The sequence below is a fragment of the Halobacillus litoralis genome (assembly GCF_020524085.2).
In the GTDB taxonomy this organism is placed as follows: Bacteria; Bacillota; Bacilli; order Bacillales; family Halobacillaceae; genus Halobacillus; species Halobacillus litoralis_E.
Map to the genome: position 1 here is coordinate 3,429,696 of NZ_CP129016.1, position 57,671 is coordinate 3,487,366.

Here is a 57,671-nt window from a genome sequence, read left to right on the forward strand (position 1 = left end):
TTATCGCCTTGCTTATAAAACATCAAGTATCCCGAAAACACTTTTTCTATACTTTGTTTAAAATTATGATAGACTTCAACAGGCGGAAGGTCCCCTTTAAAAGTGTTCAGTTTATTCTGAGACAACAGCTCAACAATTGAGTGATAAAATTGATTGAGTTGATGGGTGTCCACAGATCCATTCATATAAAAAGTTACAATATTAGAATGGTGTTCATTTGAGATAAATTTAACATTGGAATAATCTTTAAAGAAATTTTTCATTTCATCTATTTTCAGTTCTTCTGCTTGCATTTTCTCTTCAATTATATCTTTGTTTAACTTTTTCATTTATACCGTCCTCCCCCTCTTCGAGATACTAATAAGAAAGAAAGTTACTGTCAGTAAACAACCATAAATAAAAGCAGAAGGATAAAAATATTTTTGAATAAATGACTGTATAAAAATATCTGTATTTTGTGGTAATGAAAGTAACAGGGCTATCACAATAAATATTGATACGGTTCCACTTTTCACTTTAATTAATGGCGTTTCCCATATTCTCCACATCAAAAAAATGCAAAACGAAACTCTAATAAATACACCAACAATTAATTGAAAAATCGCCAAGTAGTCCAAATGGGATATGTGAGAACCTATTTGGACTAAACGCCATTGTTCAAAAGCTGGGAATCTCATTTGAGAGGATACTTCTGGTCCAAAAGCAGCAATTGCACCAAGAGTCGGTCCAAGGACAAGAATAATCAGTATTGTTATTAATGCAATTAAATTTAAATAGGTATAGGGCTTTTTAAGGTTATTTTGAATGACAAGCAATAATAATAAATCCACATTCGCACCTAAGATCATTAGTATCCCCTCTAATAAATGACCACTATTATTTGCTAGTATTGGAAACATATATGAGTATTCCTTCTGTTTCATAGTAGCAACAGCTACAAAACAACCTAAAATAAGCACAATTGGAGTACAGACAATCGCAGGATATACAATTGTATTAAGTTTTGAAATACCGGCTATTGTACATAATGTGATAAACGGAATAGTAATTAGCCAAATGGAGGTTGCAGGAAGGAAATATATTTGAATAGTACTAATTAGATCATTAAAACTGATGGCTCCAATGATAAGGATATAAATCATTAGGGAACAGATGATTAAAGAAGATATCACCTTCCCCACTCTTTGATCAAGCCAACTTTTAAGACTCTGTTGTTGGATTTTAAGTGAAATTCCCCTAATAAAAAAAGTCCATATCAGGAGTATGAAATAAGCAATTAAAGCTGCAATCCAGGCATCTCGTTTTGATACTTGGAGTAAGTGTGGTAGTAAAATAACGTGATTTGAGATCCCAATAAACAAAACAAACAAAAAGAAAATTTGAGGCCTGGAAAAATTCATGTTAACCTCCGATAATATCACTTTATTAGTAACATTTACATAACTAAACTTTCTATACATATATAGAAAGGGAAGCTGGGAAACGAATTCTAACCTATATTTGTTTGAACAAGTAAAAAATAGCCCCTCCTCCTTCCTGGCTTGAACCAGTAAACTCAGCTATCGAAAGATTAGGAGAGACGGTATTCTGAACGATCATGTTCCCATATACTTATAAGCTCCACCCTGTAAATCAGGTTGATGTTATACTTTAGCTTCAAGAATCTCCGAAAGATATGCCCACACATACTCTATGACAAAATTTATGCTTCTCGCGCTAAATACTGTAGCTTTTTGACTCTGGATTGAATATGAGTATGAATCCAATTGGATATGTCAGGTTATGAGGTGGAGAAAAGCAGTGAATTATATTTTGTAAGCTCCTATACATTTGACCATTCTACTTTGCATCTTGAATATTTCACAAAAGTCATGTATAATTAAACACATAATCTAACTTAAATGTTTTCTAGGGTTCCGCAACAAGTTGTTGGTCTGGTCCGAGAGAAAACTCGCAGCATTGCTGTGCCACGGAGGGACAAAAGCCCGGGAGAAACCTGTTTATACAGATTTCTCCCGGGCTTTTTTTTGTTTGTTTTTGGTAATAATACAATTGGAGGTGTGGTTAAAATGAACACAAGTTGGATTAAAGTTTTTGTTGCAGCTTTCTTTGAAGTTTTTTGGGTGATTGGTTTAAAACACGCAGATGACTTTTGGACATGGGCTGGAACTATTATTGCAATCATCATCAGCTTCTATGTATTGATTATGGCCGGACGAGAACTTCCTGTAGGAACTGTATATGCAGTTTTTGTTGGATTAGGTACTGCAGGAACTGTATTTTCTGAAACCCTATTCTTTGGAGTGCCATTAAAAGTAGAAAAAATACTTTTAATTACACTTTTATTAGCAGGGGTGATTGGCTTGAAATTAGTAACAAAGGACAAAGTGCAGTCAGGAGATGAATCTTAATGGCATGGATTTCTTTAATCTTAGCAGGTTTATTTGAAGTGGTTGGTGTTACTATGATGAATAAATTGCATAGAGATCGCAATTGGCAATCATTAGTACTATTAATTCTCGGATTTGGAGCAAGTTTTGTATTCCTTGCTTATTCAATGAAAACACTGCCTATGGGTACAGCTTATGCAATTTGGACAGGAATTGGGGCTTCTGGTGGAGCCATTTTAGGTATGGTTTTATATGGCGAATCAAAAGAATGGAGAAGAGTTATTTTTATAGGCATGGTTCTAGGGGCTGCAATAGGATTAAAGCTCGTCTCATAATACTTTTTTTAGCCTGTATGCAAAGTGAATTTTAAAATCTTCTTACAATGTCAGTTCCATTTAATAGCATATATTCCAGCTATTAGACTCGATAAACAAGTTTATATAAAAGATTTTTGGAGGAGCCTGTCACCAAGGGATAACTATGTCTTTTGATACGGGTTCTTTGGTATGCAGTTCTATTTGTAGCAAATAACGAATATTGAAAGGCGGAATCATATGTTTATTCTTCAATTAGCACTCATGATTATTGCGGCGAAACTTGCCGGAAGTTTAAGTGTGAAATTTGGTCAACCATCCGTACTTGGGCAAATTATTGTCGGTGTTTTGTTAGGGCCATCAGTTTTTGGACTAATTGGTGCATCAGATACTTTATCTGCATTTAGTACAATTGGTGTCATTTTGCTTATGTTCATTGCGGGCTTAGAAACTGATCTCGACGAATTTAAACGATCAGGCAAATCATCGACATTCGTAGGTCTTGGTGGAATACTTGTTCCGTTATTTCTCGGATATTTCACAGGAGTGATGATGGATTTAACGATTCTCCAATCTTGGTTTTTAGGTGTCGTACTTTCTGCAACGAGTGTAAGTATCTCAGTACAAGCACTTAAAGAAATGAACCAACTAAAAACACCAGAAGGAACTACAATTTTAGGTGCTGCTGTCATTGATGATGTCATTGTTATGATTGTTTTGGCCTTTTTAATGAGTTTTGCTGGTGGTGGAGAAGTAGCTTTAACAACACTGGTTTTAAAGAAGGCCTTATTCTTTACAGTGGCCATTTTTATTGCATGGAAAGTCGTGCCTTTCTTTATGAAAAAGTTTACTAATTTGCCTATTAATGAACCAGTAATTTCTGCTGCGATTATTGTCTGTTTCCTGTACGCATATGCGGCAGAATACACAGGAGTTGCTCATATCATCGGGGCTTATATTGCTGGTATAGCAATTGGCTTGACAGGATTCAAACACGAAGTTTTTGAAAAAGTTGAAACGATTAGTTACTCTATATTTGTACCAATATTCTTTGCCTACATTGGGATTTCTGCTGAATTTACAGGTATTCTTGATAATTTAGTTCCTATTATTTTGCTAAGTATTTTAGCTATTTTAACTAAGTTTGTTGGTTCTGGTACTGGTGCAAAACTAGCTGGATTTGGTTGGAATAGTTCAATGGGAATTGGCTCAGCAATGGTGTCAAGAGGTGAAGTTGCACTAATCGTTGCTACAATGGGGTTGAGTGCAAACCTTATATCACAAGAGTTATTTGCTACGATAATTGTTGTAGTCATTGTAACAACAATTGCCACTCCACCTATGATGAAGTGGTTTTTCAAATCTAATCTGCAGAGTCAAAAAAAAGCGAGCTAAAATTTCACAGGAAAAGGCAGCATTAAATTAATTTAATGCTGCCTTCTTTATTCCTCATTATTAGATTGAAAAATTCATTTATTTTACACAACACAATCGCAAAAACAAAAATTTATCTTGAAACTGAGTCTTCAACTAACCTGCCCGTTAGCGAAAGACTCAGCTTCAAGATAATTATCAGAACGGTTCCCCTCATCACAAATAAAAAAGAAGGTTCCCAAATGAACCTTCTTTTAAAGAATTAGTTTATTACCGATTCTCCAACCTGTCGAGCAATTCCTCCAGGTTTGGATCACTAATATAATTTTCAATTGTGATAATCTCTTTGTCTTGGTGCGCGTGTTTCGCCCGGTCATAGAGATCTTTATGAACGACGATAATGTTTGAATCTTTTGGTGCATCTTCAATTCTGTAGTGTTTCACTTCAATCCCGTCGATTCCTCTTTTTTGTAGTTTCTTTCTGAAGGTCGTGGCCCCCAGGGCACTGCTTCCTGCACCTGCGTCACACGCGAAGGAAACTTTATCAATCTTTTCTTCCTTTTTACTGCTGCTTGCCACTTGTTTCCCTTGTTGCTTCATCGTTTTAGATTTTTCGATGGAATCGGAAAGTTCATCCTCTTCCTCATCTTTGTTCTTCTCCATTTTCAAAATCAGCGATGTGATCAGGAAGGTGACAGCAGCGGCAGCAAGAACGCCGGCGATGATGCCGATAAAGCTTCCTTTAGGAGTAAGTCCCAGGTAAGCGAAGATCGAGCCTGGACTTGGTCCTGCGACGAGCCCTGCATCAAACACACTGAACACGGCGATCCCTGTCGCACCCCCCGGCGATCATCCCGATGATTGTAAGGGGTTTCATTAATACGTAAGGGAAGTATAGTTCATGGATACCGCCGAAGAAATGAATAATGATTGCACCTGGTGCGGTTCGTCGAGCCGTCTTTTTACCGAAGAATGTAAACGCAAGCAGCAATCCAAGGCCTGGTCCTGGGTTGGACGCGACCGTAAAGTAGATGGACTTGCCTGTTTCAGCTGCCGCCTGCATGCCGAGCGGATAATAAATTCCCTGGTCGATCACGTTATTCAGGAACAATACTTTTGCCGGTTCGTTAATCAAAGAAAGCAAAGGCAGTAACCCGGTAGCCACCAAAGCTTCAATGGCTGAAGTGACGAAGTTGTTCGCCGATTCGATCACTGGACCGATAAACAGGAACGATACGATCATTAGCAAGAACCCTAGGATACCAAGGGAGAAGTTGTTCACAATCATCTCAAACCCGGCAGGAATTCTGTTTTCCATCGCACGGTCAAATTTCTTTATGATCAAGCCGCCTAAAGGACCGATCACCATCGCGCCTAAGAACATAGGAATATCGGATCCGACGATCAATCCAATGGCACCGATCGCCCCCATAACTGCTCCTCGTTGGCCACCGACCATACGGCCGCCGGTTATGGCGAGAAGCAACGGAAGCAGAAATTTAATGGCTGGACCGACAATTTGCGCCAACTGCTCATTGGGGATCCAACCTGTCGGTATAAACAAAGCGGTCAACAGACCCCAGGCGATAAATGCGCCGATGTTCGGCAAAACCATATTGGTTAAAAAGCCACCGAAAGCTTGCACTCTGGCCCTTGCCGAAGGACGATTCATATCTACTACATTGCTATCTGTTGTTGCCTTAGCTGGACTTGCCATCTTTCTCATCCCTTTCAAATTTAAAATATGAAAAATCATCGATTTACGATCAAGTGACTTGGCTTATTCTACCGTTTGAAGCAGATCCAGAATTTCCTGTTCACTGTTTGATTGTTCCAGTTTTTCTCTCACGTCATCTTCGATCAGCAAGGAAGATAAATCGGAAATCAAGTCTAAGTGGCCGGAAGTATCTTCTGCAGCTAGTGTGAACAGAAGGTTGACCTTTTTATTTTCTGGAAACGGCACGGCCTCTTCTAACTTCAGAAGCGAAATCCCTGTTTTTTTGACAACGCCGTCTTCATTTTTGGCATGAGGCATAGCGATTCATGGAACGATGACGATATACGGTCCATTTTCGTTAACGTTTTGAATCATATCCTCCACATATTTAGGAGTGATCGATCCATCATCCAGCAAAGGAGCTGCTGATTCTTTGATCGCTTCCTCCCATGTACTTACAGAATTTAAAAAATGAATATTTCCTTGCAATTGTTGGCTTAGCATATTGTCAGCACCCTTTCCATTCAGCTTTTCAGCGGTTGTTCTTGTTTCAATTGTAAATATTGATTCTTGATTTTCGATAAGACAATGTCATCGTTCCATTCAGTGAAATGAGCGATGGCCGCTTCGATCCCCTGATCTTCCATATAATTTTGAAGTGTGACAGATTCCTCATCTTCAGGGTTATCAAATAAAAGCGCGGCCGCGATCGCAGTGGTCAGGTTTACGATCGGCAGGTCCATATCATAAAGGACTCTAGCTGGTTTGACTAACCGTTCCTCTGACCCGAGCTTCCGGATTGGAGCCCTTCCTACACGTAAAACATCATCGCTGATGTTTTCACTTTTGAAGCGATCGATGGTTTTTTCAATAAACGCTTCCAACCCCTGATCGTCCATATCATGGATGTGGGTGAAATAGCGGGCAGACTCATGAAGGGTTTCCCTTAAGAACTCCTCCAGCTCGGCATCCTGTAAGGCCCGTTGAATGGTTGGATAGCCTTTCAAATACCCCATGTACGCTGTGGTCGCGTGCCCCATGTTCACCATGTACAACTTGCGCTCGATGTGTGGTTTCAACGTGTCCACGTAGACGGCATTTTCCACTGGGGGAAGCTCCTTATTCACCATCTCAGAACGGTTGATGATCCATTCATAATAGGGTTCAACAAGGGCGATCTCCCCTTCCTTTCGTTTTTCAGATAGCGAAAGACGGTCAATCGCGGAGTTCGGAAAACCAACGGAAGATATGATTTCATCCATTTGTTGTTCGGAAACTATTTTTTTCACTTCTTCTTTCAGTTGAGAAGAAGCATTTATGGTATTTTCATTGGCCATCACATCGATGATAGGTTTGTTTTGTTGCTTTCTTAACAGAAGCCCTTTTGATAAGATTGGAGCAATTCTTGAAAGATTCTGTGCTCCTACAGATGTCGTGATGAAATCCGCTTCTACAATAGCTTCGATGATTTCATTCTGAGCACTTGTATGCAGGGCTCTCACAGGAGAAACGGTCTCCTTCGTGTGATTTTCATCTAGTAACTCGATCACATACTGCTTTTTGGCATTGATGCTTTCGACCAACTGGTGGTCTGCATCCACAAAACAGATTTCATATCCCGTCTTGTTCAGGAGATATCCGATTAAGCCTCGCCCGATATTCCCTGCTCCAAAATGTAGCGCTTTCATTTGTGGGCCTCCTTTACGTCAGGTTCTTTTCAATCGTCCAAGCGCCAATAAACCATAAAAATCAGTATAATAGGACAATGGAAGAGCGTCTATAGAGAAAAAAGAAAAATAACCCTTTTTGTATAATTTTACATATTCTCTCATCTGCATATTGGTAGATTGAGGACTCGCCTAAGGATTCCTTGACCAGCCCCTCTGATCTTCCTTTCTTTTCAAAGGGGCTTGGAATTTGCATATGTCTACTATTCTAAGTTCGCGTGGTATTCCCAAAGCGAATGCAGTTCGATGTTCTCTTTTTTGACCATCATTAAAGCGATAGTATCCCCTAAGAGAAGAAGACTTTGCTCAAATAGACTCTTCATCGGCTGCTGGGACTGTACTTCTTCATCTGTATCCGGGTTGGAACTAATAGGAAGACGTACGAACACATCAGCGTATTGGCTCATGGAACTATTTGGATTCGCACCGATGTGGGCGACTGTTGCATTCAGTTCTTTCGCTTTTTTGGCAATAATGAGAGGAAATGCTGTTTCTCCGCTGCCTGATCCAACGATCAACAGGTCCTTCTCCGTCATGGCCGGTTCTGTGATCTGCCCTACCACGTAGGTCTGAACACCGAGGTGCGCCAACCTTTTAGCGATGGATTTCAATGATAAAAGCACCCGTCCTACACCTACGAAGAATACTTTTTCTGCTTGATTGATCTGTTCGATCAAACGTTCAATCTCCTGACTGTCCACGTTGTTCAATGTGGATGTGATTTCATTAGTAATGACTCCTGCTGCTTCCTTATAGTTAACCATTGATTCCAACCTCCTCATGCAATCCCTCTTGTATCAGTGATTCCATCAATTTTTTGTTACCTTTTAAGCTATTGCTCTTTTCAAACAAACTCGTACTTCCGGCCACCAGGAGGTCCGCTCCGGCTCTGACCAGTGTCGGAATCGTATTCAAGGATACGCGGCCGTCCACTTCAATCTTCGTATCTAAATCTTTGGAGCGGATCAGCTTAGCCAAATCCTCTACTTTTTTCGTAGCATACGAAACTTGCTTTTCACCTTTATCTGTCGCAAATCCAGGGTTTATGAGCATCAAGAGAACTGTGTCTACTTGCGGTAAAACATAATCCAGGACCGATAATGGTGTAGCTGGGTTCAATGCGAGTCCCACTTTGGTATCATGCTTTTTAATCAAATTGATGTAACGGTCAAGGTGGAAGCTTGTCTCCACATGGAAGGTGATTTGTTCCACCCCGATCCGCAGCATCTCCTGTATAAAGAATTCATTGGTGCTGGCCATTATATGAACATCGAATTTCATATCCGTTATTTTTCTTAATTGTTCAATCGTGTTGATTCCGAGGGGCATGCTTGGACTGAAGGTTCCGTCGATTATATCAATGTGTAACGTATCCAATCCCGCTTCTTCAATCTCTCTGACACTCTTCTCAAGATTGCAGAGATCCGCACACATGATGGACGGTGCAATCGTTATATTTCTTTGCATGTTTGTGCCTCCTTATTTGTGTTTATGCGCCTTTGTCAAAATATTAAGGCATGAACAAGAAAATGTAAAGCGTTTTCTTGCATGTTTTTGCTTTTATTTGCACCTTAATGCTGTTTTGTGATTTGTGAAAGCGAAGATCCGTGATATACTGGAAGAAATCAAAGAAGGAGTCTTTCGTGTATGCTTAAACAAGAACGCCAGCAAACCATTATCGATATAGTAAATGAAGAGCACAAAGTCATTGCCAGCGACTTAAGCAGACGGCTGTCTGTTTCAGAAGATACCATTAGAAGAGACTTGAAAGAATTAGACAGCCAAGGCGTCATCAAAAGAGTTCATAGCGGAGCATTAAGAAAGGGACCTCCCGTCCAGGACTTTTCTACAAGACAGGAAATTTTCAATGAAACGAAATCAAATTTGGCGAACAAAGCCCTACAATATATTGAAGATGATATGGTCCTGTTAATCGATGGAGGGACAACGAACTTACAACTGGTCCACCAGCTTCCTTTATCTTTAAAAGGGACCGTGATTACCAACAGCCCGCCGATAGCAATGGCCCTTTCCAATCACAACGACATCGAGGTCATCATGATTGGAGGGACCTTATTCAAACAGTCGATGGTGAATTTAGGGATCGACACCTATGAAGCACTGAATACGATGAGAGCAGATCTATATATCATGGGCATTTACAACATAGATCCTGAAATCGGAATCAGTATCCCACGTTCATCAGAAGCACTGATCAAACGGAAAATGGCGTCGATTTCCACAGAAGTTCTAGGCATGGTGACCAATGATAAGCTGGATACCGTTTCCAACCACATCGTCTGTCCAACCGACCATTTGACGTACTTAATCACAGAAAATGTACATGCGGATATCAAACGTTTGTATGAAAAACAGGGCATTACGATTATTGATAAGTGAGCTCGCTTACGATTTGGGTGCAGCCCTAAACTCTTGCCCCGTCTACATGAAATGTTTGAATACCAATAAAAGCCGGCCTCAAAGGGCCGGCTTTCTTTATGTCACAGACTAAATCGTCCACTTCTTAGGAAACCCTACACAAAGCAAGTAAATCACAAGATGTTTTCGGCATATGGGCAGAGCTACCAACTCCCATCATTATTAACAACCGACCGTTCGGTTCATAACTTGAAATTCCAAAAGCGCATCTATTGTTAGATTTTTCAGAAATAAGAACTTTAGACCTATTATCAATGATCAAATAAAGTGTTAAAAATAATATAAGAATAACCTCTTTGATGGAGATTTATAAGGAGGGATGTCTCTTTTTAAATATGAAACACCATTAAAAAATCATTTACTCATTGATTCTTAATGACTACAGCAAGGATCCACGCACCATTCAATCAATCTCATTTTTTGCCATCACATGACCGACCGTTCGGAAACCTAACACATTATGTTCCTCTCATCATGTAATCCTTTATAATGAAAGATAGAACAATCAATATTTACTGGGGGGAACTTATGAAAACAAAACAAGCGATCATTCAGAATGCTCTTCAATTCTTTGCTGTCCATGGTTACCAAGGGGCTTCGATGGCTCTCATTGCAAAAGAATCACAGATTACTAAATCATCCATCTATAGTTATTTCAACAGCAAGGAAGATTTGTATCTTGCCGTGTTAGATCACTTATTGGAATTCCACTACGAGTATTGGGACCGAAGGAAAAAAAGCATTAGAAAAACGAATACAAAGAAAGCCTTATCCGATATTTTATATACGGCCTATACGACTTCCAATAAAGAAAAGTTCATCTCTATTTTTTGGCAGACGGCTCTTATCGTTCCACCGATCGACTTGAAAGATATCATTGATGACAAGCTAAAACTTGCCAAAAAGGTTGTGGTCACCTACTTGGAAAGCATTTTTCAAATGGGGATAGAGACAGAACAAATCGCACCTGAGCATGAACCATTTTACCTTGCAAGTGCCTATTACTGTTTGTTGGAAGGGGCCACTCTGTCTCACGTTTATGACGCAGTACCAGAAAAGGAACAGTTGCTTCAAACCATATTCGACACATTTTGGAGAGGTCTGGAACCCACTAATACGAACTCTAACTTGACAACCAAATGAATCAAAGCTTGAAATGACAGGAATATTGCGGTTGTCTCAGGAGGCTATAGAATGAAAAATAATAAAGAGCAAATGGATTCACATCTGCTCTATTTATACTCACCTCCAATAAAAAAATTGTTATGTAAACTGAAAAAGCACCACGAAGAATCTTATGAACATTCCATTATGACCACAACGATGTATTATGATTTTTGTAGATTCTCTTCATTAAATGAATGCTTAACCATTAAATTCTTACGCTCCGTCCTTATGAGGGATATTGGAAATCTGTTGCTTCCTCCCTCCATGTTAGATCATCAACATGCATTAACACGATATGACTCGACCCTAATAAAAAAGCATCCCGAATATAGTTTAAACATCGTCTCTCAGTACCCGGAAATTGATATAGATCCACGATTAATCCTTCATCATCACGAAAACATAAATGGAACGGGCTATCCCACTCAGCTTACACATCACAGCATTCCCGATTCAGCAAAAATTGTACGAATTATCGATGCCTATACAAATATGTCTTCCATGAATACCCATACATCCAATTTCACTTATGTGCAGTATCTTTCAAACCTAAAGAGCTATGTAAACATTCATTTTGATTCAGAATATCTATCATTATTTTCGCTCTTTATAGAAAACCAATCTCAAACGGAACAAAGAGATCACTCTTTTGTTAATTAAAGGATACCCATAATCATTCCTGAAGGAGGAAAGTTGAGGGTGAGAGAGTTAAGCGACCAAATGCTAAGAAAAACTTATATTCAAGCCCAAAAACTTGAACTTCGCCCTGATTTCATTGAACTACTAAATCAAGAAATACTCAGAAGGAAGCTGAGCTGTTACGATAGAACATCCCTTCTTGGGGGGAGTGATTCTTCTTCAGAATCACAAAAAAATAATGTCTAAGAGCTTAGCCCGGTGGACGTGTTTTAGAAAAAGGATCAATGGAATTTAGAAGTCATCTTTCTATAGAAGCACAGTAAACCATTCGGTACATCTTAATTTATAAGGACTGATTCATTAATTTAAGGCATAGCAAAGAAAGCCATCCTTTTAGAATGACCATTCCTTTTCTTCAGGAATAGAATTCGTTCCTGGCATTCAGTCCGTTGCATCTTCAGCATGCGGGGCAGGCCATCCATACATCCAGCACTCAAGAGAGATCAGGCCTTCCCCGCTAAATACTAATCCCTGGTGATTCCATGACTCGAACCAATCAACACTTCTTTCCCTTTTTGATTGCGATAAACAGACTTCATTTCCACTTTCTTATGCCCTTCCGCCTGAAAAACCTTTTCCAAGGTCACTTCACAGGTAATCGTATCCCCAGTAAAAACAGGGCGTAAAAATTCACTGACCATATCTCTTGCAATGTAGTGTAAATCCCCACCGATCTTCGTTCCAATCGTCGCCGTTAATAGGCCTTGAACCATCAGCCTTCCCTCGTCATCCGGTTCCACATGATGTCTCCCCTGATCACCGGAAATCCGGCCGAACTCCAATACCTCCTCATTCGTAAACGTGCGCTTCCACGTGTACACATCTCCTGTTTTCATCGACCTCTCCCCTTACATGATTGATAGAAATCCTCATTCTTATTGCGACATCTTACGTCGCTAAGTTTTTTTCAAAATGGAAACGCTGGCCATCATCTGAAACAAGGTGATAGCCATTGGATGTATAAAGCCGTACAGCACTTTCCCATGAGTTGTTCGTCTCCAATACAAGCCTCTCATACTTGCTGGATCGAGCCGCATCTTCAAGCTTCGTAAGCATCCTTTGAGCGATGCCCCTTCTTCGATAGGCACCCTTCACCGGCATCCGTTCAATTCTCCCTACCCGATGACCTTCTTTCGTAACGGCTCCCGTCGCTACAAGCTCACCATCATCAAGAGCAACAAAGAATACATGACCTTCCTTACTATAGGTGCCCATCATATCTTTTAAGTCGGGGTTCAGAGAATGATCGATAAAACCGAAGCGCTCCAAAAACCCGGCCAAAATGAGATTTCTGGCTTCGTCCTCCACCGCTTTATGTAAGGGCAGGATGTCCAGTGTTAAAACCTGCTCGTTTCCCTCTTTTCCCAAAGCTCCTCTCCTCCTTTTCCCAAGCCCGCTTCTTTCTTAAAAATTCTCTAACTCGGCGAGGTAGATATACAGACGCTTTTCGATTTGTTCTTTCGTTCCAAACCGGATGATCTGCTCTTGTGTCAACCTATCTTCCTGAAGCAATTCAAAATGAGTATGAGCCATCGTCACAAGCTTCAGGAACACTTCAATATGTAAATCCGTCTGCTTCTGTATTGAACCTTGCGCATATCCATCTATAAATCCATCTGCATGAGCTCTCAACAGAGGGGCGTGGCGATGATAGTTTCCTTTTGCATATCTCCTGGTATCGTAGACCGTTTGGAAAAAGGTATGATAATTAAACACATGGTTAGCGGCCAGCGAAGTCCCTGTGTAAAGGATTGGAAAAGGGTCGATCATTTTCACACCGCTTTTTGTGAAGATCAAATTCTCAGGTGAAGTGTCCTGATTGGTCAGGATCCGCTTTTCATGGTCGATGGACCGGTTGGGGATTAATTTCTTTCCGGTGGCAGCTACTTTTTCTTTATTGAATGCATAAGCACTTGAAAGAAGGACTTGAAGTTCTCCTTCATACTCTTCTCTCTCTTCGACGATACACGCGCTCAGATCCATGTCGAGACCGCCTTTCAGTTCCCCGTTTTCTCCGATTTCCAAATATCCGATTCCTTCATAAGGAGGATCGATTTCTTCAAGGGCGCGGAAGAACTCCCCCATCTCCCTTCCATATTGCCTCGATTGTGGTTGTGTCTGTCCTTCCAGTCCCAGTGTTGCACCCACATAAGTTTCAATCGTGTAGGTAAGATCTTCATTAATAAAATAATTGAAGTGTTCAGGGCACATGCCTTTCTGCGCCTGGTTCGCTGTCTTGTAAAAGGCTTCGGTAGAGCCATATTCCGCCATCAATTGATCCCGGTTGAAGTCGACGGCTTGATCATACGCAAACTTCTTAGGAATTCGAAGGACAAGCTGATCACTCTCGATTAAGTAAGCATAGTGCCAGGCACCTTCCCCCAAGCGTTTGATATCCGATTCTCCGGCTAATAGGTTTACCCTTTCGTTTTCCAGCGCACGGTTGATTTGTTCTAATTCTGTGATTGACTGTTTCGTCAAGAATTCCATGGTTTTATCTCCTTTTCATCACGTTCGTAAATGTGTTGATTTATTGAATTGTAGATTTGGTGGATCTCCCCCCTTTTTTGTTACCAAATCTTGTTTAAAGTCGTTAGTCCTTCAATATTTTAACATATAATTCCTAATTGTCTGAATAAAACAGAGCCCTTCCATATGGAAGACTTCTTCACTTTGACTCATCTGCTTATAAACGTTATACTAGAAAAACTCTTGAGACTTCGGTACTCATTTGAAATAAGTGATCAGGAGTGAGCGTATGTCAGAAATTAAGGTGGGGCAGTCCATCCAGGAAAGATGCACGAGCTGCTACCACAATGTTCTTAAAGTTATTAAAGTGGTCCCTAAAGAATTTGAAGATAAAACGGCTTATGTTGTTTGGACGCAGTGTCCGGAATGTGGAAACAATGATCATCAACTGACTCAAAGAGACGCATAGAGAACAGGCGATTTTTTCAGGAGCCTGCCATAAATATCGAGCCAACCGTAAAAGGACTTCCTTATTCAGGAAGTCCTTTTAGTTTTATCCATAGAGAAAACGCTGCCATCCGATTATTTTCTAAGAATATCGAAAAGTCTATTGTCCCCTGAGGAGATTCTTGTTAGGATTATCTTTATTCCTTTAAAGCAAACCATTACATCAAGAAAGGAACGAACCTATGAAACAAAAAAACTCATTCTCTACGTATGCCGTTATCGGGACGATGCTTTTCGGGCTCTTCTTCGGTGCGGGCAATTTAATCTTCCCCATTCAACTGGGCCAAATGGCAGGAACCTCATTCTGGCCGGCATTGATCGGGTTTCTTGTAACAGCGATTGCTCTACCTTTAATGGGAATCCTCGCGATTGTATTGTCTGGTAGTCAAGGCTTGAATGACCTGGCAGGCCGGATCCATCCGTTATTCGGAATCTCTTTCGCTGTCATTCTCTATTTGACGATTGGTCCTTTTTTCGCGATCCCGCGAACAGCAACCGTTCCTTTCGTCGTCGGATTTGAACCCTTCATCCAACCCGAACAGACCCAATTGTGGCTTGCGGTGTTCAGTTTTGTATTTTTTGCACTCGTCTATTATTTTTCCCTGAACTCAGCCAAAGTCATGGATATTATCGGAAAATACTTAACGCCGACATTTTTGCTGTTTTTATCCATTCTCATCATTACCGCCATCGTCAAACCGATGGGTAATTTCGGAGCGCCGACCGGTGATTATGCCTCGGCCCCTTTCATGACAGGATTCACGGAAGGTTATAATACGATGGATGCCCTTGGTGGACTGGCACTCGGGATTGTGGTGATCACCGCGATCCGTCACATGGGAATTACCGATACGAAGGCGATTGCCCAAACGACATGGAAATCAGGAATCTTCGCCATGGTGCTTATGATGCTTATTTACGGTCTCATTGCCTACATGGGAGCTTCAAGCGTAGCTGTCGTCGGAAACCTGGAAAATGGCGGTCTTACTTTTGCCGCGGTTGCTGAGCATTTCTTCGGTCCGTATGGCGCGATTTTACTCGCCATCATCATTGTCCTTGCGTGTTTGAAAACAAGTATCGGACTGATTATCGCCTGCAGTGAATTTTTCCATACGATCTATCCGAAAATCAGCTATAAGACATTCGTGCTGATTCTTTCCTTGATGTCGTTCATGATCGCGAACTTCGGTCTGACGAACATCATCCAGTATGCGATCCCTGTACTGATGTTCTTGTATCCAATGGCGATTGTGCTGATTCTGCTCGGACTCAGTTCCAAACTGTTCAATCATAAACGTACAGTCTATGCCGGAGCAATGATGCTGACCGTTTTCGTCAGTACCATCGATGGCTACAACGCGCTTCTAGGAACGATCCCTGGTGCAGCCAATCCGTTGCTGGAATCGGTAAGTGAATTCTATAGTATGTACCTCCCGCTTTACGAAATCGGACTAGGCTGGATGCTGCCCGCATTGATCGGTGCCGTCCTCGGCTATTTTTGGAGAGAAGGAAAACGCACAGAGTCTCCTGTGCTCGCTCATTCAGGATACTGAACATCTTGATCCAGCACGCAAACGACCAAATCTTCGGGTTTGGTCGTTTTTATTTCAAATATCCCTCTATCCGAGATGTCCCACATAAATAAATTTTTATAACATCCTCTCCTTCCCACCTTACTTTTGGTAAGGATCATTTATATAAAAAATAGAAAAGGCCCAGGAGCCTTTTGCTCTGGACCTTTCCATCTTCACTTAATTTTTATTCTTACCTTTAGCTGTTTTCTTATCATTATGGAAGAAGATTTTCACTTTTTTCGTTTCGTCTACAGGTACGTTGACAAACGTCGTTCCATTTTCTTCATCATAATAGTAAGTGTTTTCGTTATTCTTCACTTCATCTTCAGAATCTACTTCTTTATACTTCGTAGAAGCAGCCTGGACTTTTCTCGGCATATTTTCATTGTTTAATTTCAATGTGTATGTTTCAAGAGCTGAATCATAATTGGAGACTTCTTGATTAGATGTGAATTCTACATGCTTTCCTTTACGCTTTACATGAAAAGCGGTTTGATTAAATTCACCATTCTTGTAATCTTCCGTCTCTCCATCGTCTTCAATGAAAGTATAAGTAGACTCGTCATCAAGATAAGTATCAAGAATCAAGTTCTCCAGAGGCTTCTCACCTGTATGTTTTTGCACATTACGATGAGGAACGATATCTCCTTTTTTAACGTACAGAGGAAGCGTGCCAAGGTCAGCTTCTCGATTGATCGTCTGTCCACCTTCATGTTCTTCTCCAGTCCAATAATCGACCCACGTTTCTCCTTCAGGAAGATAGACGTCTCTTGATGTCGCGCCCTCTTCTACAACAGGAGCTATCATGAGAGAGGATCCGAACATGAACTGCTGGTTGATGTCATACGTGTTTTCATCTTCATGGAACTGATAGACCAGCGGCTGTTGGACAGGCGTGCCATTTTCACTGGCTTCAACGAAGGCATTATACAAGTATGGCATCAGCTTGTAACGCTGCTCAATATATTTCTTACTGATGGCTTCTACTTCTTCGCCATACTGCCATGGTTCCTGCCCTGGAATATCCTTCGCATCCGGATCGAAGGCTACCGTACTACCGTTATCGGCATGAATACGGGAGAAAGGAACAAAGACTCCGAATTCAATCCAACGAGCGAAAAGTTCAGGGCTCGGACGCTTGGCGAATCCTCCAATATCATTTCCGACAAATGGTACACCGGATAAACCGACATTGTTATTCATCGGAATAGCTAAACGCATGGATTCCCAGGAGCTTTCGTTATCACCTGTCCATAGTGTGCTGTAGCGTTGAGATCCCGCGTACATATCACGTGTAAGAACAAACGGCCGTTTGTTGGGTTTTAAAATATCGAAGGCTTTGTCTGAGGACATCGCTTCGTAATGAGCAAACATGTTGTGGAATTCGGAGTGCAGCATGTCTCCGTATTGTACATCCAGAGGTTGAGTTTTTGTAGGTGTGTCAAATACAGCAGGTTCATTCATGTCGTTCCAAATGCCATCGACCCCTGCATCAAAGATACGACGGTGGCTCTCCGCCCACCAATCACGGACATTTTCCTTAGCAAAGTCAGGGAAGACAGAATCTCCAGGCCACACTTCTCCAACATAAGGGGAGCCGTCCGGATTCTTAGCCCAATATTCATTCGTTGTACCTTCATCGTACATGTAGTAACCTTCATCCACTTTAATACCAGGGTCACTGACCGCAACAGAACTCACACCTTTATCCTCAAGCCACTGGTTGAAAGCGGCAGGATCTTCAGTGAAGTCTTCTCCCCAAGTGAAATTGCGGTAACCATCCATGTGGTCGATATCCAAGTGTACCCCATCAAGTGGGATATCTTTTTCACGGTACTTCTCTACAATTCCTTTGATCTCATCCGCTGTTTCGTATCCCCATTTACTCTGGTGAAGTCCAATCGACCATTTCGGAGGTCGCTGCATCGTCCCTGTGAGCTGACTGTAGCGCGTCAACACATCCTGGATTTCCGGTCCATAGGCGAAATAGTAGGATAGTTGACCGTCATTGGCGTAAAAGTAGTAGTAATCATCGCTCTCACTAGCCATCTCATAATACGAGCGATGACTATTATCAAAAAAGATTCCATACGCTTTCTCATCTTTGAGCCCGATAAAAAACGGAATCGTCGTATATAAGTATTTTGTATCTTCTTTATAATTATAAGCATCATTATTCCACATACCCATGCTGTCTCCACGGCGGTTCAGGTCACCCGCCTGCTCTCCAAAACCATAGAAAGCTTCTTCGTTCGATGTGTCTTTAAACACATATGGTTTTCCTTCTTCATAACCTGCACCATATTCCTGGTTGTCCTGGTTGATGACATTTCCTTCACTATCCAGGAACTTGATGCCAAACGGCTTCTTACTAATTTTCACGGTGATCTCATCAGTAGAAACAGAAATGGTCTCATCATCTTCTTCCATTTCAAAATTTGGAGTATCCCAATCGTTTTCTGTAATCGCAGCCGTTTCTTTTTCCTCTTCTCCCTGCTTCAAGATCGAAATTTTAGCTACGTCATCAGTCTTAAGCTTGATGTGAGCCTTATAGTTATCGGATAAAACAATCTTCACACCATCTTCAACTGTTTCCACCGATTGAACCATAAGCTTTTGCTGCATGGCCGCCGCCTTGTCCAACTCTTTCTCCGGGTAGGTATCCGCTACCGCTTGTACATTGGATTCCGGAATGACAGCCGGAAGTAGAAGTGTTGTCGCTACCGTCACCGTAGCTAAACTTCTGCCCACATTTTTCGTTCGCTGTTTCTTCTTCAAAGCAATCACCTCGTTTTTGTTTTTGTGGCATAACATCCACATTTCAAGCTTATTTCATTGTCTGAATAATTAGCAAACGATATCAGAGGCGGGTTTTTGTAGGTCATAAGGAGGGAATATCAGATTTTTTTCAGTGTCACAGCGCCTTTTCCCTCTGTTTTAATGAGTTAAAAAACTAAGCGGAAGGTAGGTAGGCGTTTACACTGTATTTACATAAGTCAAGACTTTTTAAGGATCGACCTTCTCTTTCCGGTAAATAAACACCCATGCCTAAAAGCGGGTGAAACTCCCATAATTAGTATGTAAATATAAAGTTAAGTAACATAATTGAAATAAAACCTTTGTATGAAAACGCTATCTTACTCTTCACCTTACTTTTTTTATTTTTCCGATCTTACTTTTCGTGTGAAAAGACCAAATTTATCCACATTTAAGGTGAACCAATAATTCGGATCGAAAACTTTAGACTGCATGCTTGAACATTATCCTTCTCTCTTATGAATACGATAGGTACAAGGACAGATGTTTCACTTCGCAAAGGAGGAACCGTATGATCCAGGTATCCGGGATGCCCTTTCAACCAGGTGATTCGTGGAAAGCAGATACAACGGAAACGACGATCATAGAAGCCTTACAAAAGACTCCAAATCTCTACTCTTTTTCATCAGAAAAGGAACTCATGTTTGAAGTTAAAAGCAGAAAGAACATCATTGTCAGCGCAAAAGAAATGGACGAAGGAGAATCAACATTTGCCACTTTTCGTACGGCGCGCTGCAATCCTGAATATTGGCAACTGACGACTGCCGGCGGATTTTTGCTGAGACGGCAGGTTTCCCCTGCTGATGCCATCCGTGATATTTTCAAAAACAGTGCTCAATATAAATTCGAGTGTGCGACCGCTTGTGTCATCAACTATTATCACGGTCTCCTCAAAACGATGGGCACCTCTTCCTTCAACACTCTCTTTCCAAACCTTTACTTATATAGCTGGCACACCGATGATGACCTCGGCTTGTACTCCTTTTTCGCCAATCATTATATTCCGGGGGATGTCGTGTATTTCAACAATCCTGATGTGGGCCCGAGTACTCCATGGTTCAGAGGTGTGAACGCAATCGCCCTCGGTGATGATGTATTCTTCGGGCATGGGTTCAGTATCCGGACAGAAGGAAAGATGATTGAAGGTTTGAATACAAAAAGAAGACCCGACAGCCAGCAATCCGCTTATTTATCAGGCCTGATCACCCGCCCTTCCTTACAGTCATTAGCCAGGTTCTCAGCTGGACGGACGATTCATAAAACAAGGCCGTTCCTTGTCCACCACAATAAGACTTCCGTGTCCTTCAGGCAGTATTTATATGAGTTAATCTATAAACCCAAGTATTGAATTCATGGTTGGTCACCTGGAACAGCCCTTCATTATAAGCTTTCCATGATGAACACTCCCCACGGGTAAAAATGCCTACTTTAAACGTGGAATGTATCTTTTGTGTCATGGTTTATTTTTTTAGAAGTCGGGTATAAGTGAATAACTACTTTTGACCCAGTATTTTATTTATGAATAAATATAAATAACTATTAGCAATGTGTTCCATGAGAGGGGAAGATGGCTTTGATTACCTGACTCGGAACTACACCTTTTACTTGCACCGTTCAATTAGCAGAAGTGTCCATACCCCCGGGGAAGTGCCCCCCTGAGCGTGAATCCATTAAGATGAACCACCTCTTTCGTACACCCGTGACATGCACCCATTTTTAAGGTTGACGGGCTCAACTTTCTGTTAGGCGAGTACAATATAGTGACAAAGAAACAAAACGAAAGGGATGTTTTCACATGGAAAATGTTAATGCTCCGTACACGATGGGTGCTAATGTGAACGCACCTTATATGGGTGCCAATATGCCTCACATGCCGGTTGCTCCTATGTACCACTGTCGTCCACGTCGAAACAATTTTGTTTTGATTGTGGTATTGTTTATTCTATTGATCATTGTCGGATGCAGCTGCAGCATCAAGTGGTAAACCATGGCTGATTCCGACCATTGGGTAAACACCTCATGGACGGAAGCCTGACACAGAGAAAAACTAAAAAAGGACGATGGCTCCACGTGAGCCACCGTCCTTTTTCCATCGTCTTATTTCATATACTTGTATTCCATCAAACTGTTCAGAATATAGATCTCCTGAAGCAATTCTTCTCCGACGTTCGTCTCCAGCACCTTTTTCCTCTCAAGCTCTTTATCTACCAGTCGCTTCACAGATAATACATCCGTTCCATCCCGCAGCACTTCTTCCTTCGAATTGAAACGTTTATGGGCGACAAGCTGCATGCCGAAAGAGTTATACAATAAGGTGTACCCGGCAATTCCTGTCGTCGACTGATAGGCTTTCGAAAAGCCTCCATCGATGACGACCATCTTCCCGCCTGCTTTGATCGGGTTTTCCCCCTCGATCTCTTTGACTGGTGTATGCCCATTAATGATATGGCCCTGGTCTGGGTTGAGGTCGAATTCAGCAAGGATCTTCCGGCAGACCTCCTCATCTTCCCGCAAATAGTAGTAAGGGTTTTTCCTCTCTTTATGGGTGGCTTTATCAGAAATGAAGTAGCGCTCGAATGTCGTCATTTCTCTTTTTCCGAACAGGGACGAATACTGCCCCGTCCATAAATACCAGACCATATCTGTCGCGAGATCATCCGTTTGTTTTGGATTCGCAAACGAATGGCGTAGATAATGCTCAAAAATATCAAGCAGTTCCCGCCCGGCATAGGACTTGTCTTCGATCGTCATTTTTTCCATATTTCCTTCTTCATCGACCGGGATGCACCCGTGAATCAACAAGTTGCCATTGTATTTCAAGTAAAGGCTGCCCTTTTTCACGAGGAATTTCATGTGTCTGGCAAGCTTTTCTGAATGCTGGATGGAAAACAACAGCTTCTCGATGACCTGCTCTTCTTCCTCCAGGAGACGGTTCGGGTCTTCTGGATCGATCGTTGAAAAGCAAGGGTCTTCAAGCGGATAGGTATTCCCGTGGAGGGTGATTTCCTCCCGGCCATAATCCACTTTTTCAAGCAGTAAACGTTCAGACATGTTGAAATACGGGTGTCTTTTAATAATCGAACTCTCCAGCTTGAACTGGATCATCGCGATCGCCTGATGCATTTTTGTAATTTGCAGCTGCTCATGATCCGACGGTTTGTCATCGGTATGGATCTTAGGTCTGAACGCCGCATGATCGTCATAATATTTCTCGGCAAGGTTGAGCAGCGGTCTTAAGTTGATGCCATACGCATCTTCAATGATTTCCAGATTGTTATAGCGGGCGCAAATGCGAAGGATGTTGGCAAGACACACCTTAGACCCGGCAAAAGCACCGATCCATAAAACATCATGGTTCCCCCACTGGATATCAACCGACGGATAATGAATGAGTGTTTCCATGATTTTATCCGGCTCCGGTCCCCGGTCATAAATATCGCCCACAACATGCAGGTGGTCCACCACTAGCTTTTGTGTAGCATAAGCAAGACCACTGATGAGCTTGTCCGCCTGACCGAGGGAAATGATCTGTTGAACGATTTTCTTATAGTACGATTCTTTATTTGTAATGTCATCCGTCTTGTAGAGCAGTTCTTCTATGATATAAACGAATTGCGTCGGCAGGGCCTTCCGCAACTTGGAACGTGTGTACTTGGAAGAAGCATAGGAAATAAGCTTGATCATACGGTCGATGGTTTGCGTGTACCACATTTCCAACTCTTCATTATTGTCAAAACCGTTCTTGATCAGCTTGATTTTTTCTTCGGGATAAAACACGAGTGTCGCGAATTCATCCAGTTCCTTTCCTGGCAATTCCTCTTCAAAAAGATCCCTGATTTTCTCTTTGACTCTCCCTGAGCCATTCCTCAGTACATGTTGGAAGGCCTGATATTCCCCATGCAGATCACTGACGAAATGCTCGGTTCCTTTTGGCAGGTTTAGGATCGCTTTCAGATTGATAATTTCAGTGACGACTTTTTCTTCGCTGTCGTATTTTTGAGCAAGTAAGTCTAAGTATTTTGTATTCAAGGTTATGTATCCCCTTTCAAAATTCACCATGAGATCATTTTTTAAAGAAGAACTCTCTGACAAGCCTTGCGATTCTACTTAATTATTTCAAAGGATTCTGTCTAAGACAATACTCTTTGGTAAAAAAGAGGGAAATCCCGGTTAGGAAAATCCCTCCATCTGAACATCAAGCATTGGAATTCGCTTGAACCTCCTTGCTATTCACATGTACATTCGTTTTAATTTTTCCATTTGTTCCACCTTCACTATTGCGGATCAGTCCTTTAAACAGATTCCACCCTAACGACACCTTAGGCTAGAAAGCACCATTTTCATTCGGTGAGTCTTTCGGAATCGGCTGACCGATGTCCCACAACTCCACGATTTCCCCCTCTTCAAAGCGGATGATATGGACAACGGCTACTCCCGGGTCTTCCTGATGTTGTTTAATATGAGAATGAACGACGACCATATCTTTTTCTTCGATCGCACGATGGACTTCAAGCGTCTTATGAGGATTATTGGCGGCGTCCTCTTCCATTGCGCTCATCAGAGAATCTTTATCACCTTGGAAGTAGGGGTTGTGATGGGAAAAATCAGAACGGACATACCTTTGATACGCTTCCCTTACCTCTCCACCTGCCACTTGCTCCAAAAAAGATACCGCTCGTTCTTTGTTGGAAAATGCCGCACTGTCCTGTTTTGAATTCATAGATAAGCACCCTTTCATCTATAGGTCATCGATTTAGTAATGTACCTTTCAATTATTTCAAACGATTTCCAAATACTCAAGATGTATGAAAAAAAGCGCAACCCTTTGAAGGGTTGCGCTTTCCAAATGGTTTGATTCTAACTTAAAGAGGAGACGGTCACACCCTTTTAACCATTTAGGAAAGGATGTTCACTACCGTTCTTCCTCTTACTTTTCCTTGTAAAATATTAGACAAAGTATCAGGAAGTTCTTTTAAAGAAACTTCTTTTTCGATTTCTCCTAAGTCATCCGGCTTCAAGTCCGTAGCCATACGCGTCCATAATTTCTCTCTCAAGTCTTTAGGACAGTAAACGGAATCAATGCCGAGCAGATTCACTCCTCTAAGGATGAAAGGGAACACCGTTGTCGGCACTTCCACCCCGGCAGTCAAACCACTTACAGCAACGGCACCACCATATTTCGTATTACTCAGAACAGATGCCAGTGTTTTTCCTCCCACGGGATCGACCACACCTGCCCACTTCTGCTTACCGATCGGGCGGATCTTCTCAGGGGTCACTTCTTCCCGGGAAATGATTTCTTCTGCGCCTAATGTTTTCAGATATTCATGTTCCGATTCTTTTCCTGTGCTTGCTGTCACATGGTAGCCACGCTTTGCGAGCATAGAAACAGCCATACTGCCGACACCACCAGTGGCACCAGTAACGAGAATCGTACCGTCTTCCGGCGTAATGCCGCTTTCTTCAAGACGGTGGACAGATAGAGCTGCCGTGAATCCTGCTGTACCGAAAGCCATCGCTTCTTTCAATGTCATATTCTCCGGCAAAGGGACGACCCAATCGCCAGGGACACGTGCATATTCACTGTATCCACCATAGTGGGAAACGCCTAATTCATAGCTGGTGACGACAACCTCGTCCCCTTCCTGATAGCGGTCATCATCGGACGAGACGACGGTCCCGGCAAGGTCGATGCCAGGGACGAAAGGATAGGACTGAACGATTTTGCCGTTCGGAATACTTGCCAATCCATCTTTATAGTTGACGCTGGAATAGTGGACTTGAATCGTCACATCCCCTTCCGGCAGATCTTCCAAAGTCAACGATTCCACATTCACTGAAAAATCTTCCTCTGTTTTGTTCACGACAAGTGCATTGAATTCTTTTGTCATCCGTTCATTTCCCCTTTCTGCTTCCTCATTTACTAGTTTATAAATCTATCATAGACCATTTTATACTGACTGGTCAATTTATTTTGACCAGTCAGTATAAAAGATTCGAATATCCTCTCCTTTTCTTGTATAATAAACAGAGCATCCAATGGAGGTTAGATTAGAAAATGGCAAAAAAAGCAGAACAGAGACGCAAACAGATATTAAAAGCTGCCTTCCAAGCCGCAACCGAAAAAGGCTATGAGTCCGTCACCCTACAGGATATCGCCGATTATGCCGATGTCAGCAAAGGGGTCACGAATTATTACTTTAAAAATAAATCCGATGTGTTCACGCAATTGTTCGAATGGATCACGACACGCATCTATGAAAAAGAAGCCGCATCCATCAGTGAACAGGAAACAGCTATAGGGAAGCTTGAAGCTTACATCGACCGCGTGTTCATCAGTCCGGAAGAAAATAAAAATTTCTACCGTGTGTACCTGGACTTTTTATCCCAAGTGAAAAATAACGAATCGTATAAAGAGATCAACCAAAAATTCTACGAAAACTGTTGGTCCATCGGCAGGGAGATCATCCATCAAGGATTGGAAGAAGAAATCTTTGATGTTGATGATGTAGAACAAACAGCGATAAGTATCCGCTGCATGATTGATGGCAGTTTGATTCAATGGCTGATGAGAGATGACGATCAACTGCATGACTATTACCGTACGGCCTGTTACGAGTCCATTCTGAAAATCCTAAAATACAAAACGTAAAGCGACCGTTATGCGGTCGCTTCTTATCATGTTATAAACAAAGCTGTCCCCCCCATAAAAGAAACATTATCCCTCTTCTATATACTAAAAATGAGCACCCCCTCTTATTATGGGGTACTCATTAATGAAAGCTTTTTACTATTCATTCAACCCCCACTACTTCCTTACTTCAGCATTCCACATTCGTGTAAATTCAGCTTCACTCATGTATTTGGGTTTGAATTCCTTATTTTTCTCTATATCTTCAATTTCAGGTATAGGGACAGTTGAGAGCATTCAACGTACAAATACTTCATTAAACAGACCCTTTTGTACTATTTTTGTTCTTCATCCATTCCCTTTCTGTCTACAAACGTTTCATACAAATTCGCAGACCGGTTTTCCTCCAAACTGCTTTGATAAAAATCAATTTTTTTATTTAAAAGCTCTAGATTTTTCTTGTAGATCTCTATCTGCTTCTTCACTTTATCTCTATGGTTGGTCAGGATATCAATCATTGCCACTGTACCTTCTTCTCCTGATTCCCATAACTGCGTATAGTTCTTCAAGTCTTCCATAGACATGCCTGTTTCTTTCATGTGTAGGATAAACTCTGCCCATAATTTATTATGTTCGGAATAATTACGAATATTGTTCTTGTCACGATCTGGTACAACTAAACCCTCTTTTTCGTAATACCTTAACGTATGTTCACTGACACCGATCAGTTTTGAAAGTTCTCCAATACGATACCCCATCGTTTACACATCCTCATTGTCATTTTCATTTCCGGGACAAATTCATAATGATGTCCCTACATCCGTTCTTCCTTAAGTTATATTTTACGATTATTTATCATTCGCTTCTCGTAAAACTTGCATTCCCCGTTCTTTTTATTTTCTACCTATACATTACTACTTAGAGTTAACTTTAAGTCAAGGGTACGGCCAAATGTTCCTTTTACATTTTACCCCTTGCCTTAAAGTGTACACGAAGGTCTATACTTTTCCTTGAACTTAATTAAAGGTAAAGGGAGGCTATGAACATGGCAAAGGAAGAGTTACGGAACAGCACGATCTTTCCATTAGGACAGAAAGTCGAATCAGAAAATTTCATCGGTGACGCTTACTAGCAGATGGTGTTTACAGACGAGAAGCCACTCAACACCGCCATCGGAAATGTAACCTTTGCTCCGAGAGCCCGTAATAGTTGGCACTCGCATACAGTGGGGCAAGTGTTGTTGGTTACGGGTGGGCAAGGCTGGTATCAAGAAGAAGGAAAACCAGCCCAGTTCATCGAAACCGGCGATGTGGTGAATATCCCGGCGAATGTAAAACACTGGCACGGAGCGACAAACGAAAGTTGGTTTGTCCACTTAGCCATGACCCCAGGAGAAACCGAGTGGATGGAACCAGTCGACGATGATTGGTACGACCATTTGTAAAAGGAAATAAGAAACGGGAAAAGTCAATCTTTCATGAAAGATTGACTTTTTTTCTCGTCTAACAGGCAAGGCTTTGTAACCAGTCCAGCCCCCTTTTTTGCCTTAGAGTCCACTCAAAGGGGTAGAATGGGAGTAATGATCTTACTAATGAAATAAGGAGGCCTCCTATGGACATCAACGGATTTTTAGACCATTTGAATGAAGGCAAGACTGTAGAAGGTGGATCTAAGGTCCATCAAGTGATGCATAAGGTATCACAGGAAGCATTGAAAATAACTGCAGAGCTGAACGGGAAATACCATCCGCCGGAGAAAGTGCGGGAACTATTTTCAGAATTAATTGGAAAACCAGTCGACAGCAGTTTCGCTATGTTCCCTCCCTTTTCCAGCGATTGCGGCAAAAACATCGAAGTAGGGAAGAATGTCTTCATCAATTCCGGCTGCCGATTCCAAGATCAAGGGGGGATTACCATTGGAGATGGAGTGCTTGTAGGACATAATGTCGTATTGGCCACGTTGAATCATGACGTCCATCCTGAGAAACGCAGCACGCTCCACCCCGCTCCTATTAAAATCGGAAATAATGTCTGGATCGGGGCGAATGTTACGGTGGTCCAGGGAGTGACCATCGGGGATGGAGCAATAATCGCTGCAGGCTCCGTCGTTACAAAAGATGTTCCATCGAACGTTATGGTCGGAGGGGTCCCTGCAAAGGAACTGAAAAAAATAGATATATCTCAGTAGTACGAAGATTTCTAAGAATAGAAGTCGATCTCTTGAAGCGATATGGAGCTATCGAACGAATTCATAACCAGCGTACAAGTGAATCAGTTTAGAAGACAGGTGCTGACGCTCCTGTCTTTTTTTAGAAACTGGCGGGGTTATATTCAAATAAAAAGAGACCGATCTCTCGGCCTCTTTTTGCTGTTCCAAATTCGATGTTTTTAGTAAAACTTTCAGATTCGGAGTATTACAGCTTCCCACCGAATACAGGCATGACACTCGCCTCGCCATAATCTTTGATGGTTTCGATATTTTTCAAGAAATCCATGTCCTCATCGGAAATTGTGAAATCTACATCCGCATTATTCTTCATATGGTCTGGGTTTGCCGTTTTAGGCAGCGGAAGAAGTCCAAGCTGCAGAACATACCGAATGCTTAATTGAGGTACAGAAACCCCATACTTCTCTGCAAGGTTTACTACTTTCTCGTTCTTCAACAATTCTCCATGTGCGATCGGTGAATAAGCTTCCACGAGAATGTCTTGTTCCTGCGTATATTGAATCAATTCAAACGGTGTATTGCTGATATGAGCGAGAATTTGATTGACCATCGGTTTGACGGTGCAAGCACTGAGAATGTTTTCAACATCTTCATTTTGGAAGTTTGATAAACCAATGGCACGAATTTTGCCTGCTTGGTACGCTTCTTCAAGAGCTTTCCATGCTTCACGGTTTCCTCCGAAGTAACGATCTTCACCGCCGAAGTCCTTCCATGGTTGTGGACTGTGAATGATCATCATATCCACATAATCCAGTCCCATCGTCTCTAACGATTGATCAATGGCTGAAACAGCTTCTTCATATGATTTGACTTCTGCAGCCAGTTTTGTCGTAATGAACAAGTCTTCTCTGTCCACACCACAAGCGCGAATCCCTTCACCCACACCACTTTCATTCTGATACGCCTGAGCTGTATCAATATGACGATAACCGATTTCCACAGCATCAACCACAGCCTGTGCGACTTCGTCATTGTCAATCATCCATGTTCCAAGACCTAATTTAGGAATCTCGATTCCATTTGATAGATGATACGTATCCTTCAACATCATGAGAACATCCCCTTTTTTTAGTTAGTGTTTGAACGGCACTCTACTTCTGTGCCAAAAAAATCAAAGACATTCAAGTCAAATGTGATTGATTTACATGCAGTATATTGCCTAGAGTTAACTCTAGGTCAAGAATAAACCCCTGAAATCATTTATGTAACGCCCAATTCTTCTGCCCCCGCTCTTCAACGAGTGAGCTAAGGCTAGATCAATTCAAGGAAATCCGAACTAATCTTCCTGATCGTTTTCTCTATTTGGAAAGCAGGACCTCCTTCACTCGTACCAATATGAAAAGAGTCCTTGGGAGTTTCATCTCCTCAAGGACTCTTTTCTATGAGACTGGCGTCATCATTTGATAGTACTTATACAACGCCTGCGTTCCATCATTATCTCCACCTGCTTCACTCAGTTCCTCATACAACTGCTTCGCAAGTTTCAATCCAGGGACGGGAATCTGCATGTTCTCCGCAGAATCAATGGCGATTTTCATATCTTTAATAAAATGCTTCACATAAAAGCCTGGGTCAAAGTTTCCATCAATCATCCTTGGTCCGAGATTAGATAACGACCAGCTTCCAGCGGCACCGAATGCAATACTGTTCAACACTTTCCTTGGATCAAGACCGGCTTTTTCTGCATATGTAATCGCCTCACAGACGCCCATCATGCCGGATGCAATCGCGATTTGGTTGCTCATTTTCGTATGCTGGCCGGCTCCTGCTTCGCCTTGGAGGACGATATTTTCGCCCATCGCTTGAAAAACAGGAAGGATTTCGTCAAAATGCTCCTTATTGCCGCCGACCATTATCGTTAGCTTTCCGTTTTTGGCTCCAACATCCCCACCGGATACGGGAGCATCATACGCATAAATATCATCCGCTTCAGCTGTCTCAGCAATCTTCTGTGCCAGATCAGGAGAGGACGTTGTCATATCGATGACGTAGGAACCTGGCTTCGCATTCTCCAAAATCCCTTCTCCACCGAAATACACTTCTTCCACATCGCTCGGATACCCCACAATCGTAATGATTAGGTCAGAATGTGAAGATAAAGCAGTCACACTTTCCTTCCAGTTCGCACCTTCCGCTAACAGGTCGTCCGCCTTCTCTTTCGTACGCGTAAACACATTCAAATCATATCCTGCCTTCATCAAGTTGCGTGCCATGCTTTTCCCCATCACACCTGCACCGATGAAACCAATCGTTTGTTTCGTCATCTGCCTCTCCCTTTCTTACATGAAGTTGTTACAAGTATAGCAACTTCAGCACTTGATATAGAAGAGAAACATACAAACTTACAAGGTATAGGGAAAATAATTGATTATGGGCTGTTAAATTGTTGTGTTCCCCCGCAATTGGAGTCTGTTTCTCCAATAAGAAAGTGAAAGTTTAGAAGGTTTCCTTTGGGTGATACTTCAATAATAACCTTCTTACACTCTCCCCAATACCTAAACCAACCGGCAAAAAGAGAACTGGGAGCCATAATGGACCAATGAAGTATCCAAAAAAAGTGAATTTGGAAGAAAAAATTAGACCTATTGTGACAGAATAGGCCGAGGATACAAATGGCAAATAAGCAAAAGGTTTTTCCTCCCCACCACCAGCATCCTTATAGGCATCCCATATCGAAAAGAAATATAAACACGGATAAAACATGAGCCACATGTAATTGGTTTCAGCGATTGCTTCCTCAATTTTTAAATTAAAACTCAAAATAATGACCTTATTGAAGTTTCCCATTACATTAACAAGCAGTTCTGAGATCACTAACAATATTCCTTTAATATATTTGCCATTCAGCAATTGCCCAAAGCCCGGCAGAGCAATACTCCATAATAAAACTTCTAATTGCTTACTTTTTTTAGAATAACCAATTCCCATAACTTCACCTAATTTGCTAAGCCTTTTCTGTCAGAAGCTCTACTTACTTTTCTTTTGCTATTTCCTTTCTATTTGGGGCAAGTGGTGGCTGTTCCAACCAATTATTTTTGGTCATCAGATTAAACCACTCTTTGGTGATCATGATATTTTTTATTATGATTTTTTCATAAGTGGCTACGAGATCGACTCGCATGGCGGTTGCTAAACCTGACCCATGGTAGGATTGGGCAGTTTGTAATAAGAAACCCATGTGGTACAACATTAACTTGTCTGAAAAGGGGGAATCCTGTGAAGTGGTAACTTCTGACTCCCAAGACATTGGAACAGGCAAGTTATCTCCTTTTAAGATATTTCCTAATGATTGGATTTGTTTGTTGGATGCACTTTGCATACTCTCCAAAAATTTTCTAACCTCTTTTGATTGGGCAACTTGACTAAATCCTATAGAGAGTGATTTTTCCAATATTTTTTTCTTTAAATTGAGGGAGACCGCAATAATTTCTGTTGCAGCTAGAGGGCGATTTCCGCTTGAAAAACCATGAATAAACTTTTGTCCTGTAACATATTGAGGTTTTGTTTCAGGGTAAAAGTAAGGATCTTTTTGGAAATGGCCTTTTTCCAATAGCAAGTCCGTAGTTCGCTGATACATACTCATAGCTTCATCACTACAAGATTCATAAAAATCTCTTACATCTCTCCTGACAGAAGAGCTCAGTGAGGTTGTATGCCCCATTAGACCGTGCAGCGTCATAATATGCAAATAGTGTAAACAAAAGATGTCAGAAAACAATCGACCTGCGCCTTCATTAAGGTCTGATTTTGAAAATCCATCCGGAACCGGGAACCCATCTTTTTTTATAAACCTTTCTACTTCCTGTAATTGATTATCTGAAATTTTAATTGAATCTGCGAATATTTGTCTTATTTTCTCATCTTCTATAATGGACAACATATATTTGTTTACCATTTGAATGGATGTTCCATTTACATACTGCCCCCACAATGTCCCGATTTCGGCAGAAGTGAGTTTTAATTCATCCTTATCCATAGAATCACCTCTTCTTCATAATGCCCAAAGTATGAAGGTTTTATATAGATAGCTGCGCGGAGAATTTCAAGATAAGAATCCAACCTGTTTCTTAGCAGAAAGCAGCACCTTCTTTGAATTCCCTTATTACTTATGACTCGCAGCTTAAACCCCTTCTATTCACGATACCCACTATGGATATAGTAAAAGCGGCATCAATGATTATAAGAAAGCTCCTTTCTATCCTAATCAGTGTCACCCTTGTCACCCCGAAACATAATGAAAAATTGACTTATTGAAATTCCGATAAAACTTCCAATAAAAGAACGCTTATCCATAGAGGATGAACTTACTTTTTGCCAGAACAACACTCCCTTTCATCAGCCCAAATGGATATAGGTAATCCTACCACCTCGGTATTTCCATTCTCAATGAACACCTAACAAACGCTCCCACAAAAAAAAGGCGATTTCTTTGATGAAGAAATGACCTTCTTATAATTACCTTCATTATTACAAATAGATTATCAACGAAAAAAAAGGCCGTATAGGATAAATCCCGCTATCAAAGCAAGAAGGATACTCCCAGTCGTTTTCCACCCTAAATTCCCTACCAAGTCAGGAAGTCCCCCGCCGTGAAAACTTCCTGAAGGATCTTTTTTTAATTCTTCTTGTCTGAATCTTTCCCTCTTTGTTTCAGGTTTTTCTTCACTCATTAGCCCACCTCCCATAGTCGTCTATCTCTATGTACGTTTAACCTTATCCTGTTTAATCCTCTTCACTCCCTTAAACACTCTTACAAAAGAAACCTTAAAACATCACAAAACTCCCCCTATGTATACGATTATGCAAGAAAACCGTTTCAGATTATTCACATCATACATCTATTCTTTCCCATACTTTTTTACTTCCTTCAAAAATAAAGAGGACGATTATTCATATGAATAATCGTCCTCTATTGTACTATAGTGTAACCCGTTTATTTTGAAGTAAAAGGCTTCAACAAGTGGCTGAGTCCTTTCAACACACCCAAATTCGGCTGAGTGATAATCTTCCTTACCACCTGATTGTGAAGCGACTTCGTAATTAAATCCAGTTGATGGTTGCTTAACCGTTCAATTCCTCTGCGGAGTACGAGGGATTGATCATAATCCTTCAAGAGCGGTTTACATAGCTTTTCATAATCCCCTTGCCCGCATATATCGAGTGCTGCATAAATACCACTAAGAATAGATCCCGTCTGTCCGAAACCTAAGAATGGAGTAATGGCCCCGAGACAGTTACCAACAAAGAACGTGTTTCCGATTCTTGGATAATGGCATTTCCCTACCATGTAATCGGAGATCGTAAATTCATGTTCGATGATTAATTCCTGATTCAGGGTACGGGAGGCTTCCTTCACCATGGTTTCCCAGAACTCATTTCTTTTCTCCAGCCACTCGTCTTCATATTGCGGATAGACGATTACGAGAGTCCCCTCTGTTTTGGAGTGAGGGATCAAATAGCCCATACCTTTGGGAGCGAAATCGTTATTAAACCAGGTATGTACCTCATTACGGACAAAATCACCTTTTACGATAGCACCGGCAAAAGCTGAAGGAAGGGCTATGTCATAGGGCTGGATCTGCTGTGTATCCTGTGGGTCGCCGGTGGCTACAATGACATGGGTATATTCTTTTGAGATGTTTTCATAAACCGCATGGCTGTCATAATGGATTTTGCTATGCACCAGCTGTTGGGCTAATTGCTTCTCATAGGAGTCTTTATATTTCCCCCGCATATTGATGAAACCGATTTTCCCTTCTACATAGGCCGATTCATTTTCTGAATGGACATAGATCTTCTGTACATTGCTGGCCGGCTTTAAGTGGATATCATAGGTTTCAGAAAAGAATTTTACTGAGTCGTTGATGGGTGCATGAAGAATAGGCGTCATTAATTCCGCAATATCATAACGTAAGCCTATTTCCTTCCCTTGTTCAAAAATATCGGCGCTTTGCCCGTGTTTTTCCAATGTCAATGCACACGAAAGACCGGCAAGTCCCGCCCCAATAATTGCTGTTTTCACGAAGTTTCCACCTTTTTTCATAGTGTTCGTAAAGACATTGATTTTATTCTTTGGTGGTATCAAGGGATATGAGAAAACATGGCAGGTATGTTTTCTCATGGGGATTTGAACTTCCTGTACTCCACACTGAGCTTCGAGAATTTCTTTTACATTTATAAACCCAAAAAAAAGCATAAGCCTTCATTGAAAACTTAGGCTTAAACTCACGAACCTCTCAAGAGTCCTCATCCTGCCCTTTTAGAAAAGATGGAGGGGCAGATTTGATGTGCAAATCTCTTTGAGGGAAAGGAATTTCAATCCCGTTTTCATTCAGTTGCTCATAAATGGAGAAGTTCAGCTCACTTTTCATCCGGATGACTTCTTTCGGATCGGAGATCCAGAGAAACAGTTCAAAGTCCAAAGATGAATCACCGAAGCCCTTAAAATTCACGTAAGGGGCTGGTGATTCCAGAACGAAGGAATGCTCCTGCCTCGCTAATTCAGCGACCACAAGAAGGATTCTTTTCACCTTTTGAACATCTGTTCCGTAGGCCACCCCGATTGGAATCGTCAAACGAAGTCTCGGATCCGCAAACGAACGATTCACTACTTTCTCCTCTAAAAAATAAGAGTTCGGGATGATGATGTGCTCATTCTCAAGCGTACGGACGACCGTCGCCCGCATACTGATTTTTTCAACATCACCGATGACATCATCAATAAGCACTCGATCCCCGACTTTTATCGGTCGTTCAAAGAGGAGGATCAATCCGGATATGAAGTTAGAAGCGATGTTCTGCATTCCGAAACCGATCCCCACACCTAAGACCCCGGCAAAAACAGTCAGGGCACTCAAATCGATGCCGACCGTGGTCAAACTGACTAATACCGCGACGACCATGATGACATAATGGACGATCCGTTCCATCGTGAACTGGATACCCTTATCCAAATGATGACGCTCAAAGAAAAATGGCAGCAGATGTTCATTCAGAACCTTTGATAGTCTATAGGCAAAGGTGATGATCAGTACGGCAATAATGATTAAAAATAATGTAATCTCTACTTGGCCGATAGTGAATAGCGGAAACAAGAGCCAAGCGGAATCAGAGAAATAGAAAATCACGAATAAAAGCAGGCCATTGAACACAACCCAATTGATCAAAGAGAAGGCTGCTCTCTGGATACTTCCCCTGTCCCGGAATAACCGGTTGATCAATAAGCTCAATCCCAAACGGATCAAGAATAGAAACAATAAGAAGCCCAATACGATAAGAATATCCGACCAGGGCCAGTCGTTTACCTGGTAGATTGACATAAGCACTCACTCCATACAAGTCTATAATCCTTTTATTCCCTCTCAGGATATATTAAACAAAAAGACAGGAAACTCCTCCCCTGCTACGCGTCGTTCTGGAGGATACTCCGCTTTTCACATGCATGGCGATCCCTCCATTATTCTATCGTCCCTTTAAACTTCTCCGGCTTTTTCACATAGCTCTCCATGATATATCCACAGCTTGTGCAGAGGATGTGTTCCACTTCAGAGCCAAAAGACATGGCTTTATTAACAGGAAGCATGACAGCGTATCCGTTCTGCTTTCCTCTCCCTAATTCCCTTCCACCACATTTTGGGCATTCTTCTATATTCGATGAATGATTCATCTTGTCCCCTCCTCCTGCGGTGATGCAAACGGTCTTGGAATCTTTTACACCGAACGCAGCTTTTTTGAGTTTTCTATTTTCTTCCTTTATAAGAAAAGTATATAATACTACACAGGCTGTACCAAACAAACCTTCCCTTCCTCGGAGCATTAGAATAGAGACAGAAATCGTGTGAGGATCAGATCGATTGCCTCACCTACGAGGAAAATTTTTCACATACATAGGTGATTCCATTGATTTTAAAAGAATTAATATCCAACTTAGCCCTTTTGATCGCATCATTATTCGTTTATACCCAAACGACCCAGGCCGCTCCCTTAAGCCGGTCTTCAACATTCAAGAACAAAATGGTTTCAGGGATTCTGGCGGGAGTCTTGAGCAATGTCCTTATGCAGTACAGCATGCGCTTCGACAGCACCATTGTTGACTTACGTCATATCCCGGTCATTCTCGTCGCTTATTACGGAGGGACCATTCCGGGGATTGCAGCCATGTGCCTCGTCGCCGTCGGCCGCTTCCTTATTGGATTCAACACATCATCCCTGCTTGCTCTATTCCTAATCGTTTCGATTACCCTCATCACATTGACCATCACTAGACTGAGCATGTCCAAGCGGATTAAAATCTTCTGGACACTCACCTCATCGAATGTGATTTTCACAATTATGATTGTTTATCTTTTACGAAACGTAAGTACCTTGACCTTCTTGATTCCATCTTTTTGGATCATCTCGTACTCGGCTGGTTTTATTTCTTTCTATGTCATCGAATTCGTCCGTAAAAGTCAGAACTTGTTGAATAAATACAAAGCTGAAGCAGCAACAGACGGTTTGACTGGATTGAACAATGTGCGCAAGTTCGACCAATCCTTCAACGAGATCTCGGCTCAAGCCATACATAAAGATGAGAAGTTGTCTCTGTTATACATTGATATTGACCATTTCAAAAAGGTAAACGACACCTATGGTCATAAAGAAGGTGACCAGGTTTTGATTGAACTATCCCAGATCCTGAAAAACACTGTGCGATCTTTCGATATTGTGAGCCGGAATGGTGGAGAAGAATTTACAGTGATTTTATTAGATTGTCCGACAGATCGAGCCAAGGATATCAGTGAAAGAATCAGGACAAAAGTTGAAGGTCACTCCTTCCTGTTAACTACAGGGCAAGTGATTCATATTACGGTCTCCATTGGGCTTGCCTGCTACAATGAGACAACGATTGAACCAAAATTATTAATCAAAGAAGCCGATCTTGCCTTATATGATGCAAAACAAACAGGCAGAAATAAAGTGTGCATCACCTCAAGCCGTGAATGGGCGAGTCATCGAGCGTAACTTTTAACAGTTACGTTCTTTTTTTGCTCTCAAACCAATAAGGAGAAGGAGAGAACATTGAATGGACCTTCGTAGATGACAGGGTTTCGGGCCAAATAAAATCCTTTCATCCACATATATTTAGAACAATACACGGTCTTAGAATGAAGGGGTGGTAGATATGGAGAAAAAGAAGCGGCCGAACATCCTTGTTTTGATGGTCGACCAGTAAAGGTATCCATCTGTGTACGAAACAAAGGAATTGAGAGAATGGCGGAAAGAAAATTTAGTGACCCAGAACTTATTACGTAAGAATGGGATGGAGTTTTTGAGTCACTATGCCGGAAGTACCGCCTGCTCTCCCAGTCGGGCTACGCTTTACACCGGCCAATACCCTTCGCTTCACGGAGTAACACAAACCACCGGAGTAGCGAAAGGACCGTTTGATCCGGATGTTTTCTGGCTCGATCCAAACACAGTACCGACCATCGGGGATTATTTCCGTGCAGCTGGTTATCAGACGTATTGGAAAGGAAAATGGCACGCCTCCGATGAGGACATATTAGTACCCGGGACCAAAAATGCCTTTCCAAGCTATGACCCGAACACAGGAGTGCCTAATAGACAAAAGGAGAAAATTTACGAGGATGCAGACCGATTAGGCCGCTTCGGATTTTCCGGGTGGATTGGACCTGAACCCCACGGATCGAATCCGCGTAATTCCGGCTCTTCGGCAGCTCTCGGAACCAGTGGACGGGATGAGGTTTATGCTACTGAAACCATCGAGCTGATCCAGGATCTGGAGAAACAGCCCAGTGAAAAAGATTCGCCCTGGTTCATCATGTGTTCCTTCGTCAATCCGCATGATATCGCACTGTATGGGATTCTGACTGCTCTTTCACCAGCGTTCCAATTCAATATCGATCCAACACTACCCCAAATCCCGCCGGCACCTACTCAGCAAGAATCTCTTTCAACGAAACCAGATGCGCAGGAAAGTTATCGAATAACGTATCCACAAGCGTTGCAGCCCATCATCGACCAGCCCTTTTATCGCAAACTCTACTACAGTCTGCAAAAGCAGGCGGACGAAGACATGCACAGAGTCTTTCGAGCTCTGCAGAAATCTTCCTTTTATGAAGATACCATCGTCATTTTCACATCGGACCATGGAGAATTGCTTGGAGCCCACGGCGGCCTTCATCAAAAATGGTATAACATGTACGAAGAATCCATTCACGTCCCGCTTATGATCCATAGCAAGAAACTTTTCTCCCAAACAGAGCAGACAGACATGTTAACGAGCCATGTCGATCTTCTGCCTACGATGCTCGGACTTGCTGGGATCGATGCAGGTCAAATCCGAGAGAAATTGAGCCGCTCCCACAACGAAGCCCAACCCCTGGTCGGAAGGGATTTGACCCCTCTGATCAAAGGAAGGTCTCACTTTTTCAGAGCCAACGAACCTCTCTATTTTATGAGTGATGACGACATTACCAAAGGGCTGAATCAGACGACTGCAGCCGGGATCCCTTATGAATCCGTTGTGCAGCCGAATCACATTGAAGCCGTCATTACAAAAATCAAAACCGGGAAGAATCACGAGGAAGAAACGTGGAAGTTCGCCCGCTATTACGACAACCCCCAATTCTGGAGTGACCCTAGGTGTAGTGATACGTTGCAGAAGAAAGGAAAGGCCATGGAGGTAGAAGATGACATACAATGCTCCTGCTGTGTAACCACAACAAAAACAGAACCTGTTCCGTCTCAATATGAACTCTATAACCTTACGACAGACCCGCTAGAAGAAAAGAATTATGTCGACCCTCAATACTCGACGCCAGAGTCAAGGATTGTGGAAGGATTATTGTTGAACACCTTGGAGCAGCAGTGCAACCAAAAAAGACTGGAGCCATCAAGCGGCGAAGTGCCTGGAATGCCCTCATGCAATTGCCAGGAAAATTAGAGAGGTCTCACGATCAGAAATCATTAAAAAAGGATGAACGCTGCTTACGTTCATCCTTTTTATCCCTTTCATCTATGATATTAAAAGATCCATAGGGACACTGCCGATAAAGACGCACAAGTAAGGAGAGGGAAAAGACATCCCACTCCCACGCATCCTTCCAGCCAACCATCTAAAAATCTACGAAATTTACCTTTTTTATTTTTATGATCATGATCAAGCTCAGTCATGTTATTCTTTCCCACCATCTTTTTCCTTCTTCTTTGTACTGAAACCAGTAAATGAGCAGGGCATCTCTAACTATGATGGACCCTTGCATCAAGTATTTGAGAATGAATACAAACGTATCCATGTTCATGGCTCCTTTTCTCTAGAACCATACTATCAAAGATGGCATCCTATGCATGCAAGAAAAATGTGCCATGGGGTGTTGTGATAGGTTCCCATTCTCCCCATCAAAAAAAGCAAACCCACTGTTAGTAGGTTTGCCCGCTTCAGGATAAGAAAATCTTATAAGACCATTCGCATCTCGATATCACGATCTTTCTGCTCGACTGTCTTAAACCCGATTTTTTCATAAACACGAATGGCTGCTTTATTTTGTTCATCCACCTCTAACCGTACCTCATTCATGTCTTGGTCATAGTGATGAATACCAAAAGATATGCCCTGCTTTACATAGGTTGCACCTAGACCTTTTCCAATCAAATCAGGCCTCAAGGCCAATCCGATCTCCATGATGCCCCCGTTTACATGATATTCAAACAGACCAACAACTGCCTCGTCGAGAAAAGCGGCATATCCCTCACAGCCACCAGGACCTTTTAATTCTCCTGTTTGCTTATAGGAATCAAAATAAGGCTTCATCACCACTTTTTCTACAAAGCCATCGTAATTCCATGAATCGATTTGCCTCACATCTTCCATCTTGATCGGCCTGAATTCAAATTCCATTAAACCCACTCCTTCACAACTTCCACTTTTACGCATATCGACGCTATACCCTTGAGCGATCTAGCGCATAACCATTCAAAAACGACTCGTAATCAACTTCTTTTCCCTTGTCTTTTCCTTATAAACAGAATCACGATGCCCTATCCCCTTCAGCATGATAGACAATGGACCTGAATCCAATTATTTCAAACCCCTTAACAATACTCAAGAGGCACAGAAAAAGCGCACCCCTTTGCAGGACTGCGCTTTTCAAATTTTCTCTCTATCCGTATGAACGATAGCTTTCTTAAACGTAAACACTTGCACATGTTCCAGCTACAGGTTCATAATAGCAATGATTTTTATATCTCCCTGTAAACTGCTGTCCGTACCATGTAGGAGGGCATGTGGCATTTGGATTGAAATACCATAGGGCATATTTTGCCGGGTGCATTCTCCAATAATCCAGATTCTTCTTGGCTAATCTTTTTTCTGTTGATCGAGCCCGATTGTAAAAAAGATTCCCTTTCTGTACGGCTTCAAAAGAATAATTTCCTCCCTGGACCTGATAGATGACTTCCCGAATCGTCCTCACATCCGCAAAGTCCAGGCAGGCCGCTGCAGCACGGTTCACAATAACGTTTCCGACATACAGCATCCCTTGTTTCCCTTCCCCTACAGCTTCTGCACGCATCATCCGAGCCATCAAAGCTACATCTGAATCCGTATATTTCACTCTCGCCATTTTACTCACCCCAACATATTGTATGAAAAAAAGCTGGGTTGATGTCATCATTTAGGAAGAGAACCCTTCTGGACAACAGAGTTTTAAAGGATCGATGATAAAAAGGTTCCCCAGCTTGTGTAAGCTGGGGAACCTTTACCTCTTCTCATTTAAGGAGTTGGAATCTCTCCTCCCGCTGCCTCATACCGGGCATAAAATTCTTGTAAAAATTGATTCGTTACTCTTTCATCATGGATAAACAGCATGTTTTCATCGTTGATATCATTTCCGTTTGTGCTCCAATTTGTAGAGCCGACAATGGCGGTCGGATCACTGGACGGATGTGTAGCATCAATCAACATCGTTTTGGCATGCATTTTACGATCTTCCGCATCCTCATAAACAGGGGCGGCATGATTCCATCGGACATTAGGGTTGTTCGTTGAAGATTGGCTTGCGGTACGGCCCGTCATTTCAATCGAAGCAGACCACCATTGGTTCCAGAAGCTTTGATCAAATACACCTCGCACATCAAAGCCTGTCAAACTACCTTCCAGGTCATTGTATGAACCTTCCCACTTGTACTTCAATTCGTCGACAAGGGCCTGATCACTCCAGGCGAAAATAGAAAAGTAACTGCTGTAATCCGCTTCATTTTTCACATAGGAAGTCATTTGTCCTACGGCATCATCACCTGCAGAAAAGTACACATCCACTTCATTTCCACCAACGTCCACGGTATGAAGCGTGTTGTCCACTTTTCGCCCATGATAATTCGAAACAGCTGGATCAGGGTTCAAAGTCGCACTTCCCCACATTTCATCAAATTCGGTTTTGAAAACATCAGCGAGGGCTGTTGAATTCAATTCCACTACGTGTTGGGTGTTACCTCCAAGGACATCATTCTGCATGTTTTCCTCTGATCCATATAAACCGGTTACGGTGAAATTCCAGCTTCCTGTGAATACCCATGTTCCATCGATGACAGCGAATTTATTGTGCATCTGCTGTCCCGGCGAGTAATAGCTGCCTTCTTCTTTTTGTTCGGCATCGGCAAGTTTATATCCCGTTTCTGTGCCACTTCCGACTTGCACGGTCACTTCCTGCATCCCGTTTGTCGAAGTAGGAAGCCCGTACTGTTCCCGAAGCGCCTGGTCTTCCACAGCAAACATGATGGAATCAGAAAACACCGTCGTATCATCGCTTGTTCCGATGACATTGTCCTGTCCACGCACCAATTTTTCCACATACAAACGCATCGTTTGATAACGCTCTGTATAATGAGGATCACTGCCGTCTTTCGCATCTGCGATCACGCGTACATCGACCCCTTCAGCAGCTTTTGCCATTAGAGCATCAATGATGCCAGGTAAGTTGATTTCATAGGTGGCAAGATCGATCGACGTCGTCGCCTGATTGATTCGGTTGATCAGGCGATCTTCCAAGTTCACGTTATAATTCGCTTCGTTTCCAGAGGTCGCATAGTCATCATGTGCACATTTGTTGAAGTATACATTGATGCTTCCAGCAGACTCGCTCACATTGTTCAATTGTTCAGTCTTTGTTGAACATCCTTCTGAAGCGGATGAAGAGTTTGCAGAGGGCGTTCCAAGTCCTTCTGCATATGTATCCGTCGCTGTACGCCAATTCGAAGCATCCGTCCCCACTGATTGTGGGTCGATGCGTTCCATCGTAGCTTTACTGTTGTTATCACCAGCATACCAGGCGTCAACAGAATCAATGACTTGTGTCCCATCACTCAGCTCAAGCACCTCACCGGAGTTACTCATGGAACCTGTGTAAATCAAGTCGGCATCTACAGACGTAACAGTAGAATCGTCCGTACGTTCAAGTAAATAATAGCCTCCAGCAGGAATCGTACCTGTTAATGAAATTACAGGCGATCCGTCCGTTGCGTTCAGCGTCCAGCCTTCCAGTGAAAGATCTCCACCAGTCGGGTTGTACAGTTCAATCCATTCGTCGTTATAACTCACATTCGTTCCCATCCAGGCTACTTCACTTATGACCACATCATTTGCTCCTGCAGCCTCAGTTACATGCCCGACAGGAATGCTCGTCCATCCTAATACAAAAATAAGTACAGCAATAAATCCCGGCTTCCATCTCTTCACGTTTCCATCCCCCATTCATTTTTTCTCACAATTCTCAACGTACCATAAATGGAGGGAGCGAATTCTGAATTTACGCATCATTTACAATAAACGAATCGATGGACCTGTTCGTCTTACATATAGATGAAACCCAAGATTCATAAACTTTCCTCATTTTTACTTTTTAATAGACAAATAAACGGCTGGTTCATCCAGCCGCTTCCTTATGCTTACATCTTAGACAATCCTTCCAAAAAATGTGCAGAAACAAAGCTGATAAAAGTAAAGCCTGTTAAGGGGACAGCAAAAGCGTATTATTCTTAAATTCCAACCCTGTAACGAAATGAAAGGAACGCCCGGCTTACTTCGAGGACAACTTCACAAATATAACTTTCCATTTTCATTACGATTTTGTACATTTGAGATTTTTTCCTCTCCTCCGAGTCCAGCTCTCTCAGGAGAACCTTTCTTTACTCGCTTCAAAGTCGCTACAATAAGAAAACTCACAATTACTAATAACAGCCACGAACTCACTTTTCCTAAATGCACAAGACTCCACGCATCCGCCTGATTCGGGTATTCCCATGCGCTGAAATAAGTCGCGATATTTTCTGCGATCCAGATAAAGAAGCCGATCAGAACGAACGAAAGCGCGAGCGGCATCCGGTAACGTGTACCGTTGACCTCGTAGTGGACCCAGGCGTTCCAAAAAACGAGAATCACGAGCGCTGATAACCACCAGCGGATGTCGATCCAATAATGGTGGGTGAAAAAATTCAAATAAATAGCAGATGCCAGAGGAACGACGAGCCAGGAAGATGGCCAACGCACGAGCTCCACCTCAAGTCTTCTCCAGGCCTGGCAGAGATAACTCGCCACACTCGCATACATGAACCCGCTGTATAATGGGACGCCGAAAACTTTTGAATATCCTTCTCCCGGATAAGACCAGGAACCCATATGAACCTTGAACAGTTCGAGTGCAAGCCCGATGACGTGAAACAATGATATGACTTTTAATTCATCCCGTGTTTCAAGTCCAGACCGCACCATCCACCACTGCATCAGCAGGCAGATGATCAGCAGCCAGTCATACCTCGGCAAAAAAGGCAGTGGCACCCATTTGGTGATTGCCAAAGAAGCGAAAATAACGACAGGAAACAAACAGGACCACGCCTGCTGCCAACCAAAATGTAAGAGTTGTTTCACTGCTCGCATCCGACCCCTCCTACTCTTCGTCTTCCTGATATTCCAAGATGTCCCCAGGCTGACAGTCCAGCGCTTTACAAATCGCTTCCAAGGTTGAAAAGCGGACGGCCTTCGCCTTGCCATTTTTCAAAATAGAGAGATTCGCCATTGTAATTCCGACCTTCTCCGAAAGCTCGGTTACGCTCATTTTCCTTTTCGCAAGCATTACATCAATGTTGATAATAATCGCCATGTTGATCACCTCAGACCGTTAGATCATTTTCAGATTTGATGGTTATCGCTTCTTGTAAAAGCCTCTCCAGGACAGCAGCAAAAACGGCAATGACTGTAGAAGCGAAGATGATGACCATCCCAATCATAATCAGTCCCGGAGCATCATCAATTTCAGCGACCGTATAGATCACCGGCATCAGTACAACGTAAAGGACGCTGATGGTGATGGCACAAAATTTGACCACCCTCAGTGCTTTGACCGACAAGTCTGAGAACGCCTGGTTCCTGTCAATATAGTTCAGAAGCTTAAACGCTTGATAAAGCGCCATGTAAAAAGGGATAGCGGTTACATACATATAAATGAAAACGACCGGTTCAATGATTGGAAAATCAGACAGCAGCACGCCTGTATAGTCAGCAAACTTAGGAACAAAAAATATACACAACGCAAGAACAGGCAGACCAATCAAGATGACCGCCACTTTCAAAAAGAGAGTCGATCCACGTTCCATAAAAGCACCTCATTTCCTAATATCTTTTTCCATCATACCTCCACATTTATCGTTTATCAATAAAAATATATCATTTATAAATACTTAATTATCGATTTAGGTGCGTTTAACCTTTTAGATGATTCATTAAAAAAGCGCAGATCTCCTAGCTATAGGAGATCTGCGCTTTTCATTATAATCTTGTTGGACAGCTCAATCGACTTCTTGGTGCGATTCGCCACCCTCTTTGCCACGAATCATCACCCTTTTGGTCCGATTCGCACCTTAACCTCGTACCGCTAAACTTTTTTCATACTCCTCAACAGCTTCTTCAAAGACGGCCAGCCCCCGATCGATCTCTTCTTGAGATACAACAAGTGGCGGAATCATCCGAATGACTTCATGGTGCTTTCCACAAAGGTAAAACAACACCCCTTTTTCAAGAGACAAATCAAGGACACGCATCATCCCGGCCCCATCTGGTTGTCCGGTCACGGGATCGACAATTTCAATGCCAATCATAAGTCCGACACCGCGAATATCGCCGATGACCCGGTGTTTTTTCCTCAACTCCTCCAAACGATCTACGGCATAAGCACCAAGTGTTCTCGTGTTTTTCAACAGGTTCTCTTCTTCTATGACGTCAAGCGTGGCTAGTGCTGCTGAGCAGGCGAGCGGATTACCGCCGAAAGTCGTTCCATGCGTTCCCATCGGCCACTGGCTCATCAATTCTTTCGAAGCCACCGTAGCACTGAGCGGCATGCCTGATGCAATGCCTTTGGCAATCGCCATGATGTCCGGGGTTACGCCGAACGTTTGAGCAGCAAACCATTCTCCCGTTCGTCCAAACCCGGTCTGCACTTCATCAAAAATCAACAGGATCCCATGCTGATCACAAATGTCGCGTACTTTTTGAAGCCACTCTTTCGGAGGAATGATGTACCCTCCTTCCCCAAGAACCGGCTCCACGATCATACACGCCACCTCTTCCGGGGTCACTTGATGGTCGAACAGCATTTCAACATCCTTTTCCAGTTGATCCACACAATAAACAGCAGGATCTTCCCCCTCCGGACAGCTCTTCGGATCAGCATAAGGAACCTGGTAAGTCAGACCATTGGGCTGTAAAAATCTGCGATACTTACTTTTGGAAGTACTGACACCGAGAGCTCCTAACGAACGACCATGAAAACAACCGGTAAAGGAAACGACATAAGGTCGTTTCGTTACATATTTCGCTAGCTTCAGTGCCCCTTCAATGGCTTCTGTTCCACTGTTAGCAAAAAAGAAACAATCCAGGTTTCCGGGTAGGATTCCCTGCAGCCGATCCGCGACACGCAGGATCGAATCATACATGATGACCCCTGAAGGCCCATGCATGAGCTGGTCCACCCCTTCCTTAATCGCTTCCACGACCTTCGGATGCCGGTGCCCGGTATTGGCTACGGCGATGCCGGAAGTGAAGTCCAAATACTCTTTCCCATCGGCTCCATAGTAATAGCAGCCTTCCTCTTTCACAACCGGTAAATTGGGATGATCTTTCGCCATGCTGGGTGCGAGCAAGTCTGGTAAACGTGTGTACAATTGATCGAATGTCGGTTTCATTTTTCCATCCCCTTCTCTATCTTTGGTTCGTACATGCTATTTAAAATATGAAATGGGCAATCACAACAATAATCGGCAGAGTAATGACAGTCCTTTGCAGGAATATGACGGCCAGTTCTAAAACAGAAATCGGTATTTTTGATTTGACGAGGAGAACACCGATCTCAGACATGTAAATCAACTGCGTCAACGATACAGCGGCGATTACAAAGCGTGTCAATTCACTTTCAATACCCGAACCGATGACAGCCGGCAGGAACATGTCAGCGAACCCGACGAGCATGGCAGGGGCCGCTTGGCCAGCTTCAGGAATTCCCATCCATTGGAGGAGAGGAACGATCGGCATCGACAAATAGGTGAAAAATGGTGTGAATTCCGCAATGATTAAGGCTACGGTTCCAAGTGCCATCACTAGTGGGATCAAGGCGAAATAAATATCAAGAACCGTTTGTGCCCCTTGTTTCCCAACTTCCTTCAAACTCTTCACTTCTGAGGCTTTGTGGAGCGCTTTTTCCACTCCCCATTGGAAATTGGAAACTCCCTCAGGGGTGTCTTCAGAAATTCTCATGCCTGTCCCTTCATAATAGGTATCCGCCTTTCTGGATAAAGGAGGAATGCGGGGACAAATAAACGCGGCTACCAATCCTGCGACAACGACAGTCAGATAGAAAGGAACAAAATATTCTTCCAGTCCGATAAAACTGATCACGACCAAACTGAAAGCAATCGAATTAATGGAAAAGTTTGTGGCAATGATCGAGGCTTCTCGCTTCGTATAGTAACCCTCTTCGTATTGCTGTGTGGTAATGAGGACACCAACTGTCCCCGCTCCCATCCCAGGAAGCGAGCGCATCGATGGAAGAACGTCCAGGCAGCTTGAACACCGGTCTCATCACGCGGCGGAGCATGGTGCCGATAAAATCCATCAGACCGAACTGCATGAGTAACGGCATCAAAACCCCTGCAAATAGGAACCAGGCAGCTAGTACCGGGACAAGGGCATAGAGCATCGTTCCCCCCTGTCACTTCAGACGTGATGACAGCTGGACCGATTGCAAAAAGCGTCATAAGAGCAAATACAGCTCCCAGGATTCTTGTCACCAACCAGAAAGGATGAATATAAAAAAGCTGTTTCATAAATGGACGGTTCATGATCACTGAAGGCTGAAATGCTTTTGCAAAAATCGGGACAATGGCGGATACAACTAAAATACCAGTCATCAACCCTGGTAGAACGGGCTCTAAGTATGCCTGTACCGTTTCTGCGAGAACACCAACACCGATCGTAATTTTCCCTCCATATGGGATTGGGAATAAGAATAAAAATACGCCCAATAACGAAGGAATGATGAACCAAAGGAAGTTCCTTTTGGTTCGATAGCTGTCCGGCCTTGATTCCCTATAGTCCTTCTCAAAGTCGTCCGTCTGTTTCACTTCCATGTATTCCACTCCTTATAAAAGTAATAAAAAAGGCAAAGGAAATTTTTCATCCCTCACCCTTTATATTGCAAGAAACATGCCAACCTTTCATTTTATTCTGTATTTTTTAAGTTTTCTGACTACTGTAGGTTGACTGATCCCTAAAGCCTCCGCCATCTTCGTGGTCGTCCTGAATTTTTCTTTTGCTCGTTCAAGTCTTTCTTTTTCCACTCGATTTAGAGTTTCGGCTAATGTTTCATCAAAATTATTCATTTTTGAATAAGCCTCTCCCCTTTTACGATATCCTTCGGGTAAATCGACCGGGTAGATCACTGGATTAGGAGAAGTCACCACTAAGCGCTCTAATAAATTGATGAGTTCTCTTACATTGCCACGCCACTCGTATGTATTCAAATCGTGCATGACTTCTCTGCTCAACACTCGCTTTCGTTTGTAACGGGCAGCGAAATGATTCAAAAAGGTATGGATGAGTGGTGTGATGTCATCTTTACGTTCTCTCAAAGGAGGAATCGTGATCGGTACGACATTCAACCGAAAATAAAGGTCCTCCCGAAACTCCTTATGATCGACCGCGTGATCCAGTTCCTTGTTCGTTGCACTGATCAATCGGAAGTCGGATTGAACTTCTTCGCGCCCTCCGACGGGATAAAAAGACTTTTTCTGAATCAGTTTCAAAACCTTCACTTGATTCTGTAAGGAAAGTTCACCGATTTCATCCAAAAACATCGTCCCGTTATGGGCTAGTTCCGCGAACCCCTTTTTCCCGCCTTTGGTCGCTCCCGTAAAAGATCCCCCTTCGTAACCGAACAGTTCAGCTTCAAACAAAGCGTCAGGGATGGCCCCGCAATTGACTTCTATAAAAGGTCCGTCCGTTCGACTACTCTTTTCGTGGATCCTTCTTGCTAGCTCCGTTTTCCCAACCCCGGATTCTCCAAGAAGAAGGACATTCGCATCCACTCCTGCCACCTGATTTGCGGTCGCAAGAACTTTGCGCATCTCTTCACTTTTGCCGATAAACGTTTCTTCTTTCTCTTGTTTCAAGCGGTCCAACTCGTCACGGACACGTTCCATCTCGATCGTCATTTCTTCCATACCTGCTTTGATTTCCATGAGTTCTGTCACATCATGAGAATAACTGACCACTCGAACGAGTTCCCCCTCATCGTCAAAGACGGGCAAACCTGTCACGAGCAGCTTTTTTCCGTCGGCAACGGTTTGGACGAACGTCACCCGTTCCAGAGATTCCATCACCATAGGCGTAGCCAGGGGCGTAAATAATCCCTCTTTTTCCAAGTCATAAACCGATCTCCCGAGCAGCTCATCGGCGCGGACGTCATAGACTTTTCCTGTCGCTTCACTCACTTTGACAATCGTCCCATCTGTATTGGTGACAAGGATATCTTCCTGCAGTGAATGCAAAAGTGTTTTATATTCGGACCATTCTTCCATGAAATCCCCCACATTATTCATGATTGAATACTTTCTACAATTCTTGCAAAACCTCTTCATTATCAATGGAATTATTATTCATTTCTGAATATTTATACTTTTATTATACCATAACCTTTGGTCTTACCTGGAGGGGAAGTCACTCAATCTATGATGACGATTAACTTTTTTAAAAAATTTCCAATGTACACGCTGTCATTGGTTTACGGTTCCATAGTCAAGGTAAAAGGGTATATGTTTATGCTTTTATTAAGATGATTAACTGAACGAACTTCTTCCCCCTGCAGAAGAAGAGCCAAAAAAGGAGGGCATGCCTGATGAGTCAATCAATCCCTGAAATTCAACTAAACGATGGTCTTACGATTCCTGCCTTAGGATTTGGAACCTATCGCCTGAACGGAAACCGCGGAGCTTCCGCCATCCAAAGTGCGATAGACGTGGGGTACCGGTTGATCGATACCGCCTATAATTATGAAAATGAAGCGACGGTCGGAGAAGGAATCCGCCGCAGTCACACCCCAAGAAATGATTTAAGAATCACATCCAAACTACCCGGCCGGTACCATGAATACAACAAAGCCGTCACGGCTATCCAGGAATCCCTGTTCCGCGCCCAGCTGGACTATTATGACCTTTACTTAATCCATTGGCCGAATCCAAAGGAAGATCTATATGTGGAAGCATGGCAAGCGTTGATCGATGCGCAAAAATGGGGGCTGATTCGCTCCATAGGGGTATGTAATTTCCTTCCCGAACATTTGGACCGTCTGGAGCAAGAGACAGGCATCAAACCGAGCATGAATCAGGTGGAGCTCCATCCATTTTTCAACCAGGAGGAACAAAGAGCCTATCACCAGGAAAAACAGATTCAAACACAGTCCTGGAGTCCATTGGCCCGCGTTCAAAACATCCTCGACAATGAAGTGATCCAATCCGTTGCTGATCAATATGAAAAGACGATGTCCCAGGTTATTATGCGCTGGCATTACCAGCTTGGTTCAGTCGCTATTCCAAAGTCTTCTTCCCCTCATCGTCAAAAGGAAAATTTATCGATTTTCGACTTTTCTCTGACCGAAGAAGACATGAATCGGATCAATCTATTAACTCAGCCCAATGGCAGAATGAAAGACCAGGATCCTGCCACTTATCAAGAATTTTAATAAATGAACCATAAAACAGGCCCCCGATGGGAGGCCTGTTTTATGGTGAAGCAGGAAGAATGTCCACGATTACATCCCTTCATATAATGGATTCTTTCTTAACCTGTAAATGTTCAACACAGGTACAAGAAAGCCACTTATATGTTTCCCCCTTTGAGAAGCCCTTCCCATTCCATGAATCCATAGGTAATTGAAACGAAAACACCAACTAGCACCGTTAACATGCCTATGATTGTCAAAGAAATAGAAAGACTTTTCCAGGGTGACTTTTTCTGATCCTCATGGTCCACTCCAATGCTCATCGGTATATATTCGGGAACAATCACAGAGATCATGAAGACGTATCACAAGGGATGAGCACCTGTAAAAGTGACCAAGGAGAGAAACAAACAAAAATATAATAGAACAAAAGTTTTGACATTACTATGTAAATCATGAATGATGGACGTTGTACTAGAATCTAATAGTGATTCAATCGTTCAAGTATTATACAAATATATAAAAAGGATTTTTGTCGTAGGAAATAGAACTTAATATATAGTAGAGAGTGCTTCATCAATCAAGTTCTAAGGGGGAGCAATATGACGCCAGTAAACGAAGTTTTCGATCAACTGTCCTTAGGTGTGATGGCGATTGATTTAGACTATCAAATTACTCATATCAACCAACAAGGTGCATGTCTTTTACAAGTAAAAGAAGAGGATGTCCTTGGAAAAAATGTGTATGACCTCTTTCCTAATGCGCCAGAAGAAGTGCGCCATGTGGAAAGAACCGTTCGGACTTCTGAGGAATTCACTTTTGAAGCAATCCCTTATCAATGGGGAAAATACAATTTGTATTTATCGATTCGCACACGTTTATTAAAGGAAAATGGAAAGGTTAATGGAGCGATGGTCGAATATAGTGATGTGACCGACTTTTATGATAAAGAACAGCGGATGATGAAATGGATGGAAGACATGTCGGTAAACGTCATTCCACTATCTAATGGCATCGTTCTCCTCCCGTTACAGCCCATCATGGACCAAATCGAATTCCAATATATTCTTGACAGGGGCATACATAATGTAACTCAAATGGGCGCCCATCAAGTGATCATCGATTGTTCAACCATCACCACGGTAGACCATGTTTTCTTTGAAAAACTATCCAAACTTATCCAATCCCTGTCCTTAATGGGAGTACAGACAACCATTTCTGGAATGAAGCCTATACTTTCAAAAACGTGGGTATCTTCCAACCTCCCGACCATTAAGGTGAAGTTCTATTCGAATTTACAAGTCGCATTAAAAAATTTATATAACTCCGTACGATAGGGTCACTTTCATAATATGAGTGATGACAGGGTGAGTGTGTACTCCTCATAAGTACACTCATCCTGAACTTGTTATCGAAGATGTCACCCCTTTCTTCCTACAGCTTCCCCCCATTTCTTTTCTCCCTTATGAACCTCACTTTCTTTTTTTACTTCGTTCCCCTTTCTTATGAATCTAATTATTTTGAACCCACCAAAATGGTTCACCCTCCCTTATCCTGATTTCTATATTATTTTCAAAAAAATTCTCCCATGCCCAAACCTTGATTTATATAGGTTCTCAGCTGGTTATTCTTATTAAAATTCAGAAAACTTCCTGATAGGTTAGTGAATTTTCATGAATTATTTGTTATAGTACATAAATAACGGAACATTTAAGGACAATGTCCAAAAACTAAATTAAAGGGGTGTCCTTTTTGGGAACTATACAATCCTACATCAACGACATCGAAAAAGACATCTATCAAATACGACGACAGTTGCATAAATATCCAGAGTTAAGCGGTGAAGAAGTGAACACCTCTGCCTTGGTTAAAGAAAAACTTACGGAATATGGCATTACTTATAAGAATGGTTTTGCTAAGACAGGTGTCCTCGGCATCATCCAAGGATCTAAGCCTGGCCGTACTGTGGCATTAAGAGCGGATATGGATGCCCTTCCCATTCAAGAAACGAATGAACACACGTTTGTTTCAGAAGTCGATGGAAAGATGCACGCCTGTGGACACGACGCCCATACAGCGATGCTTCTCGGTGCAGGTTACGCTCTCAAGCAGGTAGAGGAACAATTAGAAGGAACCGTCCTTCTCGTTTTCCAACCAGCCGAAGAAGCTTCTCCGATTGGCGGGTCCGGTCCAATGATGGAAGACGGCGTATTCGATGAATACAAGCCGGATGTCATCTATGGGCAGCACGTATGGCTAGGATTACCGGTTGGTGAAATTGGTGTCCGGGACAAAGAGATGATGGGCGCTTCAGATCGCTTCTCCGTCAAAGTGACGGGCAGAGGCGGACATGCCAGCATGCCCCATGAAGGCAACGACGCGATCATCATTGCCAATCAGATGATTTCCAGTCTCCAAACCATCGTAAGCCGTAACGTCAATCCCCTGGATTCAGCTGTCCTTACGATCGGTAAAATTGAAGGTGGTCACCGCTACAACGTCATTCCTAAAGAAGTGACCTTCGAAGGAACGGTACGGACGTACAAGCCGGAAGTAAAGGAAATGATCAAGCAGCGTTTCCACACGATCCTTCATCAAACAGCAGACGCCTTCGATGCAGAGATTGACATTGACTATTTCGATGGTTATCCAGCTACCATCAACACACCTGCCTATGCCCAGCAAGCTAGGAATACCGCCAAGCGGCTGTTCGGCGAAAAAGCGACACCAGAGGTGGAACCCGCGTTAGCTGGTGAAGATTTCTCACGCTTCCTTCTCGACTACCCTGGTGCCTTCATCTGGTTAGGCACTCAAATCGACGACGCGTCTGAACAAAAGCCGCTTCATGACCCAGGTTTCCAACTGGATGAGAAAGCCTTACCCATGGGTAGCCGCTTTCTAGCAGAAGTTGCTTTAGACACGCTACATTCTCTATCCCATCAGGAGGGATAACCATGATTGAAGAAATCGATGCTTTTATACAACAGGTAGATTCCGATTTGATCTCCTGGCGACGCGAGCTCCATCAGCACCCTGAGCTCGGTTTCCGGGAATATCAAACCACCTACAAAATCGCAACAAAATTAGAAGAACTGGGGTTTGCGATCTATACAGGGAAAGAAGCTTTACAAAGCGATTCACGATCCGGGGTTCCGAAAGACAGGGATCTTCAAAAAGCAGAAGCCCGTGCTTTGAAAGATGGTGTACCAGAAGGTTGGATCGAAACAATGAAAGGTGGTCACACAGGTGTGGTCGCCCAGTGGGATACAGGAATCGAAGGTCCCCACCTCGCTTTCCGGTTCGACATTGATGCTCTCCCTATTCTGGAAGCAGAGGACAGCGAACATTTCCCATACGAATACGACTTCCAATCCAAAGAAAACGGTATCATGCACGCCTGTGGGCATGACGGCCACGCTGCTATCGGCCTTGGTCTGGCCTCCTTCATCTCTCATTTCAAAGATCGCTGGAAAGGATCTTTCACTCTTCTATTTCAGCCGGCAGAAGAAGGTGGTCGTGGTGCGAAGGCGATGGTGGATCAGGGCTGGCTTAAAGGGGTCGATCAGTTTTATTCCGGTCACATCGGCATCAAACCCCTCCCTGTCGGAACGATTGCCGCAAGTACCGAAGGGTTTCTCGCTTCTTCCAAACTGAATGTCACGTTTAGCGGGCAGTCTTCCCATGCAGGAATGAAGCCGGAAGACGGCCGGAATGCTCTCCTTGCAGCGGCAACGGCAGCCACCCAGCTTCATGCCATCCCTCGCCATAGTGAAGGCGTGAGCCGGATCAACGTCGGAAAGCTGATCGCCGGAAATGGGCGGAACATCATTTCGGATGCTGGTTACTTGGAGATTGAAACACGGGGAGAAACGAAGTCCATCAATGAATATATGCAAAAAGAAGCCGAACGCATCATCCAGTCAGCCGCTTCAATGTACAACGTAGAAGTGGCCATCGAATTCGTAGGAAAGACAGAACAAATGCACGGAGACACTGCTCTGATCCCCTTCATCCAGGACACATGTATAAACAGCTCCTGGATTGAGAACATCGATCAAGTGGCGGAAGTCTCAGGGTCAGAGGATGCAAGTTTTATGATGAATGCTGTCCAAGCTGGTGGAGGTCTAGCGACTTATATGTTGTTCGGCACACACTTGCCATCCAACCACCACTCCCCTGCCTTCGATTTCGAAGAGGCCGTTTTACCCGTAGCATTGGCTGCCTATGCACATGTAATTAGAGGAGGAAATTCGCTTTGAAACAATGGTTAGAAGATAAACTATTACAACTCAACGTAACCGACCAGATGGATGAGGTGAACGGCTTCACCAGACTGAGCTATACCGAGGAAGAAAAAAAGGCGCACGAAGCATTTAAAAAAGTGGCCGCTGAATTGAACCTTGACGTGACACAAGACGCTGCCGGCAATCTATGGGCACGATGGAGTGCTGAAAAGGAAGACGCGCCTACCATTGCGGTCGGGTCCCACCTGGATACTGTCAGTTCCGGTGGAGGCTACGATGGTGCTGCCGGAGTTTTGACTGGCTTAGCTGCTGTCAAACGTCTGAAAGACAAAGGGTTCAAGCCCAAGAAGAACATCGATGTGATTTGTTTTGCTTCAGAAGAGTCCGCCCGCTTCGGCGTATCCACGGTAGGAAGCAAAGCTGTCGCCGGAATGATCGAAAAAGACGAACTTGGAAAGGTCGTCGATGCTGACGGAATCTCCATTAAAGAAGCCGTCGAATCTTATGGTCTATCATGGGACTCGATTGATCAGGCAGAAAAAACTACCGACGACATCGAAAGTTTCCTTGAGCTTCATATCGAGCAGGGAACGCAGATTGAAGAGAACGGAGCGGAGATAGGGATCGTGAGAGGAGTCGCCTGCCCCGTACGCTTGCAAGTCACCGTCAAAGGGATGGCCAACCATACCGGGACGACCCCTATGCATAACCGCTCTGATGCTTTTGTCGCAGCTGCACCACTCATTACGTATGTAGAAGAGCAAGCACGGAAACTGAATGAGGATCAAACCACACCGATTGTAGCGACCGTAAGTACTGTCCATCTCTCTCCCAACGTCATGAACGTCATTCATGGAGAAGTTCAGTTGGGTATTGATATTCGAAGTGTTGATGATGAACTGAAACGAGGCCTTGCCGATCAAATTCGCTCCTACTGTGAAACGATGAATTCCTCTGTTCACGTCCACACTCTCGTCGATAATGATTCTGTCCATCTGAATCCTTCGATTGAAAAGAAACTAGTAGAAATAACCGAAAATACAGGCTATCGCGCCCACTCCATGGACAGTGGTGCCGGTCACGATGTCATGAACATGGCGACCCGCTGGCCATCAGGACTCATCTTCATTCCTTGCCGTGAAGGCATCAGTCACCATCCGAGAGAACATGCGTCGATTGAAGATTTAAATAAGGGAACCAACGTATTGGCTGCTTATTTAGAATCAGAAACGAGTGAAGATCGATGAAAACCAAAATCGGAGTCATCGGACCGAAAGATTCCGTCGAACAGATTATGTATGTCGCAGAGGAATTCGAACACATCACCTTCTATCCTCATGCGTATGAAAAATTATCAGACGTAAAAGACATCCTGAAGGAACATCGACATCACGTAGATCAATGGTTTTTCTCAGGCGTCCTTAACCACACCTATGCGATGGAAAACAATTTAATTACAGAAGAAGAAAGTGCTTATCCACCCCTTCATGGATCCAGTTTTTTCGGAATTTTATTGGAAGCTCAACTGACATCGAACCATGTCTACCGAAAAGTCAGTATCGATACAATCGCCAACGAAGAATTTGACAAAATCTTATCTTACTACCAGTTGGATGAACTCGATTACGAAAACTTTCCTTTTGAGAACGTCCGCCACACGGATGAACTGACTGCGTTTCATAGCCAACTATACGAAGAAGGGAAAACAGAAGTCGTGATCACATCGATCAAGGCGGTCTACAAAGAACTGAAAGAGAGAAATGTACCCGTATTCCGGGTGACTCCTTCGTACCTGTCGATCAAAATGATCATTCAGTTTTTAGAGGAACGCGCCCAATCCAAGCATTTCCGAAATTCTCAGGTAGCCATCATCGGCTGCCGTGTGGAGATGAATGCGTCCCACGCTGAAGAAAACTACTACTCTTTCAAAACCAAATACCAGGAACTCGACGTACGCAGACAATTGCTATCCATTGCCGAGAAAACCAATGGTTCTGTCATGCAGCTGGGAGACGGACTCTTCTTCATTTTCACAACTCGTGGGGAGCTGAGCGAAGAGTCGGAAGCAGACCTCTTCACACTCATTGAAGATATTCGTCTGCAAACGAATTTGACCGCCCGCGTATCGATCGGTTTTGGCGAGACCGTATCTCAAGCAGAAAATCATGTCAGAATCGGTTTCCGTCACATCAAGGATGAGCAGGAACCTCTTCTTCTCATCGTCGATGAAGACCAATCCATTTCACTGAAACAACAACAAAAGACGTTCAATTACCACACCACCGAAATTGGTCATACCTTGCAAAACAAAATGAAAGAAGCCAATCTCAGCCCCCTGGCGTGATTTCTAAACTGATCGCTTATTCCAAGCAGTACCATCGGGATCACTTTTCTTCCCCAGGATTTGTCCCGATGGTTGAAAAGCACCGAACGCAATGGAAGACGGATTCTGGCAGAGTTGGAACGGGTACGAATCGTCGAACAAGCTGGAGAACAGCAGTCCGGCGAACGAGGAAGACCGAGAAAAGTTTTCCGTTTTCTCAAGGAGGATTAACCCTTCCTCCCTTCTTCCTTCTTTTTACGGAACAATTAAGGAACTTTTCCTAAAATATAGAAAGGATGATTAACATGAATGATCAAAGCTCTACAAAGAAAGCAAAAGGTTTTTCCAGGCTGTTAAACGGCGTGGAAAAGGTCGGGAATAAACTACCTGACCCGTTTATGCTGTTTGTTTACCTCTCTGTTTTTACCATCATTGGCTCCTGGATCATTTCCCTCTTCGGCGTTACGACAACACAGCCGGGTACCGGGGAAGAAATCGCTATTAAAAGCTTAATTTCAGGAGAAGGACTACAATATATCCTCACCTCCATGCTCGAAAATTTCACTGGATTCAAGCCGCTCGGCCTCGTGTTGGCGATGATGCTTGGTATTGGACTGGCTAACAAGGTCGGCTTATTGGAAACTGCGATTAAGAGCACGATTTTGAAAGCACCGAAATCTTTGATCACTTATGCCGTTATTTTCGTCGGTATTCTAGGTAACCTGGCTTCAGATGCCGCATTTGTTATCGTCCCACCACTAGCTGCCATGGTATTCTATACGCTCGGCCGT

The 57,671-nt window shown here is 42.9% G+C and carries 54 protein-coding genes, 4 pseudogenes and 1 riboswitch (2 of these 59 cut by a window edge); of the genes and pseudogenes, 24 read left to right on the forward strand and 34 right to left on the reverse strand.

Annotation, left to right across the window (positions count from 1 at the left end):
- On the reverse strand, positions 1–329 hold the 5' end (the start) of the coding sequence (locus LC065_RS17535) for a spore germination protein (protein WP_226588592.1). Its footprint begins 1,102 nt before the window's first position; 329 of the gene's 1,431 nt are visible here — the first part of the coding sequence; it begins with the start codon at positions 327–329; the stop codon falls past the left edge of the window.
- Positions 330–1,400, reverse strand: coding sequence for an endospore germination permease (locus LC065_RS17540; protein ID WP_226588590.1), 1,071 nt, complete (start codon positions 1,398–1,400; stop codon positions 330–332). It abuts the gene before it with no gap.
- A 497-nt stretch (positions 1,401–1,897) separates the two neighbouring features.
- Positions 1,898–1,994, forward strand: a riboswitch (guanidine-I (ykkC/yxkD leader).
- A gap of 75 nt (positions 1,995–2,069) precedes the next feature.
- On the opposite strand from LC065_RS17540, the gene LC065_RS17545 reads away from it, so the two are divergent.
- The 3 genes from LC065_RS17545 (at position 2,070) to LC065_RS17555 (ending at position 4,099) form a co-directional block, all read left to right on the forward strand.
- The gene (locus LC065_RS17545; protein WP_226588588.1) at positions 2,070–2,411 is read left to right on the forward strand and encodes a DMT family transporter; all 342 of its coding nucleotides are present in this window, start codon (positions 2,070–2,072) and stop codon (positions 2,409–2,411) included.
- A complete protein-coding gene (locus tag LC065_RS17550) occupies positions 2,411–2,725 on the forward strand; it encodes a DMT family transporter (RefSeq protein ID WP_226588586.1) in 315 nt (104 codons plus the stop codon). The genes LC065_RS17545 and LC065_RS17550 overlap by 1 nt, the downstream gene beginning before the upstream one ends.
- Positions 2,726–2,944: 219 nt before the next feature.
- Positions 2,945–4,099 (forward strand): cation:proton antiporter, encoded by a 1,155-nt coding sequence (locus LC065_RS17555; RefSeq protein ID WP_226588584.1) that lies wholly within the window; start codon positions 2,945–2,947, stop codon positions 4,097–4,099.
- Positions 4,100–4,348: 249 nt separating this feature from the next.
- Here the strand turns inward: LC065_RS17555 and LC065_RS17560 are convergent.
- From LC065_RS17560 to LC065_RS17580, 5 genes and pseudogenes are all read right to left on the reverse strand, one after another.
- Positions 4,349–5,750, reverse strand: a pseudogene (locus LC065_RS17560) (PTS mannitol transporter subunit IICB).
- 108 nt (positions 5,751–5,858) lie between these two features.
- Positions 5,859–6,299, reverse strand: a pseudogene (locus LC065_RS17565) (PTS sugar transporter subunit IIA).
- Positions 6,300–6,319: 20 nt separating this feature from the next.
- The gene (locus LC065_RS17570) at positions 6,320–7,483 is read right to left on the reverse strand and encodes a mannitol-1-phosphate 5-dehydrogenase (RefSeq protein WP_226588580.1); all 1,164 of its coding nucleotides are present in this window, start codon (positions 7,481–7,483) and stop codon (positions 6,320–6,322) included.
- 242 nt (positions 7,484–7,725) lie between these two features.
- Positions 7,726–8,286, reverse strand: coding sequence for a 6-phospho-3-hexuloisomerase (gene hxlB, locus LC065_RS17575; RefSeq protein ID WP_226588578.1), 561 nt, complete (start codon positions 8,284–8,286; stop codon positions 7,726–7,728).
- Positions 8,279–8,989: a ribulose-phosphate 3-epimerase gene (locus LC065_RS17580; protein ID WP_226588576.1), complete on the reverse strand. Its 711-nt coding sequence runs from the start codon at positions 8,987–8,989 to the stop codon at positions 8,279–8,281. Before LC065_RS17580 ends, hxlB begins: the two co-directional genes overlap by 8 nt.
- Positions 8,990–9,169: 180 nt before the next feature.
- Between LC065_RS17580 and LC065_RS17585 the strand changes: the two genes are divergently transcribed.
- The 4 genes from LC065_RS17585 to sda all read left to right on the forward strand — a co-directional run bounded on the left by LC065_RS17585 (position 9,170) and on the right by sda (position 12,013).
- Positions 9,170–9,922, forward strand: a complete 753-nt coding sequence (locus tag LC065_RS17585) for a DeoR/GlpR family DNA-binding transcription regulator (protein ID WP_226588574.1) — start codon at positions 9,170–9,172, stop codon at positions 9,920–9,922.
- Positions 9,923–10,489: 567 nt separating this feature from the next.
- Positions 10,490–11,104: a TetR/AcrR family transcriptional regulator gene (locus tag LC065_RS17590; RefSeq protein ID WP_226588572.1), complete on the forward strand. Its 615-nt coding sequence runs from the start codon at positions 10,490–10,492 to the stop codon at positions 11,102–11,104.
- Between the two features lie 51 nt (positions 11,105–11,155).
- Complete coding sequence (locus LC065_RS17595; RefSeq protein ID WP_226588570.1) at positions 11,156–11,788, forward strand: HD-GYP domain-containing protein; 633 nt, start codon at positions 11,156–11,158, stop codon at positions 11,786–11,788.
- A 39-nt stretch (positions 11,789–11,827) separates the two neighbouring features.
- Complete coding sequence (gene sda, locus LC065_RS17600) at positions 11,828–12,013, forward strand: sporulation histidine kinase inhibitor Sda (RefSeq protein WP_306163596.1); 186 nt, start codon at positions 11,828–11,830, stop codon at positions 12,011–12,013.
- 278 nt (positions 12,014–12,291) lie between these two features.
- Here the strand turns inward: sda and LC065_RS17605 are convergent, their stop codons facing one another.
- Genes LC065_RS17605 through LC065_RS17615 form a run of 3 tightly spaced genes read right to left on the reverse strand, consistent with a single transcriptional unit; the run spans position 12,292 to position 14,317 of the window.
- Positions 12,292–12,663, reverse strand: a complete 372-nt coding sequence (locus LC065_RS17605) for an FAS1-like dehydratase domain-containing protein (RefSeq protein WP_226588568.1) — start codon at positions 12,661–12,663, stop codon at positions 12,292–12,294.
- Between the two features lie 52 nt (positions 12,664–12,715).
- Positions 12,716–13,195: a GNAT family N-acetyltransferase gene (locus tag LC065_RS17610; RefSeq protein ID WP_226588567.1), complete on the reverse strand. Its 480-nt coding sequence runs from the start codon at positions 13,193–13,195 to the stop codon at positions 12,716–12,718.
- 36 nt (positions 13,196–13,231) lie between these two features.
- On the reverse strand, positions 13,232–14,317 hold the full coding sequence (locus tag LC065_RS17615) for a hypothetical protein (protein WP_306163597.1): 1,086 nt from the start codon (positions 14,315–14,317) through the stop codon (positions 13,232–13,234).
- A gap of 268 nt (positions 14,318–14,585) precedes the next feature.
- Between LC065_RS17615 and LC065_RS17620 the strand changes: the two genes are divergently transcribed.
- Positions 14,586–14,765, forward strand: coding sequence for an NOB1 family endonuclease (locus LC065_RS17620; protein WP_226588563.1), 180 nt, complete (start codon positions 14,586–14,588; stop codon positions 14,763–14,765).
- Between the two features lie 220 nt (positions 14,766–14,985).
- On the forward strand, positions 14,986–16,356 hold the full coding sequence (gene brnQ / locus LC065_RS17625; RefSeq protein ID WP_226588561.1) for a branched-chain amino acid transport system II carrier protein: 1,371 nt from the start codon (positions 14,986–14,988) through the stop codon (positions 16,354–16,356).
- A 198-nt stretch (positions 16,357–16,554) separates the two neighbouring features.
- On the opposite strand, the gene LC065_RS17630 is transcribed toward brnQ, so the two are convergent.
- Positions 16,555–19,155 carry a glycoside hydrolase family 31 protein gene (locus LC065_RS17630; protein ID WP_306163598.1) on the reverse strand — a complete coding sequence of 867 codons (2,601 nt, stop codon included), beginning with the start codon at positions 19,153–19,155 and terminating at the stop codon, positions 16,555–16,557.
- 550 nt (positions 19,156–19,705) lie between these two features.
- Between LC065_RS17630 and LC065_RS17635 the strand changes: the two genes are divergently transcribed.
- Entirely contained in the window at positions 19,706–20,542 is an 837-nt protein-coding gene (locus LC065_RS17635; RefSeq protein ID WP_226588557.1) for a protein-glutamine gamma-glutamyltransferase, read from the forward strand.
- Positions 20,543–20,989: 447 nt separating this feature from the next.
- Positions 20,990–21,178: a YjcZ family sporulation protein gene (locus LC065_RS17640; RefSeq protein ID WP_226588555.1), complete on the forward strand. Its 189-nt coding sequence runs from the start codon at positions 20,990–20,992 to the stop codon at positions 21,176–21,178.
- A 113-nt stretch (positions 21,179–21,291) separates the two neighbouring features.
- On the opposite strand, the gene LC065_RS17645 is transcribed toward LC065_RS17640, so the two are convergent.
- The 3 genes from LC065_RS17645 to LC065_RS17655 form a co-directional block, all read right to left on the reverse strand.
- Positions 21,292–23,223, reverse strand: a complete 1,932-nt coding sequence (locus tag LC065_RS17645) for a fructose-1,6-bisphosphatase (RefSeq protein WP_226588553.1) — start codon at positions 23,221–23,223, stop codon at positions 21,292–21,294.
- Positions 23,224–23,518: 295 nt separating this feature from the next.
- A complete protein-coding gene (locus LC065_RS17650) occupies positions 23,519–23,914 on the reverse strand; it encodes a nuclear transport factor 2 family protein (RefSeq protein WP_226588551.1) in 396 nt (131 codons plus the stop codon).
- Between the two features lie 175 nt (positions 23,915–24,089).
- Positions 24,090–25,085, reverse strand: a complete 996-nt coding sequence (locus LC065_RS17655; RefSeq protein WP_226588548.1) for an NADPH:quinone oxidoreductase family protein — start codon at positions 25,083–25,085, stop codon at positions 24,090–24,092.
- 167 nt (positions 25,086–25,252) lie between these two features.
- Here LC065_RS17655 and LC065_RS17660 point away from each other — a divergent pair, with 167 nt between their 5' ends.
- On the forward strand, positions 25,253–25,846 hold the full coding sequence (locus LC065_RS17660; RefSeq protein WP_226588546.1) for a TetR/AcrR family transcriptional regulator: 594 nt from the start codon (positions 25,253–25,255) through the stop codon (positions 25,844–25,846).
- 156 nt (positions 25,847–26,002) lie between these two features.
- Here LC065_RS17660 and LC065_RS20595 read toward each other — a convergent pair whose 3' ends face one another.
- Positions 26,003–26,122 carry a DUF6881 domain-containing protein gene (locus LC065_RS20595; protein WP_371933362.1) on the reverse strand — a complete coding sequence of 40 codons (120 nt, stop codon included), beginning with the start codon at positions 26,120–26,122 and terminating at the stop codon, positions 26,003–26,005.
- A gap of 38 nt (positions 26,123–26,160) precedes the next feature.
- Positions 26,161–26,583 carry a MerR family transcriptional regulator gene (locus LC065_RS17665; protein ID WP_226588545.1) on the reverse strand — a complete coding sequence of 141 codons (423 nt, stop codon included), beginning with the start codon at positions 26,581–26,583 and terminating at the stop codon, positions 26,161–26,163.
- A gap of 287 nt (positions 26,584–26,870) precedes the next feature.
- Between LC065_RS17665 and LC065_RS17670 the strand changes: the two are divergent.
- Together LC065_RS17670 and LC065_RS17675 are read left to right on the forward strand one after the other, a co-directional pair.
- Positions 26,871–27,269, forward strand: a pseudogene (locus LC065_RS17670) (cupin domain-containing protein).
- Positions 27,270–27,436: 167 nt separating this feature from the next.
- Positions 27,437–28,012: a DapH/DapD/GlmU-related protein gene (locus LC065_RS17675; RefSeq protein WP_226588543.1), complete on the forward strand. Its 576-nt coding sequence runs from the start codon at positions 27,437–27,439 to the stop codon at positions 28,010–28,012.
- A 226-nt stretch (positions 28,013–28,238) separates the two neighbouring features.
- Here the strand turns inward: LC065_RS17675 and LC065_RS17680 are convergent, their stop codons facing one another.
- The 8 genes from LC065_RS17680 to LC065_RS17715 form a co-directional block, all read right to left on the reverse strand.
- On the reverse strand, positions 28,239–29,102 hold the full coding sequence (locus LC065_RS17680) for an aldo/keto reductase (RefSeq protein ID WP_226588541.1): 864 nt from the start codon (positions 29,100–29,102) through the stop codon (positions 28,239–28,241).
- A 328-nt stretch (positions 29,103–29,430) separates the two neighbouring features.
- A complete protein-coding gene (locus LC065_RS17685) occupies positions 29,431–30,315 on the reverse strand; it encodes an NAD(P)-dependent oxidoreductase (protein ID WP_226588539.1) in 885 nt (294 codons plus the stop codon).
- Positions 30,316–30,487: 172 nt separating this feature from the next.
- Positions 30,488–30,979, reverse strand: coding sequence for a hypothetical protein (locus LC065_RS17690; protein ID WP_226588537.1), 492 nt, complete (start codon positions 30,977–30,979; stop codon positions 30,488–30,490).
- Between the two features lie 43 nt (positions 30,980–31,022).
- Positions 31,023–32,027 carry a DUF3231 family protein gene (locus LC065_RS17695; protein WP_226588535.1) on the reverse strand — a complete coding sequence of 335 codons (1,005 nt, stop codon included), beginning with the start codon at positions 32,025–32,027 and terminating at the stop codon, positions 31,023–31,025.
- Between the two features lie 505 nt (positions 32,028–32,532).
- On the reverse strand, positions 32,533–32,721 hold the full coding sequence (locus LC065_RS17700) for a DUF6366 family protein (RefSeq protein WP_226588533.1): 189 nt from the start codon (positions 32,719–32,721) through the stop codon (positions 32,533–32,535).
- 263 nt (positions 32,722–32,984) lie between these two features.
- A complete protein-coding gene (locus LC065_RS17705) occupies positions 32,985–34,073 on the reverse strand; it encodes an NAD(P)-binding protein (RefSeq protein ID WP_226588531.1) in 1,089 nt (362 codons plus the stop codon).
- Positions 34,074–34,287: 214 nt separating this feature from the next.
- A complete protein-coding gene (locus LC065_RS17710; protein WP_226588529.1) occupies positions 34,288–35,370 on the reverse strand; it encodes a mechanosensitive ion channel family protein in 1,083 nt (360 codons plus the stop codon).
- Positions 35,371–35,507: 137 nt separating this feature from the next.
- Positions 35,508–35,717: a transcription initiation factor TFIIIB gene (locus LC065_RS17715; RefSeq protein WP_226588526.1), complete on the reverse strand. Its 210-nt coding sequence runs from the start codon at positions 35,715–35,717 to the stop codon at positions 35,508–35,510.
- Positions 35,718–35,950: 233 nt separating this feature from the next.
- Between LC065_RS17715 and LC065_RS17720 the strand changes: the two genes are divergently transcribed.
- The gene (locus LC065_RS17720) at positions 35,951–37,054 is read left to right on the forward strand and encodes a GGDEF domain-containing protein (protein ID WP_226588524.1); all 1,104 of its coding nucleotides are present in this window, start codon (positions 35,951–35,953) and stop codon (positions 37,052–37,054) included.
- A 223-nt stretch (positions 37,055–37,277) separates the two neighbouring features.
- Positions 37,278–38,999: a sulfatase-like hydrolase/transferase gene (locus tag LC065_RS17725; RefSeq protein ID WP_306163599.1), complete on the forward strand. Its 1,722-nt coding sequence runs from the start codon at positions 37,278–37,280 to the stop codon at positions 38,997–38,999.
- Between the two features lie 226 nt (positions 39,000–39,225).
- On the opposite strand, the gene LC065_RS17730 is transcribed toward LC065_RS17725, so the two are convergent.
- The 10 genes and pseudogenes from LC065_RS17730 to LC065_RS17775 form a co-directional block, all read right to left on the reverse strand.
- The gene (locus LC065_RS17730) at positions 39,226–39,351 is read right to left on the reverse strand and encodes a hypothetical protein (RefSeq protein WP_264187662.1); all 126 of its coding nucleotides are present in this window, start codon (positions 39,349–39,351) and stop codon (positions 39,226–39,228) included.
- Positions 39,352–39,509: 158 nt separating this feature from the next.
- Entirely contained in the window at positions 39,510–39,953 is a 444-nt protein-coding gene (locus tag LC065_RS17735) for a GNAT family N-acetyltransferase (RefSeq protein ID WP_226588519.1), read from the reverse strand.
- Positions 39,954–40,239: 286 nt separating this feature from the next.
- Positions 40,240–40,677 (reverse strand): cell wall hydrolase, encoded by a 438-nt coding sequence (locus LC065_RS17740; RefSeq protein ID WP_226588517.1) that lies wholly within the window; start codon positions 40,675–40,677, stop codon positions 40,240–40,242.
- 149 nt (positions 40,678–40,826) lie between these two features.
- Positions 40,827–42,788, reverse strand: coding sequence for a phospholipase D-like domain-containing protein (locus tag LC065_RS17745; RefSeq protein ID WP_226588515.1), 1,962 nt, complete (start codon positions 42,786–42,788; stop codon positions 40,827–40,829).
- A gap of 357 nt (positions 42,789–43,145) precedes the next feature.
- Complete coding sequence (locus LC065_RS17750; RefSeq protein ID WP_226588513.1) at positions 43,146–43,985, reverse strand: DUF817 domain-containing protein; 840 nt, start codon at positions 43,983–43,985, stop codon at positions 43,146–43,148.
- A gap of 10 nt (positions 43,986–43,995) precedes the next feature.
- The gene (locus LC065_RS17755) at positions 43,996–44,208 is read right to left on the reverse strand and encodes a helix-turn-helix domain-containing protein (protein ID WP_226588511.1); all 213 of its coding nucleotides are present in this window, start codon (positions 44,206–44,208) and stop codon (positions 43,996–43,998) included.
- 10 nt (positions 44,209–44,218) lie between these two features.
- Positions 44,219–44,701: a DUF2975 domain-containing protein gene (locus LC065_RS17760; RefSeq protein ID WP_226588509.1), complete on the reverse strand. Its 483-nt coding sequence runs from the start codon at positions 44,699–44,701 to the stop codon at positions 44,219–44,221.
- Between the two features lie 264 nt (positions 44,702–44,965).
- Positions 44,966–46,285: an aspartate aminotransferase family protein gene (locus tag LC065_RS17765; RefSeq protein WP_306163600.1), complete on the reverse strand. Its 1,320-nt coding sequence runs from the start codon at positions 46,283–46,285 to the stop codon at positions 44,966–44,968.
- A 40-nt stretch (positions 46,286–46,325) separates the two neighbouring features.
- Positions 46,326–47,725 (reverse strand): annotated as a pseudogene (locus LC065_RS17770) (YjiH family protein).
- 87 nt (positions 47,726–47,812) lie between these two features.
- Positions 47,813–49,174 (reverse strand): sigma-54 interaction domain-containing protein, encoded by a 1,362-nt coding sequence (locus LC065_RS17775; RefSeq protein ID WP_226588503.1) that lies wholly within the window; start codon positions 49,172–49,174, stop codon positions 47,813–47,815.
- Positions 49,175–49,491: 317 nt separating this feature from the next.
- Between LC065_RS17775 and LC065_RS17780 the strand changes: the two genes are divergently transcribed.
- The 8 genes from LC065_RS17780 to LC065_RS17815 form a co-directional block, all read left to right on the forward strand.
- Positions 49,492–50,334: an aldo/keto reductase gene (locus tag LC065_RS17780; RefSeq protein ID WP_226588502.1), complete on the forward strand. Its 843-nt coding sequence runs from the start codon at positions 49,492–49,494 to the stop codon at positions 50,332–50,334.
- 581 nt (positions 50,335–50,915) lie between these two features.
- Positions 50,916–51,650 carry a PAS domain-containing protein gene (locus LC065_RS17785; RefSeq protein WP_226588500.1) on the forward strand — a complete coding sequence of 245 codons (735 nt, stop codon included), beginning with the start codon at positions 50,916–50,918 and terminating at the stop codon, positions 51,648–51,650.
- 415 nt (positions 51,651–52,065) lie between these two features.
- Entirely contained in the window at positions 52,066–53,265 is a 1,200-nt protein-coding gene (locus tag LC065_RS17790) for a M20 metallopeptidase family protein (RefSeq protein WP_306163601.1), read from the forward strand.
- Positions 53,266–53,267: 2 nt separating this feature from the next.
- Entirely contained in the window at positions 53,268–54,572 is a 1,305-nt protein-coding gene (locus tag LC065_RS17795) for an amidohydrolase (RefSeq protein ID WP_306163602.1), read from the forward strand.
- Positions 54,569–55,804: a M20 family metallo-hydrolase gene (locus LC065_RS17800; protein ID WP_306163603.1), complete on the forward strand. Its 1,236-nt coding sequence runs from the start codon at positions 54,569–54,571 to the stop codon at positions 55,802–55,804. The genes LC065_RS17795 and LC065_RS17800 overlap by 4 nt, the downstream gene beginning before the upstream one ends.
- Positions 55,801–56,901 carry a hypothetical protein gene (locus LC065_RS17805; protein ID WP_306163604.1) on the forward strand — a complete coding sequence of 367 codons (1,101 nt, stop codon included), beginning with the start codon at positions 55,801–55,803 and terminating at the stop codon, positions 56,899–56,901. Before LC065_RS17800 ends, LC065_RS17805 begins: the two co-directional genes overlap by 4 nt.
- Before the next feature lie 72 nt (positions 56,902–56,973).
- Positions 56,974–57,111, forward strand: a complete 138-nt coding sequence (locus LC065_RS17810) for a hypothetical protein (protein WP_306163605.1) — start codon at positions 56,974–56,976, stop codon at positions 57,109–57,111.
- Between the two features lie 65 nt (positions 57,112–57,176).
- Positions 57,177–57,671 carry the beginning of an AbgT family transporter gene (locus LC065_RS17815; RefSeq protein ID WP_226588491.1) on the forward strand. Its footprint extends 1,041 nt past the window's final position, so only the first 495 of its 1,536 coding nucleotides appear in the window; its start codon is at positions 57,177–57,179; the stop codon falls past the right edge of the window.

Coding starts and splice junctions, on each gene's coding strand:
- LC065_RS17540 (WP_226588590.1), bottom strand. CDS start 1,400: ATGAATTTTTCCAGGCCTCAAATTTTCTTTTTGTTTGTTTTGTTTATT.
- LC065_RS17545 (WP_226588588.1), top strand. CDS start 2,070: ATGAACACAAGTTGGATTAAAGTTTTTGTTGCAGCTTTCTTTGAAGTT.
- LC065_RS17550 (WP_226588586.1), top strand. CDS start 2,411: ATGGCATGGATTTCTTTAATCTTAGCAGGTTTATTTGAAGTGGTTGGT.
- LC065_RS17555 (WP_226588584.1), top strand. CDS start 2,945: ATGTTTATTCTTCAATTAGCACTCATGATTATTGCGGCGAAACTTGCC.
- LC065_RS17570 (WP_226588580.1), bottom strand. CDS start 7,483: ATGAAAGCGCTACATTTTGGAGCAGGGAATATCGGGCGAGGCTTAATC.
- hxlB (WP_226588578.1), bottom strand. CDS start 8,286: ATGGTTAACTATAAGGAAGCAGCAGGAGTCATTACTAATGAAATCACA.
- LC065_RS17580 (WP_226588576.1), bottom strand. CDS start 8,989: ATGCAAAGAAATATAACGATTGCACCGTCCATCATGTGTGCGGATCTC.
- LC065_RS17585 (WP_226588574.1), top strand. CDS start 9,170: ATGCTTAAACAAGAACGCCAGCAAACCATTATCGATATAGTAAATGAA.
- LC065_RS17590 (WP_226588572.1), top strand. CDS start 10,490: ATGAAAACAAAACAAGCGATCATTCAGAATGCTCTTCAATTCTTTGCT.
- LC065_RS17595 (WP_226588570.1), top strand. CDS start 11,156: ATGAAAAATAATAAAGAGCAAATGGATTCACATCTGCTCTATTTATAC.
- LC065_RS17605 (WP_226588568.1), bottom strand. CDS start 12,663: ATGAAAACAGGAGATGTGTACACGTGGAAGCGCACGTTTACGAATGAG.
- LC065_RS17615 (WP_306163597.1), bottom strand. CDS start 14,317: ATGGAATTCTTGACGAAACAGTCAATCACAGAATTAGAACAAATCAAC.
- LC065_RS17620 (WP_226588563.1), top strand. CDS start 14,586: ATGTCAGAAATTAAGGTGGGGCAGTCCATCCAGGAAAGATGCACGAGC.
- brnQ (WP_226588561.1), top strand. CDS start 14,986: ATGAAACAAAAAAACTCATTCTCTACGTATGCCGTTATCGGGACGATG.
- LC065_RS17635 (WP_226588557.1), top strand. CDS start 19,706: ATGATCCAGGTATCCGGGATGCCCTTTCAACCAGGTGATTCGTGGAAA.
- LC065_RS17640 (WP_226588555.1), top strand. CDS start 20,990: ATGGAAAATGTTAATGCTCCGTACACGATGGGTGCTAATGTGAACGCA.
- LC065_RS17650 (WP_226588551.1), bottom strand. CDS start 23,914: ATGAATTCAAAACAGGACAGTGCGGCATTTTCCAACAAAGAACGAGCG.
- LC065_RS17655 (WP_226588548.1), bottom strand. CDS start 25,085: ATGACAAAAGAATTCAATGCACTTGTCGTGAACAAAACAGAGGAAGAT.
- LC065_RS17660 (WP_226588546.1), top strand. CDS start 25,253: ATGGCAAAAAAAGCAGAACAGAGACGCAAACAGATATTAAAAGCTGCC.
- LC065_RS20595 (WP_371933362.1), bottom strand. CDS start 26,122: ATGCTCTCAACTGTCCCTATACCTGAAATTGAAGATATAGAGAAAAAT.
- LC065_RS17665 (WP_226588545.1), bottom strand. CDS start 26,583: ATGGGGTATCGTATTGGAGAACTTTCAAAACTGATCGGTGTCAGTGAA.
- LC065_RS17675 (WP_226588543.1), top strand. CDS start 27,437: ATGGACATCAACGGATTTTTAGACCATTTGAATGAAGGCAAGACTGTA.
- LC065_RS17680 (WP_226588541.1), bottom strand. CDS start 29,102: ATGATGTTGAAGGATACGTATCATCTATCAAATGGAATCGAGATTCCT.
- LC065_RS17685 (WP_226588539.1), bottom strand. CDS start 30,315: ATGACGAAACAAACGATTGGTTTCATCGGTGCAGGTGTGATGGGGAAA.
- LC065_RS17690 (WP_226588537.1), bottom strand. CDS start 30,979: ATGGGAATTGGTTATTCTAAAAAAAGTAAGCAATTAGAAGTTTTATTA.
- LC065_RS17695 (WP_226588535.1), bottom strand. CDS start 32,027: ATGGATAAGGATGAATTAAAACTCACTTCTGCCGAAATCGGGACATTG.
- LC065_RS17700 (WP_226588533.1), bottom strand. CDS start 32,721: ATGAGTGAAGAAAAACCTGAAACAAAGAGGGAAAGATTCAGACAAGAA.
- LC065_RS17710 (WP_226588529.1), bottom strand. CDS start 35,370: ATGTCAATCTACCAGGTAAACGACTGGCCCTGGTCGGATATTCTTATC.
- LC065_RS17715 (WP_226588526.1), bottom strand. CDS start 35,717: ATGAATCATTCATCGAATATAGAAGAATGCCCAAAATGTGGTGGAAGG.
- LC065_RS17730 (WP_264187662.1), bottom strand. CDS start 39,351: ATGGATACGTTTGTATTCATTCTCAAATACTTGATGCAAGGGTCCATC.
- LC065_RS17735 (WP_226588519.1), bottom strand. CDS start 39,953: ATGGAATTTGAATTCAGGCCGATCAAGATGGAAGATGTGAGGCAAATC.
- LC065_RS17740 (WP_226588517.1), bottom strand. CDS start 40,677: ATGGCGAGAGTGAAATATACGGATTCAGATGTAGCTTTGATGGCTCGG.
- LC065_RS17750 (WP_226588513.1), bottom strand. CDS start 43,985: ATGCGAGCAGTGAAACAACTCTTACATTTTGGTTGGCAGCAGGCGTGG.
- LC065_RS17755 (WP_226588511.1), bottom strand. CDS start 44,208: ATGGCGATTATTATCAACATTGATGTAATGCTTGCGAAAAGGAAAATG.
- LC065_RS17760 (WP_226588509.1), bottom strand. CDS start 44,701: ATGGAACGTGGATCGACTCTCTTTTTGAAAGTGGCGGTCATCTTGATT.
- LC065_RS17765 (WP_306163600.1), bottom strand. CDS start 46,285: ATGAAACCGACATTCGATCAATTGTACACACGTTTACCAGACTTGCTC.
- LC065_RS17775 (WP_226588503.1), bottom strand. CDS start 49,174: ATGGAAGAATGGTCCGAATATAAAACACTTTTGCATTCACTGCAGGAA.
- LC065_RS17780 (WP_226588502.1), top strand. CDS start 49,492: ATGAGTCAATCAATCCCTGAAATTCAACTAAACGATGGTCTTACGATT.
- LC065_RS17785 (WP_226588500.1), top strand. CDS start 50,916: ATGACGCCAGTAAACGAAGTTTTCGATCAACTGTCCTTAGGTGTGATG.
- LC065_RS17795 (WP_306163602.1), top strand. CDS start 53,268: ATGATTGAAGAAATCGATGCTTTTATACAACAGGTAGATTCCGATTTG.
- LC065_RS17805 (WP_306163604.1), top strand. CDS start 55,801: ATGAAAACCAAAATCGGAGTCATCGGACCGAAAGATTCCGTCGAACAG.